We start from the raw sequence: 55,915 nt of genomic DNA, 5'->3' as shown, positions 1-55,915 counted from the left end.
AGCGATGGCGGCGCGAGAACAGCACCTGCGGCAGGTCAGACAGCGCGTCGGCGAAGGCGCCATAGGTCTTCTGCGAGACCTTCGCGTCGACGTGGATCACCACCGGGCAACCCGCCTTCGCCCAGTGCCGCGCCACCTGTTCGGCGCGGTCGAAGGCGGTGTGCACCAGCATGATGATCCCGACCGTCATGCCCAGTTTCCCTTGGACATGAGGCCGAGGATCTCGAGCTGGCGCCAGTTTATGTATTGCTCGGACCACTTGCACCAGAGGTCCGGATTGTCGCGGATGCCGCTCGCATAGGCGATGTATTCGGTCGATCCGGCGTAGTGCTGCTTGCGCGTCAGCTCCTCCTCGGCCTTGGCGTTGAAGGTGTCGAGGAACTTGGTGTGCAGCAGCAGGCCCGAGGCCTTCTCGCCCCCCCATTCGTCGTAGACCAGGTTGAGCCCGCGCGGCAGCAGCATGTGGGTGGAGCTGACGTAGGTGTAGCGGCGGTCCCATTTCACCAGCGGTATCTTGTTCAGCGCCGGGGCGCGCTCGGGCTGGTCGGGAAAGAACATGCGCGCCCGCGGTCCGCCCTGGATCCAGAGGTTGCCGAAGCGCCGGTTGCGTTTCACCGAGTAGTTGCCGGCATCGAACCACGCGGCGACCTCCAGCGGATCCTGCCCGGCGGTATAGGGCTGCGCGTCGAGCCGGCCCTTGGGGTACATGTCGAGCAGCATGGCCGAGAAGCTCTTGATCGACGAGGCGTCGAGCCAGTCGGTCAGCGCGCGCAGCGGGCGGGTGTCGCAGAACGGGTAGAGGAACAGCTCGTCGGGATCGACCACCAGCACCCAGTGGCCGTGTCCGTACCTGCGCAGCAGGTGGTTGATCCAGTCCATGCCGAAGCGCGACCGCTTGTAGCTGCCCCGCGTGTGCCAGACCGAGACGTCATCCTGCCGGGCGAGATAGTCGAGCGAGCCGTCGGTGCTGTCGTTGTCGACCATGACGAAGTGGTTGACGCCCATGTCGCGGTAGTACTTGAGGAACCATGGCAGGCGCACACCCTCGTTCCGGGCGGTGCAGAAGACGATGAGATCGGAGGGGCGGATGCGGTCGGTGCGGTCGGCGACGCAGCGCAGCTCACGCCGTTTGCGCGATGCCCGGATCAGCCACCGCTTGCGCTGCAGCCGAAGCCTGTATGACTGCAATGCACCCACAACACTTCCCTCGTTCGGGGCAGGGCCCCGGAACCGGCCCGGAGGCCGGATATCAGATCAGGGTTAACACGGCTTTGAAATGGGCGTCCCACGTTGGCGGGAGATACCCTGCCTGCGTGGTTCGCGCCGCGTCCGGTTGTGCCCGATACCCCTTGGCCATTTGCCTTATTCTTGCGGCCCAAAGATATCGGTCCGATTCGTCTGCGTAAATGGGTATATCGCCGAGCACCTCGCGCAGCACCGGAAGTGGCGCGGCGAGCACGGGCACGCCGAGCGCGGCGGCTTCGACCGGCGGAAGCCCGTAGCCTTCCGCATGGCTGGGAAAGAGCAGCCCGGCGCTCTTCGCGAGCAGCGCGGCGATCTGCGCATCGTCGAGGCCGGGCAGCTCGTGCACGTTTGGAATGCTCGCGTCGAGCGCGGCGAAGACCTCGGCATTGTTCCAGCCACGTGCGCCGCAGATCAGCAGATGTGCGGGCGGGGTCAGCTCGCGCCAGATATCCAGCAGCAGCGCGTGGTTCTTGCGTGGCTCGATGGTGCCGAGGATGACGAAATAGGGGTCTTTGGTCCACTGGCCTTCGGGCGCCGTGCCCGGGGCAGGGGGCGTGACGCCAAGATGCGCGACGAGCGTCTCGGGCAGAGCGTCCGGGCCAAGGTGCCGGGCCATGTCTGCGCGGGTCGCTTCGGAATTGCAGATGACCAGGTCGGCGTGCCTGCCCACCCGTCTCAGGAAGCCAGCAAAGCGCTGGGCGCTGCCCGCGCGCTGGTACTGCGGCCAGTCAAGCGGGATGGTGTCGTGCAGAAGGACGGCGATGCGGCTGCCCTCCACCCGACGGAGCGCGGTGATGACCTGCTCCGAGAAGTTCGAGTGGCCGGTGTTGAGGTAGACCGTCCCGGCGGGCAGGTGGCGGCGCAGCAAGGGGCCGAGCAATGCCGGGATGGCGCGGGCAAGGGCATTGGCGCGAAGCGCGGTCTCTGTGCCGGCCCTGTGGGGATCGCCGCGGCGGGCGAGGCGGCCCAGCAGGTCTGCTTCCGGCCAATCCTGCGCATCCATCTGTGCCTTCAGCGCGGCGCAGCCGGCACCGTCAAGAAGGAGGTAGCCCAGCGAGGTTTTCACCAGTCCGAAAAGCGGAACCGGCTCCTGCAGGAGCCGGTCCAGATAGGCGTATTCGACGCGGTCCACCCCGGTCCTCACCCGGCCTGCGCGGCTGACCAGCCGGGTCAGGTCGAGCAGCCGGGCAGGGGGCGAAGACTCAGTGATCGTAATGCCCATTTAGATGCCAGTTCCAGGCATCGGCGATCATCTTCGGCATGGTCGAGCGCGACGGCTCCCAGCCCAGCTCGGCCAGCGCACGGGTCGAGCCCGAGACCAGCTTCGTCGCATCGCCCGCACGGCGCGGCCCCTCGGAGTGCGGCACCTCGCGGTTGGTCACCGCGCGCGACGCGTCGATCACCTCGCGGACCGAGAAGCCTTTGCCGGTGCCGAGGTTGAACACCGAGGACGGCTTGCCCGCTTCGAGCCACTTGAGGCCCAGAACGTGCGCGTCCACGAGGTCCATGACGTGCACGTAGTCGCGGATGCAGGTGCCATCGGGCGTGTCGTAATCGGTGCCGTGGATGGTGAGCGCCGGGCGCTTGCCGTCGATCGCCTCGAGCATCACCGGGATCAGGTGCGTCTCGGGGCGGTGATGCTCGCCGACCTCGCCCTCGGGATCGGCGCCCGCGACATTGAAGTAGCGGAAGATCACGTGGTTCAGCCCGTCCGAGGCGGCGAAGTCGCGCAGGATGTTTTCCACCGCACGTTTCGAGGCGCCATAGGCGTTGAGCGGGATCTGCGGCGTCTCCTCGTCGAGCACGACGTTGTCATGCTCGCCGTAGGTGGCGCAGGTCGAGGAGAAGACGAAGTTCTTGCAGCCCGCGGCGCAGGCGGCCTCGATCAGCGTCAGCGAACCCTCGACGTTGTTGCGCCAGTAGAGCCCGGGCTGGGACATGGCTTCGCCGACCTGGCTGAGCGCGGCGAAATGCATCACCGCGACCGGCTGGTACTTGGCGAAGACCTCGTCGAGCCGCGCGCGGTCCGAGATGCTGCCCTTTTCGAAGGGGCCGAATTTCACCGCCTGTTCCCAGCCGGTGACGAGATTGTCGTAGGTGACGGGCGTGTAGCCCGCCGCTTTCAGGGCCTTGCAGGCGTGCGAGCCGATGTAGCCCGCACCGCCGGTAACCAGTACGTTTGTCATGAAGGGATCTGACGTGCCTTATTGCGCGGCTTTGCGCGAGGACATGACCTCGTGCAGGTAGCCTTCGAGGTCGTGGCGCAGCTCGTCGCGGCTGAGGCCGAAGGACACCGTGGCCTGCAGGAAGCCGGCTTTGGAGCCGCAGTCGAAGCGCTGGCCGTTGAAGCGGAAGCCGTAGACGCCCTCTTCGGTGCCGATCTGCTTGGCGATGGCGTCGGTCAACTGGATCTCGCCGCCGGCGCCGACCTGCTTGTCCTCGAGGTTCTGCAGGATCTGCGGCGACAGGATGTAACGGCCGATCACCGCGAGGTTCGACGGTGCTTCGCCGGCGGCGGGTTTCTCGACCATGCCCTTGACTGACACGAGCGAGCCCATGTCTTCCTGCACGTCGAGGATGCCGTAGGCCGAGGCCTTGTCGGCGGGCACTTCCATCGCGGCGACCATGTTGCCGCCCACTTCCTCGTAGGCTTCGACCATCTGCTGCAGGCAGGGCTTGTCGGCGGCGATCACGTCGTCGGGCAGCATCACCGCGAAGGGCTCGTTGCCGATCAGGCGCCGCGCGCACCAGATCGCGTGGCCGAGGCCGAGCGCCTTGTGCTGGCGGATGTAGGCGATCTCGCCGGAGTCCATGTTGGTGTCCTGCAGGGTCTTCAGCAGCTTGTCCTTGCCCTTCGCCTCAAGCTCACGCTCCAGTTGCGGGGCGTGGTCGAAATAATCCTCGAGCGCGCCCTTGCCGCGCGAGGTGACGAAGATGAATTCCTTGATGCCGGCAGCGCGCGCCTCGTCGATGGCGTATTGCACCAGCGGGCGGTCAACCAGCGTCATGATTTCCTTGGGGACCGACTTGGTGGCGGGGAGAAATCGGGTGCCGAGGCCGGCGACAGGAAAAATCGCTTTGGTAACCTTGCGGGACATGGGAGGTGCTCCTGGAACTATTTTCTGGGCCTGACGCCACAGAGTGAATCAATTAATCAACAGCATATTGCCGCAACAGCGTAAAAGTAAATCTAGCGTCTATGGAAGTCCAAACCGGCGGATTTCCCCCGGACGTTTTCGGTGCGCGAGATTTCTTTGCCGACGCGGTCCCGAAAACGCCAGAAATTCAGCAATTTGCCTGTGCGTATGCTGCGCCCGTAAAGGCCGCCCGTCTGTTCCCAAAAGCCGTCCGGGTGGAAGCGCAGGCGGTGGAATATGGCCGTCCGCGAAAGCCGATAGATTGTGACGATTTTGCCACCTTCTGCGTGTTGTTTCGCCTTCTTCCGCAGGGCTTCGCGTTGCAGCGGTCTGCCTGACAGGGTGATGCGCGGCGCGGCGGGGCGACCCGGATGCGGAAGGTAAGGCGACACCGCGGCGCCGAGCGGTGTGAGGGGCGCGCGCGGGGCGCGCTCGGCGCCCTGTTGCCAGCCCCGGTCCAGCCCGCTTAGCAGCCGCACCACGTCGTCCGCGCCCAGGGGGCCGCGTTGCAGGTACCGCAGCAGGCGCGTGCGCTGCTCCGCGCGGAGCCTTGCCCATGCGCCGCCGCGATCCGCTTCCGGGCAATGCCGGTCGAGGAAGCCGCGGATCGAGGCGCCGATCTCGGTGAGGTCGCGCGGGCTCCGGTCAGCGCCACGGCGGTCGCTTTCGGCATAACCGTGGTGGACCTCGGCCAGCGGTGCGATGGCGACGCGGTGTCCTGCCGCGGCGTGGCGCAGGTCGAGATCGGTTTCGTCGAGGTAGAAGCGGAAGGCCGGATCGAAGCCGCCCATCTTTGCCAGCACCTCGCGCCTGTGCGCCATGTTGGTGCCCTGCAGCTTGGGCGCCTCGCCCGGCGGCAGCTCGGGCAGATGCGGGCCGGGCGCATGCAGATCGAGCGCGCGTTCTTGCAGGTGCGCTGTCACGGAACGGGCGCGCCATTGATACGAGATGCCATTGCGACCGCGCACGAAGCCGCCCGCCGCCGCGACCTGCGGATCGGCAAAGGGCGCGCAGAGGTGGTGCAGCCAGAGCGGCTCGGGCACCGCATCGTCGTCGATGAAGGCGACGATGTCCCCCGCCGCCTGCGCGATGCCGAGATTGCGGGCGGCGGAGATGTTCGGCTCGTCGAAACGGACAAGCTTGATGTGTTGCCGGTCGGGCCGCGCCGCGACGGCGGCGGCCCCGGCGGGGCAGGCGACCACCACCACCTCGAAGGCGGGGTGATCGAGCTGCGCCACGCCGGTCAGGCAGAGATCGAGCGCCGCGGGACGTCCGCGGCTGACGATGACCACGCTGACCGGCAGGGCGGTCATGCCGGTCTCAGGCCTCTTTCAGCGCGACGTCGGGCGAGTAGGCGATGAAGAAGGGGTTGGCGAAGCCGGGCTTGCCGTAGGCCAGCGGCGTGTGGTCGTCGAAGCGCACGACGCGGCCGCCCGCGCCCTGCAGCACGGCCTGGCCGGCGGCGGTGTCCCATTCCATGGTGCGGCCGAGGCGCGGATAGATGTCCGCCTCGCCGGTGGCCACCAGGCAGAACTTCAGCGAGGAGCCGGCGCTCTTCATGTCGGCAGTGCTGTACTTGTTGATGTAGTCGTCCGTGGCCTGGTCGCGGTGCGATTTCGAGGCCACCACCAGCAACGCGGAATTGTCGGGGGTGGAGACCTTGATCGGCTTGGTCTCGCCCGGGGTCTCCTTGTCGAAGGGCCCCATTTCCTCGACCGAGTTGCCGACGCTGTCGGTGTAGAACATGCGGTCCTTGGCCGGAGCGTAGACCACGCCGAAGGTCGGCACGCCGTCCTCGACCAGCGCGATGTTCACGGTGAAATCGCCGCGGCGGTTGACGAATTCCTTGGTGCCGTCGAGCGGGTCGACGATGAGGAAGGTCATCGCCTCGACGTCATGGCTGTCGGCCTGCTCCTCGGTGACCAGCGGCATCTCGGGGAAGGCTTCGCGCAGGCCGGCCGAGATCAGCGCATCGGCGGCTTCGTCGGCTTCGGTCACCGGGCTGGCGTCGGACTTGGACTTCACTTCAAAATCGTCGGAATTGTAAATTTCCATGATCTTGTCCCCCGCTTCGAGTGCGAGACGTCGGATCACGGCAACAAGGTTCTCATAATTCAATGCAGTACTCCCTTCCGCGGCGCGGATTTATTGCTTTGAAAGCCTGGGACTCTTATGCTGCGCTGCGTCAAGATGGGCAAGCAGACCCGTCTTTTTATGCGTGTACCGGAGCAGTGTTGCCATGTTTCAGACCTCGAAGCCGCGGTCCCGGCTGGGTTCGGCCCTCTACATTGGCGAACTGATCTACCACAATTCGGTGCGCGCGGTGCGCAAGAGCCATGGCAATGCCTTCATGGCGATCTTCATGAACATGCTGCAGACGATCATCTTCGTGCTCGCCTTCTACTTCATGTTCCAGATCCTCGGACTGCGCGGCACGGCGATCCGCGGCGACTTCATGATCTACATCATGACCGGCGTCTTTCTCTACATGACCCATTCCAAGACCCTGGGAGCGGTCGCGAGTTCCGAGGGGCCGGCGAGCCCGATGATGCAGCACGCGCCGATGAACACCGCCATCGCCATTGCCTCGGCCATGCTCTCGACGCTCTACATCCAGGTGCTGTCGCTCTTCGCGATCCTCTTCGTCTACGACGTGGCCTTCAATCCCTTCGTGATGAGCGAAATCCACGATCCCATCGGCGCGCTCGGCATGCTGTTGCTGTCGTGGTTCTCCGGCGCGGCGATCGGCATGGTCTTTCTTGCGGCGAAGCCGTGGTTCCCGACGCCGGTGTCGATCCTCACCACGGTCTACCAGCGCGCCAACATGATCGCCTCGGGCAAGATGTTCGTCGCGAACTCGCTGACGCCGGGGATGCTGGCGATCTTCGACTGGAACCCGCTGTTTCACACCATCGACCAGTCGCGCGGCTATGCTTTCGCCAACTACTTCCCGCGCAATTCCAGCTGGGAATACGCGCTGTGGGTGTCGATCGTGCTGCTGATGATCGGGCTGATGGGCGAATTCTACACCCGCAAGCACGCCTCGGCCTCCTGGTCGGCGCGCCGCTAGGCGCTTTCCCCCCGCGGCGCTGGACGCAGCATGCCGGTCTGCGCCATGATGGAGCGCGACCGACCCGGGGAGGTGCCTTGATGAGATACCTGGTTACGCTTGCCATTTTCGCGCTCGCGACACCCGTCGCGGCGCAGGACCTGCCTGCCTTCTATGCGGTGTCCGGTGTTGCGGCGGATGACGTGCTGAACATCCGCGCGGCCCCGGACCCCGAGGCAACGCGGCTCGGCTCGCTCACGCCCTCGGCGCGCGGCGTGGAGGTCAGCGCGCTGAACGACGACGGGACATGGGGGCGTATCCCAATGGGGGAGGGCGTCGGCTGGGTCTCGATGGCCTACCTCGCACCCGAAGACAACGGCGGCCTGCCGCAGGTCGAGGGGCTGCGCTGCTTCGGCACCGAGCCGTTCTGGAGCTATGAGGTCCGGCAGGGCGAGGCGGCCACCGTGACCACCCCCGACGATCCCGAGGAGGTCCTGCTCGCGGGGGGGTTCGAGACCGCCAGCGGCCAGCGCTGGCCGTTCAGTTCCGTCGCCGGGGCCGATCACCTGCAGGCGGTGCTGGTGGCCAGCCCGGAGGCGCAGTGCAGCGACGGCATGTCCGACCGGCTCTACGGGCTCTCGGCGACGCTTGTGCTGACGGGCCGCATCAGCCGCACGCTTTCGGGCTGCTGCGAGTTGACGCGCTGAGCTTCAGGTGACCACGCGCAGGGTGAGATTGATCCGCCCGCCCTGCGGCAGCAGCGTCGAGGAGCCGAAGCGGATGCGGTCGATGCCGTGGTGCTTTAACCGCGCGTCGCCGCCCATCACCACCACGTCGCCGGACTTCAGCCAGATCGACTCGGTCTTGCCGCCGCGCTCCGCGTTGCCCATGCGAAAGAGCCCCTCGTCGCCGAGCGAGACAGAGACCACGGGGCAGGAGAAATCCGCCTCGTCCTTGTCCTGGTGCAGACCCATGCGGGCGCCCTCGCCGTACCAGTTGATCAGGCAGCATTCGGGCTCGCGCGTCGCGCCGGAGACCGCGCGCCAGATCGCCAGCACCTCCTCGGGAATCGGTGGCCAGTCCATCCCGCCGGGATGGCGCGGCTCGTAGCGGTAGCCGCGGCGGTCGGTGACCCAGCCGAAGCGCCCCGCCGCGCTCATCCGCACCGACATCTTCTGTCCACGCGGCGTGACCGGCTGGTAGAGCGGCGCATTGCGCAGCAGATCGCGCAGCACGTTCACGAGCGCCTCCTGCGCGGGACGGTCGAGGAAACCCGGGAAGAACCGGAAGCCGCGAATGTCGAGAGGAGGGCTCATGGCCTTCTTCTGTGGCATTCCGTGGCGGCTTGCAAAGAAATTCCCCCCAAATGCAGGCAAAGCCCCGCCATGGCCGCTTGCAGGGCTCAAACCCCCTCCTTATATACCCTCCGAACGCCGCGAGGCCCCCGCCGGACGGCTTCTTTGAACAAGCGGGGCTGGATGCCGTAACGGGTCCGCATGCCTCGCGTCATCGCCTTGAATTGGAAAGGGATCGAATCATGGGCAAAGTGATCGGTATCGACCTCGGCACCACGAACTCCTGCGTCGCCATCATGGACGGCAGCCAGGCTCGCGTGATTGAAAACGCCGAAGGTGCACGCACCACCCCCTCGATCGTCGCATTCACCGACGACGAGCGTCTCGTCGGCCAGCCCGCCAAGCGGCAGGCCGTGACCAACCCCGAAGCCACCATCTTCGCCGTCAAGCGTCTGATCGGTCGCCGCACCACCGATGCGGAAGTGACCAAGGACCAGAAGATCGTCCCCTACAACATCGTGGACGGCGGCAATGGCGACGCCTGGGTTGAAGCCCGTGGCGAGAAATACTCGCCGTCGCAAATCTCTGCCTTCATCCTCGGCAAGATGAAGGAAACCGCCGAGAGCTACCTCGGCGAAGAAGTGACCCAGGCCGTCATCACGGTGCCTGCGTACTTCAACGACGCCCAGCGTCAGGCCACCAAGGACGCCGGCAAGATCGCCGGTCTCGAGGTGCTGCGCATCATCAACGAGCCGACCGCGGCTGCGCTGGCCTATGGCCTCGACAAGAAAGAATCCAAGACCATCGCGGTCTACGACCTCGGCGGCGGCACCTTCGACGTGACCATCCTCGAGATCGACGATGGCCTGTTCGAAGTGAAATCCACCAACGGCGACACGTTCCTCGGCGGTGAAGACTTCGACATGCGGATCGTCAACTACCTGGCGGACGAGTTCAAGAAAGAGCACCAGGTCGACCTGACCAAGGACAAGATGGCCCTGCAGCGTCTCAAGGAAGCTGCCGAGAAGGCCAAGATCGAGTTGTCGAGCTCGAGCCAGACCGAGATCAACCAGCCGTTCATCTCGATGGGCTCGAACGGTCAGCCGCTGCACATGGTGATGAAGCTGACCCGCGCCAAGCTGGAAAGCCTCGTTGGCGACCTGATTAAGAACTCGATCAAGCCCTGCCAGGCCGCCCTGAAGGACGCCGGCATCTCCAAGGACGAGATCGACGAGGTGGTCCTGGTCGGCGGTCAGACCCGCATGCCGAAGGTCATCGAAGAGGTGACCAAGTTCTTCGGCAAGGAGCCGCACAAGGGTGTGAACCCGGACGAAGTGGTCGCCATGGGCGCCGCGATCCAGGCCGGCGTTCTGCAGGGTGACGTGAAGGACGTGGTCCTGCTCGACGTGACCCCGCTGTCGCTGGGCATCGAGACGCTGGGTGGCGTGTTCACCCGCCTGATCGACCGCAACACCACGATCCCGACCAAGAAGTCGCAGATCTTCTCCACCGCCGAGGACAACCAGGGCGCCGTGACGATCCGTGTCTTCCAGGGTGAGCGCGAGATGGCGGCCGACAACAAGCTGCTCGGCCAGTTCAACCTCGAGAACATCCCGCCGGCACCGCGCGGCATGCCGCAGATCGAGGTGACCTTCGACATCGACGCCAACGGCATCGTCTCCGTGTCGGCCAAGGACAAGGGCACCGGCAAGGAACAGAAGATCACCATCCAGGCATCGGGTGGCCTCACCGACGAGGACATCGAGCGCATGGTCAAGGACGCCGAGGAGAACGCCGAGGCGGACGGCAAGCGCAAGGAGCTGGTCGAGGCCCGCAACCAGGCGGAAAGCCTCATCCACTCGACCGAGAAGTCGATCGAGGATCATGGCGACAAGGTCGACCCGTCGACCATCGAAGCCATCGAGCTGGCCGTGGCCGCGCTCAAGGATGACCTCGAGAAGGATGACGTCACCGGCGAGAAGCTGAAGGCCGGCATCCAGAACGTCACCGAAGTGGCGATGCGTCTCGGCGAGGCGATCTACAAGGCGCAGGCCGAAGCGGGCGATTCCGCTCCCGAGGCCGATGCCGACGACGCCGGCGACAAGTCGGGCCCGTCGGATGACGACAACATCGTGGATGCGGACTTCGAGGACCTCGACGACCGCAAGCGCAGCTAAGCCATAGCGGAACCAGACGGGGGCCGGTCCGGATGCCGGACCGGCCCTTTTCTGTTCCGGGCCAAGGAGGGCATGTATGTCCAAGCGTGACTATTACGAGCTGCTCGGCGTCGCCAAAGGGGCCTCCGCGGACGAGATCAAGAAGGGCTATCGCAAGAAGGCGAAGGAACTTCACCCCGACCGGAACGCGGACAACCCTGACGCGGAAGCTCAGTTCAAGGAAGTGAACGAGGCCTACGAGGTTCTCAAGGACGCCGAGAAGAAGGCCGCCTACGACCGCTTCGGCCACGCCGCCTTCGAGGGCGGCGTGGGCGGCGGCGGCGGACGTCCCGGCGGCGGTTTCGGCCAGCAGGGCGATTTCGCCTCGGCCTTCTCCGACGTGTTCGACGATCTCTTCGGCGACTTCATGGGCGGGGGCCGCGGTGGCGGCGGACGCCAGCGTGCGGCGCGCGGCGCCGACCTGCGCTACAACCTGCGCGTGACGCTGGAGGACGCCTACGGCGGCCTGCAGAAGACCATCAACGTGCCGACTTCGGTGCAATGCGGCGAGTGCAACGGCTCGGGCGCGGAGGGCGGCGCGGAGCCGGTCACCTGCCCGACCTGCTCGGGCATGGGCAAGGTCCGCGCAACGCAGGGCTTCTTCACTGTCGAGCGCACCTGTCCGACCTGCTCGGGTCTCGGCCAGATCATCAAGAACCCCTGTTCCTCCTGTGGCGGCCAGGGCCGCGTGCAGAAGGAGCGCTCGCTGTCGGTGAACATCCCGGCGGGCGTCGAGACCGGCACCCGCATCCGTCTGGCCGGTGAAGGCGAGGCGGGGATGCGCGGCGGGCCTCCGGGCGATCTCTACATCTTCATCGAGGTGAAGAAGCACGGGATCTTCGAGCGCGAGGGCACCGAGTTGCATTGCCGCGTGCCGGTGTCGATGACCACCGCTGCGCTTGGCGGCGACATCGAAGTGCCGACGATCGACGGCGGCCGCAGCCGGGTGAAGATTCCCGCGGGCAGCCAGTCGGGCCGGCAGATGCGCCTGCGCGGCAAGGGCATGCCCGCGCTGCGCGGCGGCCCGGCCGGTGACATGTTCATCGAGCTGGCGGTCGAAACCCCGGTGAACCTCACCTCGCGCCAGAAGGAGCTTCTGCGTGAGTTCGAGGACCAGTCCGAGGACAACAATCCCGAGTCGAAGAGCTTCTTCTCTTCGGTGAAAGGGTTCTGGGACTCGATGAAGGGCTGATCGGCCCCACCGTAGTAACCGGAGGCGGCGCGGGGTATCCCGCGCCGTTTTCTTTTGCGGCAGGGGCAAGCTTTCGGGGGCCATCGCGTGCGGCGTCCGAGGTGGCTTAACGCTTCTCTAACTGCACGTCCGCCACCCTGGGGCGATGAGCCCGCCCCGCCATTTCTCCGACACCCAGCCCTCGCTCTTCGCGGGGGAAGAGGCGTTGCCGCGCCCCGCACCGGTCGGCCGGACGCTGCCGTCCTACATCCGCGACCATCGTAAACGCCTCCGGGACCGGTTCCTCACCGGCGGCGCCGATGCGGTGCCCGACTACGAGCTACTCGAACTGCTGCTGTTCCGGGCGATCCCCCGGCAGGACATGAAGCCGCTCGCCCGCCGCCTTCTCGATCATTTCGGCGATTTCAACGCCGTGGTCTCGGCCTCGCCCGCCCGGCTGCGCGACGTGGACGGGGTCGGCGATGCGGTGGTGACCGAGCTGAAGATCGTCGAGGCCGCGGCGCACCGGCTGGCCCGCAGCCGGGTGCTGCAGCGGCAGGTGGTCAGCTCGTGGGAGGCGTTGCTGGACTATTGCCAGACCGCCATGGCGCACCGCGATACCGAACAGTTCCGCATCCTGTTCCTCGACCGCAAAAACGTGCTGATTGCCGACGAGCCGCAGGCGCGGGGCACGGTGGATCACGTGCCGGTCTACCCGCGCGAGGTGGTGAAACGGGCGCTGGAGCTGAACGCCAGCGCGCTCATCCTCGTGCACAACCACCCCTCGGGCGACCCCACCCCCAGCGGCGCCGACATCGAGATGACCGCGCAGGTCCAGGCCGCGGCGGAAGCCCTGGGCATCACCCTGCACGACCATCTGGTGATCGGCCGGTCGCGCGAGCTGAGCTTCCGGGCCGAGGGGCTGCTCTGAGCTCTAGCGCAGCCAGACCTCGACGCGGCGATTGACCTGCCGGCCCCAGACCGTGTCGTCGCAGGCCATGGGCATGGCCTCGCCGAATGCGTCGGTCTGCAGCGTGATGCCGGCAAGGTCGCTGGCCTCGGCGGCGGCGGTCACCGCATCGCGGACCGAGGCCGCGCGCTCGCGGGCGATCTGCAGGTTGCCCGCGCTCGGCCCCTGTCCATCGGAAAAGCCGACAAAGACCAGCGTGCGCCCGTCGTATTCGCCGAGCTCCAGCGCCCGGGCGAGCTGCTGCACGTTCGAGCGCGATTGCGCGTCGAGATCCGCCGAGCCTGCCTCGAAGCGGAAGGAGGTGGTCAGCCGCCGCATCGGCGCGAGCGTGCCGGTCAGCCGCTTCAGCTCGGCCAGCCCGTCTTCGCCCTCGGCAACGGCGACGGCATTGGCCAGCCGGTCGCCCTGCGCGTCCAGCGGCAGCTCTTCGGGGGTCTGGTCGACGAAACCCGCGCGGCGGATGACAATCTGTGCCGGGGCAGAGCGGGTGAACTCGAGGAACTCGCGCGCCAGCTTGGGAAGGCGGCGCGCGGGCATGTAGATGAAGACCGGCATGGTCAGCGGGTAGTCCTCGGTCTTGATCGCCTGCCGGGTGCCGCGCAGGTGGAAGCCGCAGCTTCCGGTCAGCGTGATGGGGCGGCTGTTGCCGACCTCTGCCGCGCTGACGAAGCCGAGGCCGAGCGCATCCTCGGCCACTGCCGCGGACAGCTCGGCGGCGCTCTGATGACGGATGGTCTCGGCGCTGCGCAGGGTCAGGGCAGGGGGTTGCAGCAGCTGGTCCTCCAGCGCCTGCACCAGCCCCGAGCCCTTGCGCGGGAGGTGCAGCACGATGGGCGCATCCGGCCCGCCGAGGTCCCGCCAGTTGTCCAGCTCGCCCGACAGCACCCCCGCGAGGTTGGGCAGCGAGACGGCGGTGACCGGGTTGGCGGGGGCGACCACCGGCAACAGTGCGTCAAGCGCCAGCACGCGGCTGCGGTTGGGCTGCGTCAGATCGCCCAATCCCGCCTGCTGGGCGAGCTCCCGCTCGCCGTCGCGGATCTCGCGCAGGGCGACGACGATGTCGGCCTCGTCGGCCAGCAGGTCGGCGAAGCCCTCGTCGGTGCTGGAGGGGGCGATATCGAATTGGCCGATCTCGCGGTCGCCATCGGTCAGGGCATAGCGTGTCCCGCCCTCGGCCAGCGTGCCCGGTGTGGCGTCGTAGCCGTTGCGCTGCGCGAAGCTCTCGATCAGCGCGGGCACCAGCAGGGTGCCCATGGTGGCGGCGCCGGAGATGCGCAGCTCGGCAACGAAATCGGTCAGCGAGGGGCAGCCGACGCCCTCGCAGAGCACGCCCGAGCTGTCGACCGTCAGCTCGCCGTAGCGGCTGTCGATGCGGTAGAATTCGCCGTCGAAGCCGAGCATGGTGCCGCTCAGCTCGATGCCGCCGTCGCGCGAGCGCAGGGTGACGTCCTGGGCTTCGGCGGGTGTGGGAAAAAGGAAGCCTGAAAGGGCGCCCGGAATGAAAAGTGCGGCGATGATCGCCGCACGGACCTGTCGCATCGGGGCCTCTTGACCGCTCGTTCTAGTTGGCGGCGATCTTCAGGTCTTCGAGCAGGTTTTTCAACACCAGAAAGTCACCGGCGGCGCTGCAATCGGGCATTGCGAGCGTCAGGTCGCTGGCCCGCAGGCTGCGGCCCAGACGGCGTTGCAGCGTCTGCGCCTCGAGCCCCCGGCCGCAGTTGGCCTCGGTGATCTTGGCCTCGATGGTGAGCGTGACCGCGCCGGCTTTCTTCGCGGCGGCGGCGGGGAAGGTGTAGACCTCGGCCATGCGCGCCTCGGGGCTCGCCGCATCGCCGAGCCGGGTCAGGAAGCCGCCCTCGCCGCGTGCTGTGCGGGTCAGGTCACCGGCGGCGGCGGCCCAGACGTGGCCGGCCTCATCGCCCGCCGCGCCGAACTCGTTGGCGTGCAGGGCCAGCCCGCTCTCGCCGCGCCATTGCAGGGCGATGCGGTCGTAGAACGGCAGGGCGGGCACGTCGGTTGTCGCGGTGGCGCCTGCGCCGCTGGCGAAGGAGGCGATGAAGAGCGCGTGTTCGGCCAGCGCAGGCACCTCGACGCGGAGCGTGCCGTCGGGCTGGGTCACCTCGGTGAACATCAGCCCGCTGTGGTGGATGGTTACCCGCTCGGAGGCAAAGCAGGGCGCCTCGAGGTCGAGCGCGACCATGGCCCCGGCGCCGGTGCGCGCAGACAGGGTGACGGCGCAATCGGCGGGGCGGGCCTCGGTTTCCTGAGGCAGGATCGCGGGGGGAGAGCTGGGCTCGGCCACGGCGGCGGCAAGCCGCACCTGCGGCGCGGGCAGGCTGGCCTCGGCGGCGCGGTCAGAGGGCAGGGCAGGCAGGCGGGGCGAGGAGGTGTCCTCGATCTGCGAGATCTGCATGGCCCCGGCGCGCTTGCTGCGGGAGTCGTGCTGCTGCATCGCAAAGCCGATGCTCACGGCGGCGCAGAGCGTCACAACTGCAAGTCTGTAGGTCTTGATCCGTCCCATGATCGTCCCCGGCACTGAACTCGTACAGGAAACAATCTGCCCCGAAAAAGAGGCATGGTTGCGGCGGCGGGGTGGAGTCATCGGGGCGGACGCGGGGCATTTTCGCCCCGGGCCCGCCCCGGACAGTCGGTCGTCGGTGTCAGTGCCGGGTCAGGCGAGGCTGCCGTGGCAATGCTTGAACTTCTTGCCCGAGCCGCAGGGGCAGGGGTCGTTGCGGCTGGGGTTGCCCCAGGTCGCCGGGTCGGTCTCGTCGAAGCCCGCCACCAGCGGCTCGTGGGCTTCCGGGATGCCCGCGGTTTCGCTCGGTCCGACCGCATGGGCCTGAGCGGCGGCGCGCTGCTGCTGCGCCTGCTGCTCGGCCATCTGCTGCAGCATCTGTTTCTGCTCTTCCTCGCTCATCGGCCGGACGCGGCCGAGCTGCTCGGTGACGCGCTCGCGCAGCGACTCGAGCATCGTCTCGAAGAGCTGGAAGGCCTCGGTCTTGTACTCGTTCAGCGGGTCTCGCTGCGCGTAGCCGCGGAAGCCCACCACCGAGCGCAGGTGCTCGAGCGTCAGAAGGTGCTCGCGCCACTTGGTGTCGATGGTCTGCAGCAGAACCTGCTTCTCGATCTGGCGCATGGTCTCGGGGCCGAAGGCTTCGGCCTTGTCGGCCATCTGCTTGTCGGTGGCCTCCTCGATGCGCTCGCGGATGGTCTCGGCGTCGACGCCCTCTTCGTCGCCCCAGGCGATGACCGGCAGGTCGATGCCCAGCTTCTCGATGCAGGCGGCGTAGAGCCCCTGCATGTCCCACTGGTCGGCATAGGCCTTGGCGGGCGCATAGGTCTCGACCAGCTCGTCGATGACCTCGTGGCGCATGTCCTCGGCGATCTCCGACAGGTCCTTGGCTTCCATGATCTCCAGACGCTGCGCGAAGATCACCTTGCGCTGGTCGTTCATCACGTCGTCGAACTTCAGGAGCTGCTTGCGGATGTCGAAGTTGCGGCCCTCGACCTTCGCCTGCGCGCGCTCCAGCGACTTGTTCACCCAGGGGTGGATGATCGCCTCGCCTTCCTTCATGCCGAGCTTGGTCAGCACCTTGTCGAGCCGCTCCGAGCCGAAGATGCGCATCAGGTCATCTTCGAGCGACAGGTAGAAGGAGCTGCGGCCCGGGTCGCCCTGGCGGCCCGAACGGCCGCGCAGCTGGTTGTCGATGCGGCGGCTCTCGTGGCGCTCGGTGGCCAGCACGAAGAGACCGCCGGCCTCTTTCACCTTGGCCTCGGCCTGGGCATGTTCGGTCTCGATGCGGGCGCGGATCTCTTCGGGGTCGGCCTCGGGGTCGGCGGCGATGGCCTCCATCACCAGGAACTCGAAGTTGCCGCCCAGTTTGATGTCGGTGCCGCGCCCAGCCATGTTGGTCGCGATGGTGATCGCGCCCAGCTTGCCGGCGTCGGCGACGATCTGCGCTTCCTGCTCGTGCTGGCGGGCGTTGAGAACGTTGTGCGTCAGCCCGGCCTTGGTGAGGAGCTGCGACAGCAGCTCGGACTTTTCGATCGAGGTGGTGCCGACGAGAACCGGCTGGCCCTTCTCGTGCGCCTTCTTGATCTCTTCGGTGATCGCCGCGTACTTCTCGCCCGTCGTGCGGTAGACCTTGTCGTCGTCGTCGATCCGGGCGATCGGCCGGTTGGTCGGAACCTCGACCACGCCCAGCTTGTAGATTTCGGCAAATTCCTCGGCCTCGGTCAGCGCCGTGCCGGTCATGCCGCCCAGCTTGTCGTAGAGGCGGAAGTAGTTCTGGAAGGTCACGCTGGCGAGGGTGACGTTCTCGGGCTGGATCTGGCAGCCTTCCTTCGCCTCGATCGCCTGGTGCAGGCCATCCGAGAGGCGGCGGCCGGCCATCATCCGGCCGGTGAATTCGTCGATCAGCACCACCTGCCCGTCGCGGACGATGTAGTCCTTGTCGCGGGTGTAGAGCTTGTGCGCGCGCAGGCCCTGGTTCACGTGGTGCACCACGGTGGTGCTTTCCGGATCGTAGAGCGTCTGGCCCTCGGGAAGGATGCCACGGCGGTGCAGCATCTCTTCGAGTGCCTCGTTGCCCTCGTCGGTGAAGGTGACGTTGCGGCTCTTCTCGTCGAGCGTGTATCCGTCCTCGGGTAGCTCGGGGATCAGCCGGTCGATGGCGACATAGAGGTCCGAGCGGTCCTGGCTGGGGCCGGAGATGATCAGCGGGGTCCGGGCCTCGTCGATGAGGATCGAGTCCACCTCGTCGACCACGGCGAAGCCATGGCCGCGCTGCATCATCTGGTCCAGCTCGGACTTCATGTTGTCGCGCAGGTAGTCGAAGCCCAGCTCGTTGTTGGTGGCGTAGGTGATGTCGCAGGCATAGGCCTGCTTCTTCTCGGCCTCGGGCTGCTGCGGGTAGACCACGCCCGTGGTCATGCCGAGGGCGGCAAACACCTTGGACATCCATTCGGCGTCACGGCGGGCGAGGTAGTCGTTCACCGTAACCACGTGCACGCTCTTGCCCGAGAGGGCGTTGAGGTACGATGGGAAGGTGGCGACCAGCGTCTTGCCTTCACCGGTCTTCATCTCGGAGATGTTACCCTGGTGCAGGAAGACGCCGCCCATGAGCTGCACGTCGAAGGCCCTCAGGCCGAGCGCGCGCTTGGCCGCCTCGCGGCAGTTGGCAAAGGCTTCCGGCAGCAGGGCATCGAGGCTTTCGCCATCGGCAAAGCGCTTGCGGAACTCCTCGGTCTTGGCGATCAGCCCGGCGTCGTCGAGCGCCTCGTATTCGGGCTCAAGCGCGTTGATCTTGGCGATCAGAGGTCGGGTGGCCTTGATCTTGCGGTCGTTCGGGGTGCCGAACACCGTCCGCGCGAGTTTTCCCATTCCGAGCATGTGGCCTGCCTGTCCTGTCTGACAAAGTCGTGTTCCGCGTGAGGCATCCGCTTGCCCGCCTCGCACTCAACCCATATGACACAGGGGAACGACCGGCCTTGCAGAGCCTTCAGGCGATGTAAGCGGCGGGTTGGTAAGTGTCAACGCCGCCCGGTGGCGGGCGGCCAACTGGAAGGACGCCTAGATGCCCAAAACCCTCACCACATTGGGGGCGGCTGCGCTCGCCCTGACCCTCGCGCTGCCGCTTCACGCCCAGGATCAGGCTGGGGCGCAGACCGAGGAGCTGAGCGCCGACACCGTCGTGGCCACGGTGAATGGCACGGACATCACTCTCGGCGAGATGCTTGTCGTGCGCGCGACGCTGCCCGAGCAGTACCAGCAGCTTCGCGATGACGTTCTCTGGGACGGCATCCTCGACCAGCTCGTGCAGCAGGAAGTGCTGGCACAGGACGAGAAAGCTGTCGAAACCAAGCGCGTCGATCTCTCGCTGAAAACCGAGCGCCGCACGCTGATGGCCTCCGAGACCGTGTCCGCCGTGGCCGAAGCCGCGGTGACCGACGAGGCGCTGAAGGCGGCCTATGAGGCGCAGTACTCCGGGGATCAGGGCCAGGAATTCAACGCCTCGCACATCCTCGTGGAGTCCGAGGACGAGGCCAAGGCCATCATCGAGGAGCTGAACGGCGGCGCTGACTTCGCGGAAGTTGCGAAGGAAAAGTCGACCGGCCCCTCGGGCCCCAACGGCGGCGAGCTCGGCTGGTTCAGCAAGGGCATGATGGTCGAGCCCTTCGAGGCGGCGGTTGCGACCATGGAACCGGGCGCGATCTCGGATGCGCCGGTGCAGACCCAGTTCGGCTGGCACGTGATCAAGCTTAACGAGACCCGCGCCAAGGCAGCGCCGGAACTCGATGAGGTGCGCGACCAGCTCTCCCAGCAGGTGCAGCAGGACGCCGTGGCGGCCTATGTGGAAGAGGCCCAGGCCGGCGCCGAGATCACCCGCACCGCAGCGGGCGACGTCGATCCTTCGGTTCTGTCGAACCTCGAGCTGCTGGAGGACTGAGTGGCCAAGACCCTCGCCGTTTCCCCGTTGGCCCCTGCGGCCTTTCCCGACCTGCCGGTGATCGACGGGGTGCGTTTCGCCTCCGTCGCGGCGGGGGTGCGCTACGCGGGGCGCACCGACGTCATGCTGGCCCTGCTCGACGCAGGCAGCACCATGGCGGGGGTCTTCACCCGCTCTGCCACGCGGTCGGCCCCCGTGCTCGACTGCCAGGCCAAGATCGGCGGCGCCTCGGACCAGGGCGCCGCGATTATCGTGAACTCGGGCAACTCCAACGCCTTCACCGGCAAGAACGGCATCGAGTCCACCCGCGCGGTGACCTCGGCCGTGGCCGCGGCGACGGGACTGCCCGAGGCGCGGGTCTTCTCCTCCTCGACCGGGGTGATCGGCGAGCCGCTGCCGCACGAGCGCATCACCGCCAAGGTGGATGAGCTGGTGTCCTCGCTCGACGCGGATGGCATCGCCGGCGCGGCCAAGGCGATCATGACCACCGACACCTTTCCCAAGGGCTCGACCGTCACGGTCGACCTGCCCGGCGGGCCGGTGAAGATCGCCGGTATCGCCAAGGGCTCGGGCATGATCGCGCCCGACATGGCGACCATGCTGGTCTATGTCTTCACCGACGCCAAGGTGCCGCAGCCGCTGCTGCAGAAGCTGGTCAGCCAGATCAACGACCGCAGCTTCAACTGCATCACGGTCGACAGCGACACCTCCACCTCCGACACGCTGCTCATGGGCGCCACCGGCGCCTCGGGCGTCGAGGTGACCGAGGCTGACACCGCCTTTGCCGAGGCGCTCGAGGCGGTCTTCCTCGATCTCGCGCACCAGGTGGTGAAGGACGGCGAGGGGGCGACCAAGTTCGTCACCGTCGAGGTGACCGGCGCCGCCAGCGATGCCGATGCGCGCACCCATGCCATGGCCATCGCCAACTCGCCGCTGGTCAAGACCGCCATCGCCGGCGAGGATCCGAACTGGGGCCGCATCGTCATGGCAATCGGCAAGTCCGGCGCGGCGGCGGATCGTGATCTGCTGACCATCCGCTTCGGCGATGTCCTCGTCGCCGAGAAGGGCTGGGTTTCGCCGGACTACCGCGAGGAAGACGGCGCCGGGCTGATGAAGGAGCCGGAGATCACCATCTCGGTCGATCTCGGGCTTGGGCAGGGCACGTCCACCGTCTGGACCTGTGACCTGACCCACGGCTACATCTCGATCAACGCCGACTACCGCTCCTGAGCGGTTGCCTCTCGTGCGAGAGGCACATATCCCAAGGAACGCGAGGGGCAGCGCCCCTCGCGTTTTCACATCTGACGGAAGCGCCCCATGAAGAAAATCGTTCTTGTCTCCGCCGTTGCCCTCATCGACGTCGAGGGGCGCGTGCTGCTGGCGCAGCGGCCCGAGGGCAAGTCCATGGCGGGGCTCTGGGAGTTTCCGGGCGGCAAGGTCGAGCCGGGCGAGACCCCCGAGGCCGCGCTGATCCGCGAATTGCACGAAGAGCTCGGCATCGAGACCTGGGACAGCTGCCTTGCGCCGCTGACATTTGCCTCTCACGCTTATGATGATTTCCACCTGCTGATGCCGCTTTTTGCCTGCCGCAAATGGCAGGGCGTGCCGCAGGCCCGAGAAGGGCAGGTGCTGAAATGGGCACGGGCACGGGAGCTGACCGACTATCCGATGCCGCCCGCGGATGTTCCGCTGATCCCGATTCTCAGAGATTTGCTCTGATCAAGGATTTTCTGACGTCTCTGGGTAGATGATTAGAAATTCAGCGAAAAAATATGCGGCTTTGCCTATCTATGAAACAGTTTTGTGCAACTTTTATGTAGTTTTGACCTACGCCCTAAGGTAAAACTGCTCTACCAAGTTTCTTAGTTGAGGACACAACATGCTGCGCACCATCATCATGGGTAGCTGCATTTCGGTCCAGGGCTTTCTTGAGAAGACCCTTCCCGATGGACGTCTCGTCGTCCGCGTCGGGCAGCAGGTCTTCACCGGGCGCCCGGTCTGATTGCACGCCCCCTAGAAGTCAACGACATGCGAGTCGCCTGAAAGGGCGGCTCGTTTTTTTTTGTGCCGGGCTTTTCGCCCGGCTTTCGCATTTGCCCCGCCCCGCCGACACGATTGCGCTACGGTGCCCGCGAGATTTCCGATTTCGGCAAAAGAGAAGGGCCGGCGATTTTGATCGCCGGCCCTTTCTGAATTCATCCGCCCCAATGGGGCAGGGGAGATCAGAGCGAACGCTCGACTTCCTCGCGCTCGAAGATCTCGATGACATCGTTGGGGCGGATGTCGTCGTAGTTCTCGAAGGCCATGCCGCATTCCTGGCCGGACTGCACTTCGGCAACCTCGTCCTTGAAGCGCTTGAGGGTCTTCAGCGTGCCTTCGTGGATCACCACGTTGTCGCGCAGCAGGCGGACGCCTGCGGAGCGGCGGGCGACGCCCTCGGTGACCAGGCAGCCGGCGACCTTGCCGACGTTGGACACCTTGAAGACTTCCTTGATGTTCGCGTAGCCGATGAAGTTCTCGCGGATTTCGTTCGACAGCAGGCCGGAGGCCGCCGCTTTCACATCGTCCACGAGGTCGTAGATCACCGAGTAGTAGCGGATCTCCACGCCCTTCTGGTTGGCGCCGTTACGGGCCGGAGCGTTGGCACGGACGTTGAAGCCGATGACCGGGCAGCCCGACGCTTCGGCGAGGCCGATGTCGGTCTCGGTGATCGCGCCCACACCGGAGTGGATGACGCGCACGCGCACCTCGTCGTTGCCGACCTTCTCGAGCGCCTGGACGATCGCTTCGGTCGAGCCCTGCACGTCCGCTTTCACGATAACGGGCAGTTCCGAGACGCTTTCGTCGTCCTTGGCCTTCTGCATCAGCTGTTCCAGGGTCGTCGCGGCACCGGCTGCGGCACGCTTCTCTTTCGAGACGTGTGCACGGTACTCGGCGATTTCGCGGGCCTGCGCCTCGGTCTCGGTGACGTTGAGAACGTCGCCGGCCTCGGGCGTGCCGTTGAGACCCAGCACCTCGACGGGCACCGACGGGCCGGCTTCCTGAACGCGCTCACCCTTGTCGTTGATCAGCGCACGGACCTTGCCGTACTGCTCACCGACGACGAAGATGTCGCCCTGACGGAGCGTGCCGTTCTGCACCAGAACGGTGGCAACCGGACCGCGGCCCACGTCGAGCTGCGCTTCGATGACGGCACCCTGTGCGGCGCGGTCGGGGTTGGCCTTGAGCTCGAGGATCTCGGCCTGCAGCGCGATGGCTTCGAGCAGCGCGTCGAGGCCCTTGCCGGTCTTGGCCGACACCTCCACGTCCTGCACGTCGCCCGACATCTCTTCGACGACAACCTCGTGCTGGAGAAGGTCGGTGCGCACCTTGGTCGGGTTCGCATCGGGCTTGTCGCACTTGTTGATCGCCACGATCATCGGGACGCCGGCCGCTTTCGCGTGGCTGATTGCCTCGACGGTCTGCGGCATCACCGCGTCGTCCGCCGCAACCACCAGCACCACGATGTCCGTCACCTGTGCACCACGCGAGCGCATCGAGGTGAAGGCCGCGTGGCCCGGCGTGTCGAGGAACGACAGGACCGCACCGCTGTCGGTGGTCACCTGGTAGGCACCGATGTGCTGCGTGATGCCGCCGGCTTCGCCGGAGGTCACGTTGGCGTTGCGGATGGCGTCGAGCAGCGAGGTCTTGCCGTGGTCGACGTGGCCCATGATGGTGATGACCGGCGGGCGTGCCTGCAGGTCCTCGGGCTTGTCTTCCTCGATCTTGATCACGTCTTCGACGTCGGCGTCGGACACGCGGGTCACGCGGTGGCCGAACTCTTCGATGATCAGTTCCGCGGTGTCGGCGTCGATCGACTGGTTCTGAGTCGCCATGATGCCGCTCTGCATCAGCGATTTCACCACGTCCGCGACGCGTTCCGCCATGCGGTTCGCCAGCTCGGCGACGGTGATCGCCTCGGGGAGCTGAACGTCACGCACGACCTTCTCGCGCTGCTGGCTGCCGCCCATCGCCTTCTGACGCGCACGCTCCTGCTTGCGCTTCATCGCGGCCATGGACTTCTGCCGGCCACCTTCGCCGCCCAGAGCCTGGTTCAGCGTCAGCTTGCCGGAACGGCGCGCGCCGTCATCGCGGCCACGAGCCGACCGGCCACGCTCTTCGCGCTCGCGTTCGGCCTTGCGCTGCGGCTGTGCCGCCGGCTTGGCCGAGGCGGGCGCGCCGCCGGCGCGTGCCGGACCTGCTGCCGCATCGTTGCCGGCCGCTCCCGCGGCCTTCTTGGGCGCGGCGTCTGCCTTCTTGGCAGCTTCCGCCGCCTCGGCAGCTTCGCGGGCCTTGCGCGCTTCTTCCTCGGCTTTCGCCTTGGCACGCTCTTCGGCCTCGCGCTGCTCGCGCTCCTTCTGTTCCTTTTCGGCGCGCAGGCGCTCACGCTCTTCGGCGCGGGCCTTTTCCTCGGCCTCGCGCTGAGCAGCCTCTTCGGCTTCGCGCGCCTTGGCGGCCTGCAGCGCGCGCAGACGGCGTTCCATCTCCGAGTCGGAAATGCCCGCCGGGCGCTTGCCCGAACCACCATGCGATCCGCCGCCCGAACCCTTTGCACCGCCAGCGGCGCCCGTTTTCGGGACCACGACGCGTTTGCGCTTGGTTTCCACCACGACGTTCTTTGTGCGGCCGTGGCTGAAGCTCTGCTTCACGTTCCCCGAGTGGGACCCGCCGCGCAAACCCAAAGTCTTCTTGCCGTCGTTATCGCTCATTAAGATTCTCTTATCCTTTCCGGCGGCCCTTGCCGCCCGCGGCAGCCCCTGCTGCCGTTTTCGCGTCTGCCGATGCGACGCGCAGGCCCTTCAAACGTTGGGCCTCCTCTACAACACGTTTGGTGAGTCCACCAGCGCCAAGCGCGGCATGTATCACCTTTTCACGTCCAAAGGCCAGCCCCAGCTCGTCTGCGGTGAGCCAGCCGATGTAGTTCCCCCCGTAGGGAGTACTCAATTTCGTCTTCCCGCGGGCCGATCCGTCTTCGGCCTGGATCAGGACACGGGCTTCCTCTTTCATCAGCCAGTCCTTCACCTTCTCGTAGCCGGAGACGGCACCGCCGCCCTTGCGGGCGAGGCTGATCAGCTCGACCACCCGGCGGGCCAGCATGCCCTCCACGAGGTCGGGCAGCCCGTCCGGGACGGTGACCGGGGCCTTGGCCGCGCGGGCAAAGAGACCCTTGCCCGCAGCCTTTTCCAGGGCCTTTCGATCGGCCGAGACCCAGATGCCCCGGCCGGGCAGCTTGCCCGCGAGGTCTGGGACGACCTGACCCTCGGGCCCGACCACGAACCGGATCAGGCCGCCCTTGGGATCCACATCGCCGGTGGCGATGCAGCGCCGTTCGGGCCCGTCTGCTCTGTCCTTATCCTGACCTCCGCGACTCATCTGGGGTTCAGGCCTCCGCCTCGTCGGACTCGTCATGCTCGGCGTCGAGCTCATCGCCCTCTGCCGCGCTGGCAACCAGTTCTTCGGGGTCGACCCAGCCCAGCATCACGCGGGCGGTCATGATCAGATTCTGCGCTTCGTCGAGGTCCACGCCGAATTTCTCGAGCAGGCCGTCGTCTTTCTGGCGCTGGCCGTCGACCGTGGTCCAGCCACCGGCCAGTTCCCAGTCGGCGCAGGTGGCGAAATCTTCGAGCGACTTGATGTCGTCTTCCGCCAGTGCCTCTACCATCTGGGGAGTGAGGCCCTCGAATTCAATAAGGCTCTCTTCAACTCCCAGCTCGCGCGCCTTCTCGAGCGCCTTGCGGGCCTGCTCCTCGAGGAATTCGCGGGCGCGGGTCTGCAGCTCTTCGGCGGTGCCTTCGTCGACGCCGTCGATGACCAGCAGCTCGTCGAGCTCGACGTAGGCCACCTCCTCGAGGTTGGTGAAGCCTTCGGCCACCAGCAGTTGGGCAAAGAACTCGTCGACGTCCAGCGTGTCCATGAACAGCTTGGTGCGCTCTTCGAATTCTTTCTGGCGGCGGGAGGACTCTTCTTCCTCGGTCATGATGTCGATGTCGAGGCCGGTCAGCTGCGACGCGAGGCGCACGTTCTGGCCGCGGCGACCGATGGCCAGCGACAGCTGCTCGTCGGGCACGACGACCTCGATGCGCTCGGCATCCTCGTCCAGAACCACTTTCGACACTTCGGCCGGCTGCAGCGCGTTGACGAGGAAGGTCGGCATGTCCTCGTTCCACGGGATGATGTCGATCTTTTCACCCTGGAGTTCGTTCACAACGGCCTGCACGCGGCTGCCGCGCATACCGACGCAGGCCCCGACCGGGTCGATCGAGCCGTCGTAGGAGATCACGCCGATCTTCGCGCGCGAGCCGGGGTCACGAGCCACGGCCTTGATCTCGATGATGCCGTCGTAGATTTCCGGCACTTCCATCTTGAACAGCTCGGCCATGAACTCTGGCGCGGTGCGCGACAGGAAAATCTGCGGGCCGCGGGCCTCGCGGCGCACGTCCTTGACGTAGCAGCGGATGCGGTCGCCGGGGCGGTAGCTCTCGCGGCCGATCTTCTCGTTGCGGCGCAGGATGGCTTCGCCACGGCCCACGTCGACGATGACGTTGCCGTATTCCTCGCGCTTGACCTGACCGTTGATGATCGTGCCCTGGCGGTCCTTGAATTCCTCGTACTGGCGATCACGCTCGGCTTCGCGCACCTTCTGCAGGATCACCTGCTTGGCGCTCTGCGCGGCGATGCGGCCGAGGTCCACCGGCGGGACTTCCTCGACATAGGTGTCACCGACCTGCGGATCGGCCATGTATTGCTTGGCCTGCTGGACGGTCATCTCGGCCTGGTAGTTCTCGAGGAGCTCGTCCTCGACCACCGTGCGCACGCGGGTGAAGGTGGCGCGACCGGTCTTGCGGTCGATCTTCACGCGGATGTCCATCTCCGAGCCATAGCGGCTCTTGGCGGCGCGGGCGAGGCTCTCCTCCATCGCTTCAATCACCAGCGAGGGGTCGATCATTTTCTCGCGAGCGACGGCTTCGGCGGTCTGCAGAAGCTCGAGCTGGTTGGCAGAGGTGATTGCCATGGTCTTAGTCCTCCTGAGCGGCCGCGTCGTCGGCCTCGATGTCGTCGAATTTGGTTTCGTCCACTTCCTGCGCCTTGCGGGCACGGAGCATGTCTCGGATCAGGTCGTCGGTGAGCACCAGCTTGGCGTCCGACAGCCAGTCGAATTGCAGGCCGATGGTCTGCTCTTCGTCGCCGTTCTCGATGTTGAGCAGCACTTCGTCGCCCTCGACTCCGGCGATCACGCCGCGCCAGCGCTTGCGGCCGTCGATCATCTCGGCGGTTTCGATCTTCACCTCGTAGCCCTCGAAGGTCTCGAAGTCCTTCAGGCGGGTCAGCGGGCGGTCGATGCCGGGCGAGGAGACCTCGAGCGTGTAGGCGTCGATGATCGGATCCTCGACGTCGAGCACGGCAGAGACCGCGGTGGAGATGTCGGCGCATTCATCGACTTCGATGCCGCCCTCGGGGCGTTCGGCCATGATCTGCAGGGTGGCGGTCTTGCCCCCCATGAGACGGAGCCGCACGAGTTCGAACCCCATGTCCTCGATGACGGGGCCGACGATCTCGGCGAGGCGCTTGTCGAGCGATGATTTGGCGATGAGGTCGGTCATTTTCTCCGACTCCTTCGGAAACAAAAATACGGGCGCGCGGCCCGTCGGTGTTTCCCGGTGGAGCTTCGGTGCAGGACCGACGCGCCGCTGTTGAAGGGGCATATACGTGTCTGCAGCGGATTTCGCAAGGGTGATTCACCCAAGGGGCGGGAGGTAGGTTCCCCCGGCGCGGGCCGCGTCCTTCGGCATGGGGCAGCGCGTCATGAGCCCGTCACGCAATCCTCTTCCCATGCGGTCTTCAATGACGCTTCATGGGCTCGCGGGAACGCAGGACCGCCCCGCGAAGTTACGACCCGTGTACCCGCACATGAGGATGCTTCATGCAAATCTTCCGTTGTCCCGCCTGTTCCAGCCCGGTCTACTTCCACAATCTGGCCTGCGGATGCGGGCAGGAGGTCAGTTTCGATCCCGACACGCAGTCCATGATCGCGGGCGCCGCGCATTGCGCCAACCGCGACGATATCGCCTGCAACTGGGTGGCCGAACAGGGCGGGCTCTGCCGTTCCTGCGCAATGACCGAGACGGTGCCCGACCTGCGCGCCGAGCAGAACCTGCCGCTCTGGGAAGAAAGCGAGTCGGCCAAGCGGCGGATGCTCGCCGAGCTGTCGCGCTGGGGCTGGTTCACCCCCGTCGATTCCGGCGCGCGCCCGGTGTTCCGCATGCTTTCGGAGGAGACGCTTCACGGCGGGGCCGATGTGATCATGGGCCATGCCGACGGGATCATCACGATCAATGTCACCGAGGCGAGCGACGCGGTCCTGGCGCACCGGCAGGCGCAGTTCGGCGAGCTCTACCGCACCATGCTGGGCCACATGCGGCACGAGATGGCGCATTTCCTGTTCCTGCGGCTGGCCGAGGATCCGGCCTTCCTCGACGATTTCCGGGCGCTGTTCGGCGACGAGCGGGCGGACTACGGCGCGGCGCTGCAGCGGCACTACGACGCGCCGATGGAGCCGGGCGCGCAGTACATCACCACCTATGCCACCGCGCATCCGCACGAGGATTGGGCCGAGACCCTCGCGCATCTGCAGCACCTCGTGTCGATGCTCGACAGCGGCGTGGCCAGCGGGCTGCGTCTGCCCGAGAGCCCGGCGGACGGGTATGATCCCTACCTCGAGGCGGACACCGAGGTGCTGATCACCCGCGCCGTGCACCTGTCGATCGCGGTGAACCACGTGAACCGGGCGCTGGACCTGCCCGATCTCTACCCCTTCGTGCTGACCCAGCCGGTGCGCGAGAAGATGGCGCTCGCGCACCGGTGGCTGCGGCGCCTCTGAGGCGCGGGGTCAGCCCGGAAGCGAGGCGGCGCTGCGTGCGGCGTGGCGGAAGATCTCCGCATCCGCGCCGGTGGCGCGCCGCGCGAGACGGCTGAGCGCGCCCTCGGCGCGGGCGGGGGTCTCGCTCAGCCGCTCGAGCCGCGCCAGGGCGGCTTTCAGAGCCCGGCGTTCTGCGGCGGGCGTTTCGGGATGTGCGAGGATCTCATGTGCGCGCATGGTCGCATGGCCGAGGTCGAGCAGCGCCAGCCCGCTGTCCAGCGCATCGCGCTGCGCCCGGGCCGAACGTTCGGTCAGGCGGAAGAGCCTCAGCATCCGATGATAGAGCCGGGCCCGCCAGACCGCGCGGTGCCGCAGCGCGTCCGCGTCACCGGCGAGCGCCGCCACGTCGTGCAGCATCATCTTTGCAAGCGTCACCTGCTTGCGGCGCAGGGTCGGCGGGTAGATCGTCCGGTAGGCCACCAGCGCGGCCAGCGGCGCGGCGACCACGGCGAGAGCCATCATCACCGAGGTGCCGAAATCGCCGGTAAGCGGCAGCGTCGGGTGCAGCAGGAGCAGCATCACCATGTTGTAGTCGAAGCTGACCTTCATGCCCCGGTCGTGCGTGCCGAGCAGACCGCCCAGCAAGATGAAGGGCAGGATCATTGCCACCAGCTGCCAGTCGGCACTGGCGTGGGGCCAGATCAGCCAGCGGATCGCCAGCGCCATGCTCGCGCCCATGAGCTGTCCGAGGAACACGAAGGGCAGCATGGCGATCGGGTTCTCGAAGGTGGTGAAGATCGAGATCATGATCGACATGCCGAGCAGCAGGAAGGCGCCGGCGGCGAAGCCGGTGACCTGCCAGAGCGCGCCGAACAGCAGCAGGGCGCCGGTGGCGCGGATTGCCGCCTCGCGCGCGCCAATCCAGTCGCGGTGCAGCACCACCGGCAGCGCGTCCTCTGCGGCGGGACGTGCGCGGTTCTCGGGCGCGCGCCAGTCGGCGAGCGCGCGGACCAGAGGCCGCAGCGTGTCGGAGATGTCGGGCAGGGCGGCGGCGCGCTCGAGCGCGGCCTGCGCTGCGGCGCTGTCATCCGCCCGCAGGGCGGCTGCGGCCTCGCTCAGCGCAAGGCGGGCAGACTCGGGAAGTTCGGGGCGATCCTGCCCGCGGCGCCAGAGCAGCACCGATAGCGCGGTCGACAGCAGGGCGCGGCTGGCCCGGGTCTCGCGGTGCGAGCGCAGCGAGCCGGCGGCATGGGGGTCGAGCGCCTCTTCCGCCGCCGCCATGGCGGAGATCAGCTGCCGCGCGGCCTCGGGGTCGGACGCAGGGGCGGCGAGCTGGTCGCATAGATCGGCGAGCAGCCCGCGGATGCGCCGGCGCAGGGCGCTGCCGTCGGCCGCCGGGGCAAACAGCCAGCCGACCACCAGTGCCGAAAGCACGCCCACCAGCACCGTCGCCATCCGGTCGGCGCCGAGCGTCCAGACGTTCTCGGGGTGGCCGACATCGAGCAGGGCGACCATCGCGGCGGTATAGCCGGCCAGCACCGTGCCATAGGCGATGAAACCGCGTGCGAGGTTGGCCAGCCCGGTGCAGAGCCCGACCCAGAGCGCCAACCCGATGACCAGCAGGGCCGGATGAACCTGCATGGCAAGGATCAGGCCGATCCCCGCGAGCGTGCCGATCACCGTCCCGGCAAAACGGAACAGCCCCTTTTCCAGCAACTGCCCGCGCATCGGCTGGGACGCCGCCCAGACGGTCATCCCGGCCCATTGCGGGTGCTCCAGCCCCAGCAGCCAGGCGATGACCAGCGCCAGGCAGGCTGCGAGGGCGGTGCGCAGGGAAAAGACGAAGCGGGCGCGGTCGAATCCGAGCCGGCGGAATGAATCGGTCATGCGGTCACCTCTTCGGTCAATATCGCCTCGGCGCGGGCGGCGATGCGCGCGAATCCGTCGAGCATGGCCAGGGTTTCCTTGTCGTCCAGGTCGCCGAGCAGCTCGTTTTCGGCCTGTAGCAGCATGGCGCGGATGCGGGCCAGCTCGTCGCGGCCTTCGGCGGTCAGGTGGATGCGGCGGGCGCGGCGGTCCGCCGGGTCGACCCGGCGCTCGACGAGGCCGCGCGCTTCGAGCAGGTCGAGCAGCCGCACCAGTGTCGAGGTGTCGAGCCCGATCCGCGCAGCGAGGTCGCGCTGGCTGATGCCGTCCCCACCTTCGGCAAGATGCACGAGCGGGCGCCAGGTGGCATCGGTCAGCCCGGCTTCGGCCAGGTGCTTGTCGACCACCCTGTGCCACTGCCGGGCAAGGGTCACGAAGGCAAAGCCGAAACGATCGCGGGGGGAGGATGTCTGGGTCATGATATGCATGTACTCAGCAATGATTGGTAATGCAAACTAAATGATGCCGCAGCGGCAGCGGACAAATGTCGCAGCCTCGGGGCGACAGGCAGGCAAGGGCACGCGCTCGCCGCCCCGTGAACGGGGCGCGGATTGCGCCGGGGGGCGGCGCGGTCTACTCTCCACGCCAAGCAAACAACTGGAGGCGGCATGGCGGGCAAGGCAATCGGGACACTTCGCGGCACGGTTCTCGCGCTTGCGCTTATGGCGGCAGGAGCGGCTTCGGCCGAGAGCCTTTCGGGCGACTATCTCGCGGCGCGGCAGGCCAGCTTCGCCGGCGACTTCAAGGCCGCGGCCCGCTACTACGGCGAGGCGGTCAAGCATGACCCCGAAAACGCCGACCTGCTGGAGCGCGCCTCGCTCGCGAACATCGGGCTCGGCGATTTCGTCCGGGCCGAGGCTCTGGCCGAGCGGCTCACCGCGCTGGGGCACAACAGCCAGATCGGACAGCTGGCCGAGATCGCCGTCCTCGCCCACGAAGAGGATTACGCCGAGCTGCTGACCCGGGTCGAAGAAGACCGCTCTGCCGGACCGCTGATCGACGGGTTGCTGAAAGCCTGGGCCGAGCTTGGCCGCGGCGATGTGAGCGCGGCGCTGGCCTCCTTCGATGCGGTGGCCGAAGAGCGCGGCCTCGCCGGTTTCGCCTCTTATCACAAGGCGATGGCGCTGGCTTCGGTCGGCGACTTCGAGGGTGCCGAGGCGATTTTTGCCGATCCCGCGGGGGGCGGCATGCAGATGACCCGCCGCGCGGTGCTGGCGCAGATCCAGATCCTGACGCAGATCGACCGCCAGGCCGATGCCGTGGCGCTGATCGACGAGGCTTTCGGCCCGCAGCTCGATCCGGGCATGGAAGAGCTGCGCGCCAAGATCGACGCGGGCGAGACGCTGCCCTTCGACATCGTCACCTCGGCCCGAGACGGCATTGCCGAGGTGTTCTTCACCATCGCCGGCGCGCTGGCGAATGAATCCGCCGAGGATTACACGCTGCTGCACGTGCGCGTGGCGGAATACCTGCGCCCCGATCACGTCGGCGCGCTGCTGATGGCGGGCGAGCTGCTGGAGAAGATGGGCCAGTACGAGCTTGCCGCCGCCACCTACCGCCGCGTCCCGCGTGACGATGCCGCCTACCACGTGGCCGAGCTGGGACGGTCCGACGCGCTGCGCGCCGAGGGCAAGCTCGATGCCGCGGTCGAGGTGCTGGAGCAGCTCGCCGACACCCATGGCAGCCTGCCCGCGGTGCAATCGGCGCTGGGCGACCTGATGCGCCAGCTCGAACGCTACGGCGAGGCGATCACCGCCTACGACCGGGCGCTCGCCACCTTCGACGCGCCCGACCCGACGCAGTGGTTCCTCTATTATGCCCGCGGCATCTGCAAGGAGCGGGACGGCAACTGGGAGGCCGCCGAGGCGGACTTCCGCGCCGCGCTTGAGTTCGTGCCGAACCAGCCGCAGGTGCTGAACTACCTTGGCTATTCGATGGTCGAGCATCACGTGAACCTCGACGAGGCGCTGGAGATGATCGAGCGCGCGGTCGAGGCGGAGCCGCAGAGCGGCTACATCGTCGACAGCCTCGGCTGGGCGCTCTACCGGCTGGGTCGCTACGAGGAAGCTGTCGGCCACATGGAGCGCGCCGCCGAGCTGATGGCGGTGGATCCGGTGGTCAACGACCACCTCGGCGATGTCTACTGGGCGGTCGGTCGCAAGACCGAGGCGCGCTTCCAGTGGCAGCGCGCGCTCTCCTTCGTCGGTCACGAGGATGCCTCGGACGATGTCGAGCCCGAGCGCATTCGCCGCAAGCTGGCGGTGGGGCTCGACGCCGTGCTCGCCGAGGAAGGCCGGCCGCCCCTGAAGGTGGCGCATGACCTGGACTGACGTCTTTGCCCCGGCGAAGATCAATCTGACCCTGCACATCACCGGCCAGCGCGACGACGGGTATCACCTGCTCGACTCGCTGGTCGTCTTCGCGCCGGTGGGCGATGCGCTGCGCGTCGCGCCGGCCGCCGATCTGACCCTGCGCCTCGAAGGCCCCGAGGCCGAGGGGCTGCCGGCAAATGGCGACAACCTGGCGCTGCGCGCCGCCGCCATGGTGGGCGAAGGGCAGGGGGCCGAGATCGTGTTGGAGAAGGTGCTGCCGGTGGCCTCGGGCATCGGCGGTGGCTCGGCGGATGCCGCCGCTGCCGCCCGCGCGGTGCTGGCCGGGGCGGGGGCCCTGGACGCTGACGGCCTGACGCGGGCGGAAGCCGCTTTGCTTGTCCTGGGGGCGGACGTGCCGATGTGCATCGCCTCCCGCCCGGTGCGCGTGCGCGGCATCGGCGAGGGGCTTGAACCGGTCGCACTGCCGCCGTTGCCTGCCGTGCTGGTCAACCCGCGGGTGCCGGTCTCGACGCCGCAGATTTTCCGTAGCCTCACCTCGCGCGACAATCCCCCGATGCCCGAGGTGCTGCCCGATTTCCCGGGTGCCGCGGCGTTGATCGACTGGCTGGCGGAGATGCGCAATGACATCGAGCCCGCGGCACGGGCGTTGGAGCCGGTGATCGGCACGGTGCTGTCGGAGCTGCAGGCGCTGCCGGGGTGCCGGCTGGCGCGCATGTCGGGATCGGGGGCAACCTGTTTCGGCCTCTTCACCACGATGGCAGAGGCGGGTGCGGCGGCAGAGGCGCTGCGCGCTGCGCGCCCGGGCTGGTGGGTCGCCGAAGGTCTTCTGGGAGATCAGCAGGCGCGGGCGATGCCGCGCCAAGGCTGAGGCCAAGCCGTGGGGCGCGGGCTCAATAGAGCCGCGCCACCACGAAATCCGCCAGCTCGATCATCACGTCGCGCAGCTCGGATTGCGGCAGCTGCGCCATCGCGGCCTTGGCCTTTTCCGACCAGCCGAGCGCGTCCTCGCGGGTGGCCTCCAGCGCGCCGTGCTTGTTCAGCAGTTCCAGCGCGTGTTCGAGGTCGCCCTCTTCCTGCTTGCCCTTCTCGATGGTGCGCTGCCAGAAGGCGCGCTCCTCGGCGTCTGCGGCGGCCACGGCCTTGATCACCGGCAGGGTCAGCTTGCGCTCGCGGAAGTCGTCACCGACGTTCTTGCCGGTGGCCGAGGTGTCGCCCATGTAATCGAGCAGGTCGTCGGCGATCTGGAAGGCGATGCCGAGCGCATCGCCGTAATCGAAGAGCGCCTGAACCTGTGCCGGATCGGAGCCCGCGATGACCCCACCCACTTCGGTTGCGGCGGAGAAGAGCGCGGCGGTCTTGCCGCGCACCACCTGCAGGTAGATGTCCTCGGTGGTGCCCAGATCCTGCGCCGCGGTGAGCTGCAGCACCTCGCCCTCGGCGATGGTGGCCGCGGCGTTCGACAGGATTTCCAGCACCCGCATGTTGCCGGGCTCGGTCATCAGCTGGAAGCTGCGGGCGAAGAGGTAGTCGCCGACCAGCACCGAGGACTTGTTGTCCCACAGCAGGTTGGCGGTGGGGCGGCCGCGCCGCTGCGCGCTTTCGTCCACCACGTCGTCATGCAGCAAGGTCGCGGTGTGGATGAACTCCACCGTGGCCGCGAGGTGCACGTGGTAGGGGCCGTCGTATTTGCAGATATTCGCCGCGGCGAGCGTCAGCATCGGGCGCAGGCGCTTGCCGCCCGCCTCGACCAGATGCGCGGTCACCTCCGGGATGCGCGGCGCGTGTTTCGAGGCCATCCGCTCGCGGATCAGCGCGTTCACGGCGCCCATCTCATCCGCCAGCATCGTTGCCAGCCGATCATGCGGTTTCGTTTTTGCCGTATCCAAGCCCATCAGACCCCCGTCACAGGCTCGACAAGGCCGGGGCCCTGTCCTTACATCCCCAGTATGGAAGAACTTCTGCGCACCACCGACATCACGCTGATCCCGCTGGCGAAGACCCTCCTAGATGGGCAGGGTATAGACAGCTTTGAGTTGGACGTAAATATGAGCGTCCTCGAGGGGTCTCTCGGCATACTTCCGCGCAGATTGATGGTGCGCAGCGGCGATCTGGAGGCGGCGCAGCGGGTGCTGCGCGACTTCGGAATCTCTTTCGAGGCCGGCGCGTGAGGCGCGACGCCTTCGCCGAGGAGGCGCTAGGATGCGACGATTTCCTCGGCGGTCTGGCGAAGATATGGCAGCCGAAACATGGGTTTGGCTATCGCGCCGGTGTGGATCCCGTGCTGCTGGCCGCGAGCGTCGAGGCGCGACCGGGCGAGGAGGTGCTCGAACTGGGCTGCGGCGCGGCGCCGGCGCTGATCTGCCTTGGTGTGCGGGTGGGCGGGCTGCGCCTGACAGGGGTCGAGCTTCAGCCCGGCTACGCCGCCCTCGCGCGCCGTAACATTGCCGAGAACGGGCTGCAGGGGGACATCCTTGAGGCCGACCTTGCGCATCCGCCCGCGGAGCTGAAGGCGCGGTGCTTCGATCACGTTTTCGCCAATCCTCCCTATTTCGAGCCGGGCAAGCGCAGCGTGTCGCCGGACGCCGGGGTCGAGCTGGCGCAGGCCGGGGCGTTGCCGCTGTCCGACTGGGTCACGCTGGCGGCGCGGCGGCTGAAACCGCGGGGCACGGCGACCTTCGTGCAGCGGGTCGAGCGGCTGCCGGAGCTGGTCTCCGCCCTCAGTGCCAATCTGGGCTCCGTCGAGGTGCTGCCGCTGGCCCCGAGAGAGGGTCGCGCGCCCCGGCTGATTCTCGCGCGGGGACGCAAGGGCGGGCGCGCGGCTTTCCGCCTTTGCCCGCCGCTCGTGCTGCACGCCGGGGCGCGCCACCTTGAAGACGGCGAAGATTATACAAATGTCGTCAAAGCAGCCTTGCGTGACGGAAAACCGATCAGCTTCGACGCCTGAGCGGAGTTCCGAGCATCGGCTTGAGCCTGCGGAAAGCAATGCTGCGGGTGCGGCGTGACAGAATGTAAAAGTTATGCTGCACTGTGTGTGCCCAAAGCAAAAAGGAGGACATAATGAGCTTAACTTCTCACCTGCAGGAACTGAAGAAGAAGCACCAAAACCTCGCCACCACCGTGGAAGAAATGCAGCGCAGTCCTGGGACGGACGACCTGCATGTCGCAGCCCTGAAGAAGCAGAAACTCCGTATCAAGGAAGAGATTAGCCGGCTCTCGGCAGAGGCCACCTGACGCGGCCCGGGCAGGCAGCACCCTCAGGGGCAGCCACCTACCCGCCTGGAGAGCAAACGTGAGAAACCGATCCAAGTGGCCGCCGCGCCCGAGGATCGCAGAGGTTCCGGGCCCGAATCTCCGGGCCCGGGCGGCAGGGCAAGGCGCCGGACGGCGCAGGAACAGCGGCATTTCACAGCACGTCTTTCGACACGCATCCCTTTTCACCCTTGCCAGGATGGTCGCGGCCCCATCGGTCCGCGCAGTCTGGAGGACGTGCGTGCCGTGCCCTGATCAGGACACGCCCTGACAAAGAAAGCGCCCCCGGAGAGCCAAGCTCCGGGGGCGCTGCCCTGAGAGGGGAGGGGGTTCGAGCCGGGTCAATCGATCGGCTCGAGCGTCTTTTCGAGTTGCGCCCTCAGGTGGGCGTGCTGCGTCGGCAACTTCAGCCCTTCGCCGAGATGCGCGCGGTCCTCGTCGCGGTCGAAGCCGGGCTCGTTGGTCGCCACCTCGAAGAGCACGCCGCCGGGGCTGCGGAAATAGATCGCGTAGAAATAGTCCCGGTCGATCTGCGGCGTGATCTGGAAGCCCTGCTCGGTCAAGGCTTTGCGCACTTCGAGCTGGGCCGCCCGGTCTTCCACCGCGAAGGCGATGTGGTGCACGCTGCCGGCGCCCTGGGTGCCTTGGGAGGCATCCACCGTCTCGATGTCGATGGTGCCCGCGCCGTTGTGCTCGGGCAGCACCAGCCGCATCACGTTGGCCTGGCGGCATTCTTCCTTGTAGCCCATGGCGCCGAGCAGTTCGGCGGTGGGACCGGCATCGCGCAGGCGCATCTGCACCGAGTGGAAGCCGCGGATCGCCATGTCATCGCCGACGCCGCTGCCGGTCCAGGGCGTGCGGCCATCCTCTGCCTCGACCAGGGCCAGCCCTTCGCCGTCCGGCCCCTCGAACGCGATGCGCTGCTCGCCGTAGCGGTTCAGCCGATCGATCCCGGTGACGCCCGCCTCGGTCAGCCGCGCCTCCCAGGCATCGAGCGAGCCCTCGGGGACGGTGAAGGCGGTGGTGCCGACCTCGCCGGTGCCGCGGCGGCCGCGGGCGGCCTGCGGGAAGGGGAAGTAGGTCATGACGCTGCCGGGGGTGCCGATCTCGTCACCATAATAGAGGTGATAGACGTCTGGCGCGTCGAAGTTGACGGTCTTCTTGACCCGGCGCAGGCCGAGCGTGTCGGTGAAGAAGGCATTGTTGCGAGACGCGCTGCTGGCCAGCGCAGTCACGTGATGCAGGCCTTTGATCTGGGTAAGCATGGTCTCTCTCCTGGCTAGGATTTGATCCCGATATAAACCCGTGCCGGCTTTCAGAAAACGGCCACTGCCGCGCGGAGGGGCTGCACCAGTGCACACTCCGCGGTGGGCGTGAGGGCAGGGCAGGCGGCAAAAGGCCCCGGCGCTTGCGCGACCGGGGCCCTCAGGAGTGCCTGTCTCTGGACGCCGGCGCGTCAGACGAAGAATTGCCCGCCGTTGGCCGAGATCGTCGAGCCGTTCACGAAGCCGGCCTTCTCGTCTGCAAGGAAGACCACGCAACGGGCAATCTCCTCGGGCTCGCCGAGGCGCCCCGCGGGGATCTGTGCGATGATCGACTCGCGCACCTTCTCGGGCACCGCCATGACCATCTCGGTGGCGATGTAGCCGGGGCAGATGGCATTGGCGGTGATGCCGTAGCGCGCGCCTTCCTGTGCCAGCGACTTGATGATGCCGAGATCGCCCGCCTTGGTCGCCGCGTAGTTCACCTGCGCGAACTGGCCCTTCTGGCCGTTGATCGACGAGATCACGATGACCCGCCCGAACTTGCGCTCGCGCATGCCCGGCCAGAGCGGGTGCACGGTGTTGAACACGCCGGTGAGGTTGGTGTCGATGACCTCTTTCCACTGGTCCGGGGTCATCTTGTGGAAGGGCGCGTCGCGGGTGATGCCGGCATTGGCCACCACCACGTCGATCGGGCCGAGGTCCGCCTCGACCTGCGCAATGCCGGCCTTGGACGCCTCGTAGTCCGCCACGTTCCACTTGTAGGTCTTGATACCGGTCTCCGCGGTGAAGGCCTGGGCCTTCTCGTCGTTGCCGGCATAAGTCGCTGCTACTTCGTAACCTTCGGCCTTGAGTGCCTTCGAGATCGCCTCCCCGATCCCGCGGCTGCCGCCGGTGACCAATGCAACTTTCGCCATTCTATCCTCCAATTCGGAACCTTCACATCCCAGTAATCTTGTTACTGAAGTTAAATCAATCTAGCAACAATATTGCGCCACTATTTTGCACTTGCAGCATGACGCACAAAGAAAAAGGGGCGCCGTGGCGCCCCTCTTCAATTCGTCAGTCGCGCTCCACGCAGAGTGCGACGCCCATGCCGCCCCCGATGCAGAGCGTCGCGAGGCCCTTCTTGGCGTCGCGGCGCTGCATCTCGAAGAGCAGCGTGTTCAGGATGCGGGCGCCCGAGGCGCCGATCGGGTGGCCGATGGCGATGGCGCCGCCGTTCACGTTCACGATCGACGGATCCCACCCCATGTCCTTGTTCACCGCGCAGGCCTGCGCGGCGAAGGCCTCGTTGGCTTCGACCAGGTCGAGATCCTCGGGCTTCCAGCCGGCTTTCTCCAGCGCCTTGCGCGAGGCGTGGATCGGGCCGACGCCCATGATCGACGGATCGAGGCCGGCGGTTGCGTAAGAAACGATGCGGGCGAGCGGCTCGATGCCGCGCCTCTCGGCGTTCTCGGCGCTCATCAGCAGCACGCCGGCGGCGCCGTCGTTGATCCCCGAGGCGTTGGCCGCGGTGACCGAGCCGTCCTTGGTGAAGGCCGGGCGCAGTTTCTGCATGCCCTCGATGGTGGCGCCATGGCGGATGTATTCGTCCTTGTCGACGATGATTTCGCCCTTGCGGGTCTTCACGGTGAAGGGGATCACCTCGTCATCGAACTTGCCCGCCTTCTGCGCCGCCTCGGCCTTGTTCTGCGAGGCGAGGGCGAATTCGTCCTGCTGCTCGCGGCTGATCTGCCACTGCTGCGCGACGTTCTCGGCGGTCTGACCCATGTGGTAGCCGTTGAAGGCATCCCACAGGCCGTCGCGGATCATTGTGTCGATGTACTTCATGTCGCCCATCTTGTGGCCGGCACGCAAGTGCGCGGCGTGGGGCGACAGGGTCATGTTCTCCTGCCCGCCGGCGCAGACGATGTCGGCATCGCCCAGCAAGATGTGCTGCGCGCCCAGCATCACGGTGCGCAGGCCCGAGCCGCAGACCTGGTTGATCGACCAGGCGGAGCTTTCCTTGGGCAGGCCGGCATTGATATGCGCCTGGCGCGCGGGGTTCTGACCCTGGGCGGCGGTCAGGACCTGGCCGAGGATGGTCTCGGACACCTCGCCCTTGTCGACGCCTGCACGCGCAACCAGCGCTTCGAGCATGGCGGCGCCGAGATCATGGGCGGGGGTATTGGCAAAGGCACCGCTGAAGCTGCCCACGGCGGTCCGTGCCGCGGATGCGATTACGACGTTGGTCATGAAATTCTCCCTCCAAACAAAGCGTGCGACCGGACTGCAGCCCTCGCCCTCGTGGCGGGAGGCGGCGGTTCCGCATCTGGCCTTGGTACATTTGATAACGCGGGGACAGGCGGCTGCACAGAGGTGGAAGTGCGGATTCGCGCATGTTTGCGCAATTCGTCGCAGGCGCCGGTTGGCAGGTGAAAAGTCGCGAGGAACAGCAGAGTTGCGGGGATCTTGCTTAAAACTAGACGCCTGACGCGCCCGTCGCCTGCCTGCGCCACGTCGGCTGGGCCACGGGCGCACCATGGTAGTAGCCTTGCAGGCAGCTCACCCCGGCGGCGGTGGCGAGCTCCGCCTCGGCGCGGGTCTCGACCGATTCGGCAACGGTGAACATGTCGAATTGCTCGGCGAGGGCGACGATGGCGCGGAGCAGCACCTGGTTGTCCGGGTCGCGATCTATGCCGCGGATCACCTGACCGTCGATCTTGAGGATGTCGAAGCTGAAGCGCTTGAAGTGCCGCAGGACGGTCTGCCCCGCGCCGAAATCATCCATGGCAAAGGTGATACCGCGGCGGTGCAGGTCGGACATGAAACCGATCACCAGCTCCGGCAGCAGCATGGCCGAGCCCTCGGTGATTTCGAGGATCAGCCGCTCGGCGGCGGTGGGGTCGGCGGCAAGCCCTTTGTCCAGAACGCGCATCCAGCGGCGGTAGCCGATCGACCGCGCCGACATGTTGATCGAGAGCCGCAGTTCCGGCGTGCGGAGCAGTTCGGCCAGTCCCTGCTCGAGCGCGAGGCAGTCGAGGATGCGCCCCTCTTCGAGTTCCTCGACCTCGAAGATGAACTCGCGCGCGGGCACGATGCGCCCGGTGTCATCCATCACCCGCAGCATGGCCTCGTGAAAGGCGATGGCGTTGTGGCCCCGGGCCTGAACCACGGGCTGGAAGACGAGCATCACCTGCCGGTGGCGGATCGCGGCGCGGACGCGCTGCAGGATGTCCCGGTCGCGCAGAGCAAGCGCGCTGTCGAGAACGGCCCCGGTGCCGCCCCCGGTTCCACGCCCGGGGCGGGGCTGGCGGGCCCGGCGTTCCGCGCGGGAGGTCTGCATGTCAAAGCTTTGCACCCCTGTATCCTCTCAGCTCGTCTCCCGTAGGGCTCTTCGTCTCCCGTAGGGCTCTGTCTGGCAGGCCCGTCAGCCGTATGCCGCGCCGTGCGTATTCCGCCCCGGCGGCCCGGTCCCGGCCGGGCGCTCTGTCATTTTGGCCCCGGGTGGATTAAGCGGTGATTAAGCGGCGCGGGGCAGCGAAGGCGGTGCGATGTTGCAGACAGCAGTTGACTCCCCCCGGAATCCCCATATAAGCGCGCGCTCATTGGTGTTGGTGGCCCCCGCAAGGGGATGCCTGTCGGCCTTCGGGCAGGAGGACAACGCCCTTCACAACTCATGAAGGAGATCAGCCGTGACCAAACGCACGTCTGCCAAGTACAAAATCGACCGCCGCATGGGCGAAAACATCTGGGGCCGTCCGAAGTCCCCGGTGAACAAGCGCGAATACGGCCCGGGCCAGCACGGCCAGCGCCGCAAGGGCAAGATGTCGGACTTCGGTCTGCAGCTGCGCGCCAAGCAGAAGCTCAAGGGCTACTACGGTGACCTGACCGAGAAGCAGTTCCGCCGCATCTTCGGCGAAGCTGAGCGGATCAAGGGCGACACCGGCGAGCTGCTGATCGGCCTGCTCGAGCGCCGCCTCGACGCCGTCGTCTACCGCGCCAAGTTCGTGCCGACCGTCTTCGCCGCCCGTCAGTTCGTGAACCACGGCCACGTGCTGGTGAACGGCAAGCGCGTGAACATCCCCTCCTACCGCGTGAAAGAGGGTGACGTGATCGAGGTTCGCGAGAAGTCGAAGCAGATGGTTGTTCTGCTCGAGTCCGTGCAGCTCGCAGAGCGTGACGTTCCCGACTACATCGAGGCCGACCACTCCAAGATGACCGCGACCTTCGTGCGCACCCCCGGCCTCGCCGACGTGCCCTACGCGGTTCAGATGGAACCGAACCTCGTCATCGAATACTACGCACAGAACTAATTCTTCTGTCCGTACGATGTTGGAAAGGCCGCGCCGCGATGCGCGGCCTTTCTGCGTTTCTGCCCGGGTTTTGTGCGTGCGGCGGGGCGTGACCGGGTTTCAATATTTTACCGATTGATAAAAAAATCGACCTGTGAGAGCGTTTCTCCATTGCGCAAAGGCAGCGGGGAGGCGACCGATGGACGCAAGACAACTGGCAGGAGGGATCCGCGCAGGACGGCTGGAGCCGCAGGCGCTGGAGGAGGGCTTTTCCGACCTGCACCCTCCATACGACGATCACGAGGCGCTGGTGGCGGCGGACCGCTGCTACTTCTGCCATGACGCGCCCTGCGCGACGGCGTGCCCGACGACGATCGACATTCCACTCTTCATCCGGCAGATCGCCACCGGCACGCCCGAGGCGGCGGCAAAGACGATCCTGTCGCAGAACATCCTCGGCGGCATGTGCGCGAGGGTCTGCCCGACCGAGACGCTCTGCGAGGAGGTCTGCGTGCGCGAGGTGGCCGAGGGCAAGCCGGTGGAGATCGGCCGGCTGCAGCGCTACGCCACGGATCGCATCATGGCGCGCAACATCCACCCCTTCGAGCGCGCCGCGCCCACGGGCAAGCGCGTGGCGGTGGTAGGCGCGGGGCCTGCGGGCCTCGCCTGCGCGCATCGGCTGGCGATGAAGGGCCATGACGTGGTGATCCTCGACGCGCGGCCCAAGCCGGGCGGACTCAATGAGTTCGGCATCGCCGCCTACAAGAGCACAGAGGATTTCGCCGCGCGCGAGGTGGACTGGCTGCTCGGCATCGGCGGCATCATCCTCGAGACCGGCAAGGCGCTGGGGCGCGAGGTGACCCTCGAGGGGCTGAAGGCCGAGTATGATGCGGTCTTCCTCGGGCTGGGGCTCGGCGGGGTCAACGCGCTGGGAATCGACGGCGGCGACCGCGACGGCGTGTCCAACGCGGTGGATTTCATTTCCGAGCTGCGCCAGGCTGAGGATCTTGCCGCGCTGCCGGTGGGCCGCGACGTGGTGGTGATCGGGGGCGGCATGACCGCCGTCGATGCCGCCGTGCAGGCCAAGCTGCTGGGCGCGCTCAATGTCACCATCGTCTACCGCCGCTCGCAGGAACGCATGGCGGCGAGTGTCTTCGAGCAGGAGCTGGCGCAGGCCAAGGGTGTGCGAATCATCTGCAACGCCACGCCCAAGGCGGTGCATGGCAATGGCGCCGTGCGCGAGATCGAGTTCGAGTTTACGGACGACGATCTCACCCCCACCGGCGAGCGCTTCCGACTGCCCGCCGACCAGGTGTTCCGGGCCATCGGCCAGAGCCTCGTCACAGAGGGCCTGCCGACGCTCGACGGCCGCAAGATCGCGGTCGAGGGGCCGGGGCGCACCTCGCTGCCCGGCGTCTGGGCCGGGGGCGACTGCGCCGCCGGGGGCGATGACCTGACCGTCACCGCCGTCGCCGAGGGCCGCGACGCGGCCGAAGACATCCACGCCACGTTGACGCGCTGAGGAGGGACCGACATGGCTGATCTGACGAGTGACTTCGTGGGCATCAAGTCGCCCAACCCGTTCTGGCTGGCTTCGGCGCCGCCGACAGACAAGGAATACAACGTCCGCCGCGCCTACGAGGCGGGCTGGGGCGGCGTGGTCTGGAAGACCCTCGGCGAGGATGGTCCGCCGGTGGTCAACGTCAACGGCCCGCGCTACGGCGCGATCTGGGGCGCGGACCGGCGGCTGCTCGGCCTCAACAACATCGAGCTGATCACCGACCGTCCGCTCGAGGTGAACCTGCGCGAGATCAAGGCGGTGAAGCGCGACTACCCCGACCGGGCGCTGGTGGTCTCGCTGATGGTGCCCTGCGAGGAGGCGGCCTGGAAGGCGATCCTGCCGCTGGTCGAGGAAACCGGCGCCGACGGGGTCGAGCTGAACTTCGGCTGCCCGCATGGCATGAGCGAGCGCGGCATGGGCTCGGCGGTGGGGCAGGTGCCCGAGTACATCGAGATGGTGACGCGCTGGGTGAAGCAGAACAGCCGCATGCCCTGCATCGTGAAACTCACGCCCAATATCACCGATATCCGCAAGCCCGCCGAGGCCGCCAAGCGCGGCGGCGCGGATGCGGTCTCGCTGATCAACACCGTCAATTCGATCACCTCGGTCGACCTCGATCTCTTCGCCCCCGAGCCGACCATCGACGGCAAGGGCGCGCATGGCGGCCTCTGCGGCCCGGCGGTGAAGCCCATCGCGCTCAACATGGTGGCCGAGATCGCCCGCTCGCCGGAAACGCGCGGCCTGCCGATCTCGGGCATCGGCGGGGTGACCACCTGGCGCGACGCCGCCGAGTTCATCGCGCTGGGGGCGGGCAACGTGCAGGTCTGCACCGCGGCGATGACCTACGGCTTCAAGGTTGTGCAGGAGATGATCTCGGGGCTGTCGCAGTACCTGGACGAGAAGGGCGTCGGGCTGTCCGATCTTGTGGGCCGGGCGGTGCCGAACGTGTCGGACTGGCAGAACCTCAACCTCAACGCCATCTCCAAGGCGAAGATCGACCAGGAGCTCTGCATCTCCTGCGGGCGCTGTTACGCGGCCTGCGAGGACACCTCGCACCAGGCGATCGCCATGTCCGACGGCCGGGTGTTCACCGTCAAGGACGACGAATGCGTGGCCTGCAACCTCTGCGTCAATGTCTGCCCGGTCGAGGGCTGCATCAGCATGGAACGGATGGAGGTCGGGGCAACGGACCCGCGCACCGGCAAGGTCGTGCCGGCGGAGTTCGGTGACTGGACCACCCACCCCAACAACCCGATGGCCCGCGCGGCGGAGTGATTGGATAGGTCGGGGCCTTTTCTGGCCCCGTCCGGAATCAAGGCGAAGCCGCCGGGCGAGCGCCGGCCCGTCCTGGCGGGCTGGCGCTTTGCCATCGTCGCACAGCGTTCGGAACTCGTGCGGATTTGGTTGGGATAAAGCGCAGACCTCGGTTGTTGCAGCGCCACCCCACGGGCCGGCGCTCGCCCGGCGGCTTCGCGTCACCCCTGCGGCGTCAGGATCGCCTTGAAGGTCGTCTCGACATGGGCATTCGCCGCTTCCCAGCCCGCCGCCTCGTCGGGCACCAGCACCCGCACCTGCGTGTCGAAGTCGGCGAAGTGCTGGGTGAGCGCCCAGATCGACATGATGAGCTGCTGCGGGTCCTGCGACGCCAGCTTGCCCGCCTCCATCCAACCCGCGATCAGTGCGCATTTCTCGTCGAAGAGCGGTTTCAGGTCACTCTTCAGGTGCGGCAGCATCCGCGGCGCGCCCTGGATGATCTCGATGGCGAAGAGTCGGCTCTCGCGCGGGAACTGGCGGCTCATCTCCATCTTGCGGCGCACATAGCCGAGGATCTCCTCCAGCGGATCGCCCTCCGCATCCAACTCGCGCAGCGGGTCGAGCCATTCGGTCATCAGCGCGTTCAGCAGGGCGACGTGGATCGCCTCCTTGCCGTCGAAATAGTAGATGAGGTTGGGCTTGGACATGCCCGCGGCCTCGGCGATCTGGTCGAGTGTCGCGCCGCGGAAGCCGTGCTGCGAGAAGACGTCCAGCGCCGCATCCATGATCTTCTTGCGGTTGCGGATCTGGATTCGGCTGGGCTTTTTTTCGACGGGCGCGGGCATCGGTTTCCTTGGCTGCTGCTTTTCCGGGCGGCGCTGCCTGCTCTACGTGCATCCGCGCCGGGGGCCAAGGCAGGGATTTCTTGACAGGTTCGGGGCGCATTGCAATCGTGGCTTTACCAAATGGTAAAAAACACGCGCGGCCCGCGCAAGCGCGACCGCGCAATGCAAGAGCAATGCAAGGCAGCGAGGACAAAAAAATGGCGGCACCGGGCGAAAACCTCCGGATTGATGGCGACCGACTCTGGGACAGCCTGATGGAGATGGCCAAGATCGGGCCCGGCGTCGCCGGCGGCAACAACCGCCAGACGCTGACCGACGAGGACGCCGAGGGCCGGGCGCTGTTCCAGAGCTGGTGCGAGGCCGCGGGCATGACCATGGGCGTCGACGCGATGGGCACGATGTTCGCCACCCGCGCCGGTGAAGACCCCGACGCGCTGCCGGTCTACGTCGGCTCGCACCTCGACACCCAGCCCACGGGCGGCAAGTACGACGGCGTTCTGGGCGTTCTCGGCGCGCTGGAGGCGGTGCGGACGATGAACGATCTCGGCATCAAGACCAAGCATCCGATCGTCGTTACCAACTGGGCCAACGAGGAGGGCGGCCGCTTCGCCCCGGCCATGCTGGCCTCGGGCGTCTTCGCCGGGGTGCACGACATCGACTACGCCTACGGGCGCAAGGATCTCGAAGGCAAGACCTACGGCGACGAGCTGGTGCGCATCGGCTGGAAGGGCGAGGAAGAGGTCGGCGCGCGCAAGATGCACGCCTACTACGAACTGCATATCGAGCAGGGACCGATCCTCGAGGCAGAGGGCAAGGACATCGGCGTGGTCACCCATTGCCAGGGGCTGTGGTGGCTCGAGTTCACGCTGACCGGCAAGGCCGCGCACACCGGCTCCACGCCGATGAACATGCGGGTGAACGCCGGGCTCGCCATGGGCCGCATCCTCGAGATGGTGCAGGAGGTGGCCATGGCCGCCCAGCCCGGCGCCGTCGGCGGCGTGGGGCAGGTGACCTTCTCGCCCAACTCGCGCAACGTGCTGCCCGAAACCGTGGTCTTCACCGTCGACATCCGCTCGCCCGAACTGGACAAGCTGAACGCCATGCGGGCCGAGATCGAGCGCCGCGCGCCCGAGATCTGCGCCGAGCTGGAGGTCGGCTGCGCGGTCGAGCCGGTGGGCCATTTCGACCCGGTGACCTTTGCCCCCGAGCTGGTCGAGAACGTACGCAACGCTGCCGAGCGGCTGGGCTACTCGCACCTCGATATCATCTCCGGCGCCGGTCACGACGCCTGCTGGGCGGCCAAGGTGGCGCCTGCGACCATGGTCATGTGCCCCTGCGTCGACGGCATTTCGCACAACGAAGCCGAGGAGATCTCGAAGGACTGGGCCGCCGCCGGGACCGACGTGCTGTTCCACGCGGTGCTCGAGACCGCGGAGATCGTCGCCTGAGGCGGACGCCAGATAGGGGGCTCTGCCCCGCCCGCGGCCTTCGGGCCGCGGACTCCCCGGGATATTTTCGCCTAGAAGAAACCCCGGGTCCGGACTTCCAAGGGAGGGAATGATGTCCACAGTGATCAAGGGCGGCACCATCGTCACCGCCGACCTGAGCTACGAGGCCGACGTGCAAATCGAGGGTGGCCGCATCACCCAGATCGGCCAGAACCTGACCGGCGACGAGGTGCTGGATGCCTCGGGCTGCTACGTGATGCCCGGCGGGATCGACCCGCACACCCACCTCGAGATGCCCTTCATGGGCACTTACTCGGCCGACGATTTCGACAGCGGCACCCGCGCGGCGCTGGCGGGGGGAACGACCATGGTGGTCGACTTCGCACTGCCCGCGCCGGGGCAGGGGCTGCTCGACGCGCTGCAGATGTGGGACAACAAGTCGACCCGCGCGCATTGCGACTACTCCTTCCACATGGCGGTCACCTGGTGGAGCGAACAGGTGTTCAACGAGATGAAGGAAGTGGTCGATCGCGGCATCACCACCTTCAAGCACTTCATGGCCTACAAGGGCGCGCTGATGGTGAACGACGACGAGCTCTTCGCCTCGTTCCAGCGCTGCGCCGAGCTGGGGGCGATCCCGCTGGTGCATGCCGAGAACGGCGACGTGGTGGCCGAGCTTTCCGCCAAGCTGCTCGCCGCCGGCAACAACGGCCCCGAGGCGCATGCCTATTCGCGCCCGCCGCAGGTCGAGGGCGAGGCGACCAACCGCGCCATCATGATCGCCGACATGGCGGGGGTGCCGCTCTACGTGGTGCACGTGAGCTGCGAGGAGAGCCACGAGGCGATCCGCCGCGCCCGGCAGGCTGGAAAGCGGGTCTGGGGCGAGCCGCTGGTCCAGCACCTGACCTTGGACGACAGGGAGTACGCCAACCCCGACTGGGACCACGCCGCGCGCCGGGTGATGTCGCCGCCGTTCCGCAACAAGGCGCATCAGGACAGCCTCTGGGCCGGGCTGGCGGCGGGCTCGCTGTCCTGCGTGGCGACGGACCACTGCGCCTTCACCACCGATCAGAAACGCTATGGCGTCGGCGATTTCACCAAGATCCCCAATGGCACCGGCGGGCTCGAGGACCGGCTGCCGATGCTCTGGACGCAGGGCGTCGCCACCGGCCGGCTGACGCCGCAGGAGTTCGTCGCGGTCACCTCGACCAATATCGCCAAGATCCTCAACATCTACCCGCGCAAGGGGGCGATCCTCGTGGGGGCCGATGCCGACATCGTCGTGCTCGACCCGAACCGCGAGAAGGTGATCTCGGCCAAGACCCAGCAGTCGGCCATCGACTACAACGTCTTCGAGGGGATGACCGTGAAGGGGCTGCCGCGCTTCGTGCTGAGCCGCGGCAAGGTCTCGGTGACCGAGGGCGCGATGAGCTCGGAGGAGGGCCATGGCCAGTTCGTCGCCCGTCCGCCTGCCGGGCCGGTGAACACGGCGCTGAGCTCCTGGAAGGAGCTGACCGCGCCGCGCAAGGTGGAACGCACCGGCATCCCGGCCTCCGGGGTGTGACGCGGAACACGTAGACTGAAGACGACCGGGGCAGGGGGCCGGAAGACGCCCCCACCCCGCACAGGGAAAGAAGATGATGACAGAACAAGCGGCCGCGCCAGCGGCCAGCGCCATGCCGAGACCGACGGTGATCTCGGCGCAGGGGCTGAACCTCGTCTACGAGACGAACGACGGCCCGGTACAGGCGCTGAAGGATGTGGATCTGAAGATCGGCAAGGGCGACTTCGTCTCCTTCATCGGGCCCTCGGGCTGCGGCAAGACCACCTTCCTGCGGGTGATGGCGGATCTCGAGACGCCGACGTCGGGCACGGTGCTGGTCAACGGCGTGACCCCCGAGGCGGCGCGCAAGGCGCGGGCCTATGGCTACGTTTTCCAAGCGGCGGGGCTCTACCCGTGGCGCAGCATCGGCGGCAATATCCGCCTGCCGCTGGAGATCATGGGCTATTCGAAGTCCGAGCAGGCGGCGCGGGTGCAGCGGGTGCTGGAACTGGTGGAGCTTGCGGGCTTCGAGAAGAAGTACCCCTGGCAGCTCTCGGGCGGCATGCAGCAGCGCGCGTCGATTGCCCGCGCGCTGGCCTTCGATGCGGACATCCTGCTGATGGACGAACCCTTTGGCGCGCTCGACGAGATCGTGCGCGACCACCTCAACGAGCAGCTGCTGGCGCTCTGGGCGCGTACCGAGAAGACCATCTGCTTCGTCACCCACTCGATCCCGGAGGCGGTGTATCTCTCGACCAAGATCGTCGTCATGTCGCCGCGCCCGGGGCGGATCACCGACATCATCGAAAGCCCGCTGCCAAAGGAGCGCCCGCTCGAGATCCGCGACACGCCGGAGTTCCTCGAGATCGCGCACCGCGTGCGCGAGGGGCTGCGGGCGGGGCATGCCTATGACTGATCCGGCAGTCAGGCACGCGACCGAGGCCGATATTCCCGCCTGCGCCGCGGTGCTGAACGGCTGGATCGATGCCACCGAGTGGTTCCCGCGCGTGCATTCCCACGCAGAGATCGAGGGCTTCCTGCTCGAGGCGCTTCCGCTGCGCGAGATCTGGGTCATCGGCGATCCGGTCGAGGGCTACGTCTCGGTCGACCCCGAAATCGGCAAGGTCGGGGCGCTCTACTGCGCCCGCGGCGGCGCCGGGCTGGGCAAGGCGCTGATGGACCAAGCCAAGGAGGGGCGTGCCAGCCTCTTTCTGCACACGCATGTGGCCAACCTCGCGGCGCAGCGCTTCTACCGGCGCGAGGGGTTCCGGGACGCGGGCGAGGTCGATCCCGAGCCGCCCGAGACCCTGCGCGAGCTGCGGATGGAGTGGCTGCGATGAAAAACGTGATCCCCGTTCTGACCGTCGTGCTGGCCATCCTCGTGATCTGGTACGGCAGCGCCGTCATGCTCAACAAGCAATGGGTGCTCGACCAGGCTGCGCGGCAGGACCGCGTGCTGACCACGCCCGAGCTGATCGCTGAGACCTGGGCGCAGGACAAGCCCAAGCTGCCCGCGCCGCACCAGGTGGCCGTGGAGCTCTGGGACACGGTGGCGATGAAGAAGCCCACCTCGAAGCGCAGCCTCGTCTACCACGCCTGGGTAACCATGAGCGCCACGGTGCTCGGGTTCGGACTGGGCACGCTGCTCGGCTTCGCGCTGGCGGTGGGCATCGTCTACAACCGGGTTATGGACAAATCGGTGATGCCCTGGGTGATCGCCAGTCAGACCATCCCGATCCTTGCCATCGCGCCGATGATCATCGTGGTGCTGAACGCCATCGGCCTCTCGGGGCTGCTGCCCAAGGCGATGATCTCGATGTACCTGTCGTTCTTCCCGGTGGTCGTGGGCATGGTGAAGGGGCTGCGCAGCCCGGACGGCATGCAGCTCGACCAGATGCGCACCTGGAGCGCCACCCGGGCGCAGGAATTCTGGCGGCTGCGGCTGCCGGCCTCGATGCCCTATCTCTTCGCCTCGATGAAGATCGCCATGGCGGCGAGCCTCGTCGGCGCCATCGTCGGCGAGCTGCCGACCGGCGCGGTGGCTGGCCTCGGTGCGCGGCTGCTGGCGGGCAGCTACTACGGGCAGACCATCCAGATCTGGTCGGCGCTGCTGATGGCGGCGGCGCTGGCGGCGGCGCTGGTGGGGCTGATCGGCCTCATCCAGCGCATCACCCTCAAGCGGATGGGCATGGCATGATCTGGATTGTTGCAGGGCTGATCGTCTGGGCGCTGGGCCTTTGGGCCAACGTCCGGCTGTCGAAAAGCCGGAGCCGCGCGGCGGCGCTGGCGGTGCCGGTGATCTTCGGGCTGGTGCTGGTCTTCGTCTGGGAGGCGGTGGTGCGCGGCTTCGGCATCTCGCCGGTGCTGCTGCCCGCCCCTTCAGTGATCGCGGCGCGCTTTGGGCAGTCGTCGGGCGTGCTCTGGCAGGACTTCGTGCAGACCGTGCTCAAGGGCGCGCTCACCGGCTACGTGCTGGGCTGCGGCGCGGCGCTGCTGACGGCCATCGTGGTCGACCGCTTCGACTTCCTGCGGCGCGGCCTCCTGCCGGTGGGCAACTTCGTCGCGGCGCTGCCGATCATCGGCATCGCGCCGATCCTGGTGATGTGGTTCGGCTTTGACTGGCAGTCGAAGGCGGCGGTGGTCGTGGTCATGGTGTTCTTCCCGGTGCTGGTCAACGCGGTGCAGGGGCTGTCGGACACCAGCGCCATGCAGCGCGACCTGATGCGCACCTACGCCGCCAGCTACTGGACCAGCCTGTGGAAGCTGCGCCTGCCGGCGGCGCTGCCCTTCATCTTCAACGGGCTGAAGATCGCCTCCACCCTCGCGCTGATCGGCGCCATCGTGGCCGAGTTCTTCGGCTCGCCGATCACCGGCATGGGCTTTCGCATCTCCACCAGCGTCGGGCTCTTGCAGCTCGACCTCGTGTGGGCAGAGATCGTGGTGGCCGCGCTTGCGGGCTCGGCCTTCTACGGCGGCGTGGCGCTGATCGAACGCGCCGCGACCTTCTGGCACCCGTCGCAGCGGGGCCGGTGAAACAGGAAACTGCGAAGAAAAGACCAAGAAACGCGCAATGCAACAGGAGAGTATGATGACCAAGTTTACCGGATGGGGCATCGCCTCGGCGATGCTGCTCGCGGCGGGCGGCGCACAGGCCGCGGACGAGCTGACACTGCAGCTCAAGTGGGTGACGCAGGCGCAGTTCGCCGGCTACTACGTGGCCGCCGACAAGGGCTTCTACGACGAAGAAGATCTCGACGTGACGATCAAGCCGGGCGGACCGGATATCGCGCCGGTGCAGGTGCTGCTCGGCGGCGGTGCCGACGTGATGGTCGACTGGCTGCCCTCGGCGCTGGCCGCGCGCGAGAACGGTGCGCCGATCGTCAACATCGCCCAGCCCTTCAAGTCCTCGGGGCTGATGCTGACCTGCCTCAAGGAGCACGGCATCGAGAGCCCCGCCGACTTCCCCGGCCACACGCTCGGCACCTGGTTCTTCGGCAACGAGCTGCCGCTTTATTCGTGGATGTCCAAGCTCGGCTATGCGACCGACGGCTCCGAGGGCGGGGTGACCATCCAGAAGATCAACTTCAACGTCGATCCGCTGCTGCAGAAGCAGGTCGAATGCGCCACCACCATGACCTACAACGAATATTGGCAGGTCATCGACGCCGGGCTGACGCCCGAGGAGCTGGTGGTCTTCAAGTACCAGGACGAGGGCATCGCGACGCTTGAGGACGGGCTCTACACCACCGAGGAGAACCTCGCCGATCCCGAGATGACCGACAAGCTGGTGCGCTTCGTGCGGGCCTCGATGAAGGGCTGGAAATACGCCGAGGAAAACCCGGACGAGGCCGCCGATATCGTGCTCGAGAACGACGAGACCGGCGCCCAGACCGAGGAGCACCAGAAGCGCATGATGGGCGAGATCGCCAAGCTGACCGCCGGCTCGAACGGCGCACTGGATCCGGCCGATTTCACCCGCACCGTCGAGGTTCTGCTGAGCGCCGGTGCCGATCCGGTGATCACCAAGGACCCGGGCGAGGCCGCCTGGACCCATGCGATCACCGACGAGGCGCTGCAATAAGCGCGGCGCAGGGCGCAAACGAAAACGGGGGTGGCGCAAGCGCCGCCCCCTTCTTCATTAAATCACTGGTATTCCTGACCGGGGAACGGGCAAATCCGCTAGGTGACCACGGCACTCACAAAGAACGCCCCCACTCGTAGTCAGCTCAGGTAACACCGCGATGACAGGGGCATGACGCGGGGGTGACCCGCCGCACCCGGCCGGTCAGCTCGAGCGCGCCCGGTTCAGGGTGAGCAACAGCTCGGCGCTGTTGAATGGGCGCTGCAGCACCTCGTAGGCACAGGCCGTGCCCAGCTCCTCTGCGGCGTCTCCGGCCAGCGCGATGCGCGTGCCCGCCGCGCTCAGCACCTGGCCGAGCGCGCTCTTCGGTACGTCTTCGGGGGCCATCTGCAGCAAGGCCACACCCACATGCCCGGCGGCCTGCACCAGCAGCAGCGCCGCCTCGGGTGTATGCGCGCAGATCACGCGCGTTTTGGGGTCATGCTCGGAAATGCTCCGTGCGACGTCCTCGGCCACGAAGGGATCATTCAGCAGCACCAGCACCCCCGGCCCGGGACCGGGCGAGTCTTCGGGAATCATGTGCGGTCTCCTCTTGTTGCGCACAAACTGGAACCAAAGCCGCAGGGACGCATTAATCTGTGACATAGGAGGCCGTCATGAGTCAGATTTCCTGCACAAGCTGCCCGCTGCGCCGCAAGGCGCTGTTCCGCCCCTTCGAGGAGGAAGAGCTGGCCTTTATGGGCAGGTTCAAGGCGGGGGAACTGAGCGTCGATCCGGGCACTCACCTGCTGATCGAGGGCGCGAATTCACCGCAGATTTTCACCGTCCTCGAGGGCATGGGTCTGCGTTACAAGACGCTCGAGAACGGCCGGCGGCAGGTGATCAACTTCCTGCTGCCGGGCGATCTGACGGGCCTGCAGGCGGGGCTTCTGGGCGAGATGAAGCATTCGGTGCAGGCGACCAGCGCGATGCGTCTGTGTGTCTTCAATCGCGCCGATCTCTGGACGCTGTTCCGGCGGCAGCCGTCACTGGCCTATGACGTCACCTGGCTCGCGGCCTCCGAGGAGCATTTCCTAGGCGAGACCCTGGCCACCGTCGGTCAGCGCGATGCGGCGCAGAGTGTGGCCTGGGCGCTGCTGAAGATCTACCGGCGGCTCAGCGAGCTGGGGATCGGGCAGGGCGCGCGGGTGCCACTGCCCTACCGCCAGCAGGATCTCGCGGATGCGCTCGGCCTTTCGCTCGTGCATACGAACAAGACCTTGGCACGGCTGCGGGAGCGCGGCTTGGCGGAGTGGTCGGATGGCGAACTGCACGTCAGCGACGTGGAGGGCATGGCCGAGCTGGCGATGGCCGACACCGAGGAGCCGACCACGCGCCCGCTGCTCTGAGGGCGCTCAGCGCCGCAGCGTGTCGCCGTAGGCGATCTTGGGGGTCAGTTCGACGATGCGCTCGTAGTCGGCCTCCGGGTTGTCGACCCGCGCGGCAATGATCTGCGCCGCCTTCCGGCCGATCTCCGCCCGGTGCGCGTCCATCGTCGCGAGCTGGCGGGGCAGCCCCTGCAGCAGCTCGACACCGTTGAAGCCCGCAAGCCCGATGTCACCGGGGATATTGCGGCCCTGTTCCATCAGGTAGAGCAGCCCGCCCGCGCCGATCATGTCATTGGAGTAATAGAGGAAGTCGATCTCCGGCTCGCGCTCGAGGATGTCATGCGTCATCTCGCGGCCCTTCTTCAGCGCCGAGCCGCCGGAGTAGAACTCCTGGTCCACCACCTCGACGCCGCTCTTTGCCAGCGCCTCGGTGAAACCCTCGAACCGTTTCCGCGCGCGGTGGTCCAGCGGCATCTTGGTGCCGAGGAAGCCGATCTTCTGGTAGCCGGCGCGCAGGATCGCCTTGGCCATCTCGCGCCCGGCACGGCGGTGCGAAATGCCGACGGCGCAATCGACGGGCGTGCCGTCGATGTCCATGATCTCGACCACCGGGATGCCGCTGGCCTTCATCATCGCCTTTGAGGCCTCGGTGTGCTCGAGCCCGGCGATGATCACCCCGGACGGACGCCAGGACAGCATCTCGTAGAGCACCCGCTCTTCCTTTTCGGGCATGTAGTCGGTGATCCCCACGACCGGCTGCAGCTCGGTGTCCTCGAGCACCGAGGCGATGCCTGCCATCACCTCGGGGAAGACCATGTTGCGCATCGAGGGGATGATCACCGCCACGAGGTTCACCCGCTGGCTCGCCAGCGCACCGGCGATCTTGTTAGGCACGTAGCCGAGCGTCTTGGCGGCCTCGAGCACCTTGGCCCGGGTCGCCTCGGACACGTCCCCGCGGTTGCGCAGCACCCGGCTCACGGTCATCTCGGACACACCGGAGGCTTCGGAGACGTCTCTGAGGGTGAGGGGGCGGGGATCGGTATCGGCCACGGGCGGCTCCTCCAAAGCACTAAATACCTGAATGTTAGCCTTTCTGCCGGGTCATACAAGCCAAAGCCGCAGCGCGGCGAATTTTCCGCTTGCAGGGTGACAATGGAGGATGCGCGCGCTAAGGGAAGGCCGTCGGTCCCGTGGCTCAACTGGATAGAGCAGCCCCCTCCTAAGGGGCAGGTTGCAGGTTCGAATCCTGCCGGGATCGCCATCTTCCTAGCGCCATTTTCCCATTCCAGCTCCGCGGTGCCTTTTGCGGGCGGCATTGCGCCAAGCGCAGGCAGCTAGGGGTAGGACGGCAAGGTGCCCGTGTGCAGACCGGCCTGAAGCTGGTCCATCAGGTAGGGGCGCAGCAGCGTGCCGAGGTAGCGGGCGCCTTCGGGGGTGAGGTGCGTGCCATCGAAGGTCAGCGGCGAGCCCTGCGAGTCCGCATTCGTACAACTGGAATAGTTGCCGCACAGCAGCCACTGCAGGTCTATGTAGGGCGCAACTGCGGGGATCGTCTTGCTCATCTCGAGGCTCACCGCGGCCAGGGTCTCGGGCAGCTCGCGCGGCCCGACAAGCGCATCGAGGCCCTCGGCGAAGAAGCGATGGGTCAGCCTGTCGCCGAAGTGCTTGCGGCCGAAAACGATGATCTCCGCATCGGTCACCGAGGACATGGCGTCCAGGGATTGCGGCAGCAGCGGCGCGGTCCAGGCATTCCACGAAGACACCAGCCAGACCTGATCCGCATGGCGGAGGTGGTCCAGGAGCGTCGGGTCCTTGTAGCCGGGAAGACCGGCGCAGCCCTCGCGGCTCTCGGGGGGCTGGTACCGGCCAAGATCCTCGAGCATGAGATTCCCGCAGTGCCCGGGGATATGGTAGGTCGACAGGTCGAATTTCTCCTGCATCCCGGTCTCGTAGAGCGCGTTCACCAGATCCTGCCCGTAGGAATCCCCGACAATCAGGACCTTCGGAATGCCGGCGTCCCCGCTGAAATCGCGGCCTTTCAGGCTGTCGAACCGCCCGGGCACGTAGTCATGGGCATCGACGAAGCTGCTGAGCACCCGGCGCTCCTCGGCGCTGTAGCGGCGGTCCCAGCCGTTGCCGGCCGTGAGCGCGAGCCCGGCGCAGAAGAAGGCGGTCAGCGCCACCGCCGAGGAGAGCAGCACAGGGCGGGGCGGGGTGGTGGCGGTCTTTCTTCTGCGGAAGGGCTGTTCGACGAACCTCCAGGTCAGCCACGCGATGGGGAAGGTCACGATGGCGGATACGACGACCCCGATCGCGTCATCCGGGAAGGCGTGCTTGT

At 66.9% G+C, this 55,915-nt stretch carries 52 protein-coding genes and 1 tRNA gene (2 of these 53 cut by a window edge); 27 read left to right on the top strand and 26 right to left on the bottom strand.

The genetic code is table 11. The annotated features are described in order from the left end of the window. The 7 genes from LC039_RS12985 to cysQ all read right to left on the bottom strand — a co-directional run. Nucleotides 1-190, bottom strand: partial view of a beta-1,6-N-acetylglucosaminyltransferase gene (locus LC039_RS12985; RefSeq protein ID WP_226624842.1) — the 5' end (the start) only. The gene continues 1,511 nt to the left of window position 1, outside the view; the window shows 190 of its 1,701 coding nt (coding positions 1-190); the start codon lies at nt 188-190; the stop codon falls past the left edge of the window. Then, entirely contained in the window at nt 187-1,197 is a 1,011-nt protein-coding gene (locus LC039_RS12980; protein ID WP_226624840.1) for a glycosyltransferase family 2 protein, read from the bottom strand. The genes LC039_RS12985 and LC039_RS12980 overlap by 4 nt, the downstream gene beginning before the upstream one ends. A gap of 52 nt (nt 1,198-1,249) precedes the next feature. Beyond that, nucleotides 1,250-2,467, bottom strand: a complete 1,218-nt coding sequence (locus LC039_RS12975) for a glycosyltransferase family 4 protein (protein ID WP_226624838.1) — start codon at nt 2,465-2,467, stop codon at nt 1,250-1,252. Beyond that, nucleotides 2,448-3,431: a UDP-glucose 4-epimerase GalE gene (gene galE / locus LC039_RS12970; RefSeq protein ID WP_226624836.1), complete on the bottom strand. Its 984-nt coding sequence runs from the start codon at nt 3,429-3,431 to the stop codon at nt 2,448-2,450. Before galE ends, LC039_RS12975 begins: the two co-directional genes overlap by 20 nt. Before the next feature lie 18 nt (nt 3,432-3,449). Beyond that, nucleotides 3,450-4,343: a UTP--glucose-1-phosphate uridylyltransferase GalU gene (gene galU, locus LC039_RS12965; protein ID WP_226624834.1), complete on the bottom strand. Its 894-nt coding sequence runs from the start codon at nt 4,341-4,343 to the stop codon at nt 3,450-3,452. 92 nt (nt 4,344-4,435) lie between these two features. Further along, entirely contained in the window at nt 4,436-5,695 is a 1,260-nt protein-coding gene (locus LC039_RS12960) for a glycosyltransferase family 2 protein (RefSeq protein WP_226624833.1), read from the bottom strand. Nucleotides 5,696-5,702: 7 nt separating this feature from the next. Further along, on the bottom strand, nt 5,703-6,500 hold the full coding sequence (gene cysQ, locus LC039_RS12955; RefSeq protein WP_226624832.1) for a 3'(2'),5'-bisphosphate nucleotidase CysQ: 798 nt from the start codon (nt 6,498-6,500) through the stop codon (nt 5,703-5,705). 121 nt (nt 6,501-6,621) lie between these two features. Between cysQ and LC039_RS12950 the strand changes: the two genes are divergently transcribed. After that, the gene (locus tag LC039_RS12950) at nt 6,622-7,452 is read left to right on the top strand and encodes an ABC transporter permease (protein WP_226624831.1); all 831 of its coding nucleotides are present in this window, start codon (nt 6,622-6,624) and stop codon (nt 7,450-7,452) included. Nucleotides 7,453-7,532: 80 nt separating this feature from the next. Further along, nucleotides 7,533-8,138: a COG3650 family protein gene (locus LC039_RS12945; protein WP_226624830.1), complete on the top strand. Its 606-nt coding sequence runs from the start codon at nt 7,533-7,535 to the stop codon at nt 8,136-8,138. Nucleotides 8,139-8,141: 3 nt separating this feature from the next. On the opposite strand, the gene LC039_RS12940 is transcribed toward LC039_RS12945, so the two are convergent. Continuing rightward, nucleotides 8,142-8,765, bottom strand: a complete 624-nt coding sequence (locus tag LC039_RS12940) for an alpha-ketoglutarate-dependent dioxygenase AlkB family protein (protein ID WP_413463838.1) — start codon at nt 8,763-8,765, stop codon at nt 8,142-8,144. A gap of 203 nt (nt 8,766-8,968) precedes the next feature. Here LC039_RS12940 and dnaK point away from each other — a divergent pair, with 203 nt between their 5' ends. The 3 genes from dnaK (at nt 8,969) to radC (ending at nt 13,044) form a co-directional block, all read left to right on the top strand. Further along, nucleotides 8,969-10,903, top strand: coding sequence for a molecular chaperone DnaK (dnaK, locus tag LC039_RS12935; RefSeq protein ID WP_226624828.1), 1,935 nt, complete (start codon nt 8,969-8,971; stop codon nt 10,901-10,903). Between the two features lie 76 nt (nt 10,904-10,979). Next, nucleotides 10,980-12,134, top strand: a complete 1,155-nt coding sequence (dnaJ, locus tag LC039_RS12930; protein ID WP_226624827.1) for a molecular chaperone DnaJ — start codon at nt 10,980-10,982, stop codon at nt 12,132-12,134. A gap of 145 nt (nt 12,135-12,279) precedes the next feature. Next, nucleotides 12,280-13,044, top strand: a complete 765-nt coding sequence (gene radC, locus LC039_RS12925; RefSeq protein ID WP_226624826.1) for a RadC family protein — start codon at nt 12,280-12,282, stop codon at nt 13,042-13,044. Nucleotides 13,045-13,047: 3 nt separating this feature from the next. Here radC and LC039_RS12920 read toward each other — a convergent pair whose 3' ends face one another. The 3 genes from LC039_RS12920 to secA all read right to left on the bottom strand — a co-directional run bounded on the left by LC039_RS12920 (nt 13,048) and on the right by secA (nt 18,478). After that, the gene (locus LC039_RS12920) at nt 13,048-14,622 is read right to left on the bottom strand and encodes a phosphate ABC transporter substrate-binding/OmpA family protein (protein WP_226624825.1); all 1,575 of its coding nucleotides are present in this window, start codon (nt 14,620-14,622) and stop codon (nt 13,048-13,050) included. A 22-nt stretch (nt 14,623-14,644) separates the two neighbouring features. Beyond that, on the bottom strand, nt 14,645-15,604 hold the full coding sequence (locus LC039_RS12915; RefSeq protein WP_226624823.1) for a translocase: 960 nt from the start codon (nt 15,602-15,604) through the stop codon (nt 14,645-14,647). A 150-nt stretch (nt 15,605-15,754) separates the two neighbouring features. Continuing rightward, nucleotides 15,755-18,478, bottom strand: a complete 2,724-nt coding sequence (secA, locus tag LC039_RS12910; RefSeq protein WP_226624821.1) for a preprotein translocase subunit SecA — start codon at nt 18,476-18,478, stop codon at nt 15,755-15,757. Between the two features lie 184 nt (nt 18,479-18,662). Here secA and LC039_RS12905 point away from each other — a divergent pair, with 184 nt between their 5' ends. From LC039_RS12905 to LC039_RS26845, 4 genes are all read left to right on the top strand, one after another. Beyond that, the gene (locus tag LC039_RS12905; protein WP_226624819.1) at nt 18,663-19,535 is read left to right on the top strand and encodes a peptidylprolyl isomerase; all 873 of its coding nucleotides are present in this window, start codon (nt 18,663-18,665) and stop codon (nt 19,533-19,535) included. Beyond that, nucleotides 19,536-20,765 carry a bifunctional glutamate N-acetyltransferase/amino-acid acetyltransferase ArgJ gene (gene argJ, locus LC039_RS12900; RefSeq protein WP_226624817.1) on the top strand — a complete coding sequence of 410 codons (1,230 nt, stop codon included), beginning with the start codon at nt 19,536-19,538 and terminating at the stop codon, nt 20,763-20,765. It begins immediately after the preceding gene. Between the two features lie 87 nt (nt 20,766-20,852). Next, complete coding sequence (gene mutT / locus LC039_RS12895; RefSeq protein ID WP_226624815.1) at nt 20,853-21,254, top strand: 8-oxo-dGTP diphosphatase MutT; 402 nt, start codon at nt 20,853-20,855, stop codon at nt 21,252-21,254. A 160-nt stretch (nt 21,255-21,414) separates the two neighbouring features. After that, a complete protein-coding gene (locus LC039_RS26845) occupies nt 21,415-21,537 on the top strand; it encodes a hypothetical protein (protein ID WP_095882083.1) in 123 nt (40 codons plus the stop codon). Between the two features lie 220 nt (nt 21,538-21,757). Here LC039_RS26845 and infB read toward each other — a convergent pair whose 3' ends face one another. The 4 genes from infB to rimP are packed head-to-tail and all read right to left on the bottom strand — an operon-like array spanning nt 21,758 to nt 27,175. After that, the gene (gene infB, locus LC039_RS12890; protein ID WP_226624814.1) at nt 21,758-24,283 is read right to left on the bottom strand and encodes a translation initiation factor IF-2; all 2,526 of its coding nucleotides are present in this window, start codon (nt 24,281-24,283) and stop codon (nt 21,758-21,760) included. 10 nt (nt 24,284-24,293) lie between these two features. Then, complete coding sequence (locus tag LC039_RS12885) at nt 24,294-24,947, bottom strand: RNA-binding protein (protein WP_226624813.1); 654 nt, start codon at nt 24,945-24,947, stop codon at nt 24,294-24,296. Nucleotides 24,948-24,954: 7 nt separating this feature from the next. Further along, entirely contained in the window at nt 24,955-26,586 is a 1,632-nt protein-coding gene (nusA, locus tag LC039_RS12880; RefSeq protein ID WP_226624812.1) for a transcription termination factor NusA, read from the bottom strand. Nucleotides 26,587-26,590: 4 nt separating this feature from the next. Continuing rightward, nucleotides 26,591-27,175: a ribosome maturation factor RimP gene (gene rimP / locus LC039_RS12875; protein WP_226624811.1), complete on the bottom strand. Its 585-nt coding sequence runs from the start codon at nt 27,173-27,175 to the stop codon at nt 26,591-26,593. A 320-nt stretch (nt 27,176-27,495) separates the two neighbouring features. Here rimP and LC039_RS12870 point away from each other — a divergent pair, with 320 nt between their 5' ends. After that, nucleotides 27,496-28,452 carry a putative zinc-binding metallopeptidase gene (locus LC039_RS12870; protein ID WP_226624810.1) on the top strand — a complete coding sequence of 319 codons (957 nt, stop codon included), beginning with the start codon at nt 27,496-27,498 and terminating at the stop codon, nt 28,450-28,452. Nucleotides 28,453-28,461: 9 nt separating this feature from the next. Here LC039_RS12870 and LC039_RS12865 read toward each other — a convergent pair whose 3' ends face one another. Together LC039_RS12865 and LC039_RS12860 are read right to left on the bottom strand one after the other, a co-directional pair. After that, a complete protein-coding gene (locus LC039_RS12865; RefSeq protein ID WP_226624809.1) occupies nt 28,462-30,318 on the bottom strand; it encodes an FUSC family protein in 1,857 nt (618 codons plus the stop codon). Further along, entirely contained in the window at nt 30,315-30,776 is a 462-nt protein-coding gene (locus LC039_RS12860) for a MarR family winged helix-turn-helix transcriptional regulator (protein ID WP_226624808.1), read from the bottom strand. Before LC039_RS12860 ends, LC039_RS12865 begins: the two co-directional genes overlap by 4 nt. Before the next feature lie 189 nt (nt 30,777-30,965). On the opposite strand from LC039_RS12860, the gene LC039_RS12855 reads away from it, so the two are divergent. Next, the gene (locus LC039_RS12855; protein WP_226624806.1) at nt 30,966-32,687 is read left to right on the top strand and encodes a tetratricopeptide repeat protein; all 1,722 of its coding nucleotides are present in this window, start codon (nt 30,966-30,968) and stop codon (nt 32,685-32,687) included. Next, the gene (locus LC039_RS12850) at nt 32,674-33,558 is read left to right on the top strand and encodes a 4-(cytidine 5'-diphospho)-2-C-methyl-D-erythritol kinase (protein ID WP_226624798.1); all 885 of its coding nucleotides are present in this window, start codon (nt 32,674-32,676) and stop codon (nt 33,556-33,558) included. Before LC039_RS12855 ends, LC039_RS12850 begins: the two co-directional genes overlap by 14 nt. Nucleotides 33,559-33,580: 22 nt before the next feature. Here the strand turns inward: LC039_RS12850 and LC039_RS12845 are convergent, their stop codons facing one another. Further along, complete coding sequence (locus LC039_RS12845) at nt 33,581-34,582, bottom strand: polyprenyl synthetase family protein (protein ID WP_226624796.1); 1,002 nt, start codon at nt 34,580-34,582, stop codon at nt 33,581-33,583. Nucleotides 34,583-34,636: 54 nt separating this feature from the next. Between LC039_RS12845 and LC039_RS12840 the strand changes: the two genes are divergently transcribed. From LC039_RS12840 to LC039_RS12830, 3 genes are all read left to right on the top strand, one after another. Beyond that, on the top strand, nt 34,637-34,858 hold the full coding sequence (locus LC039_RS12840; RefSeq protein ID WP_226624794.1) for a DUF2007 domain-containing protein: 222 nt from the start codon (nt 34,637-34,639) through the stop codon (nt 34,856-34,858). Continuing rightward, a complete protein-coding gene (locus tag LC039_RS12835; RefSeq protein WP_226624792.1) occupies nt 34,855-35,634 on the top strand; it encodes a tRNA1(Val) (adenine(37)-N6)-methyltransferase in 780 nt (259 codons plus the stop codon). Before LC039_RS12840 ends, LC039_RS12835 begins: the two co-directional genes overlap by 4 nt. Nucleotides 35,635-35,747: 113 nt before the next feature. Beyond that, entirely contained in the window at nt 35,748-35,921 is a 174-nt protein-coding gene (locus LC039_RS12830; protein WP_092423606.1) for a YdcH family protein, read from the top strand. A gap of 359 nt (nt 35,922-36,280) precedes the next feature. Here LC039_RS12830 and LC039_RS12825 read toward each other — a convergent pair whose 3' ends face one another. The 4 genes from LC039_RS12825 to LC039_RS12810 all read right to left on the bottom strand — a co-directional run bounded on the left by LC039_RS12825 (nt 36,281) and on the right by LC039_RS12810 (nt 40,529). Continuing rightward, complete coding sequence (locus LC039_RS12825; RefSeq protein ID WP_226624790.1) at nt 36,281-37,204, bottom strand: VOC family protein; 924 nt, start codon at nt 37,202-37,204, stop codon at nt 36,281-36,283. Nucleotides 37,205-37,395: 191 nt separating this feature from the next. After that, on the bottom strand, nt 37,396-38,118 hold the full coding sequence (gene phbB, locus LC039_RS12820) for an acetoacetyl-CoA reductase (protein ID WP_226624786.1): 723 nt from the start codon (nt 38,116-38,118) through the stop codon (nt 37,396-37,398). Between the two features lie 145 nt (nt 38,119-38,263). Then, nucleotides 38,264-39,439, bottom strand: coding sequence for an acetyl-CoA C-acetyltransferase (locus LC039_RS12815; RefSeq protein ID WP_226624784.1), 1,176 nt, complete (start codon nt 39,437-39,439; stop codon nt 38,264-38,266). Between the two features lie 226 nt (nt 39,440-39,665). Beyond that, complete coding sequence (locus LC039_RS12810) at nt 39,666-40,529, bottom strand: EAL domain-containing protein (protein WP_226624782.1); 864 nt, start codon at nt 40,527-40,529, stop codon at nt 39,666-39,668. Between the two features lie 349 nt (nt 40,530-40,878). On the opposite strand from LC039_RS12810, the gene rpsD reads away from it, so the two are divergent. The 3 genes from rpsD to preA all read left to right on the top strand — a co-directional run bounded on the left by rpsD (nt 40,879) and on the right by preA (nt 44,314). Beyond that, nucleotides 40,879-41,499 (top strand): 30S ribosomal protein S4, encoded by a 621-nt coding sequence (gene rpsD / locus LC039_RS12805; RefSeq protein ID WP_226624780.1) that lies wholly within the window; start codon nt 40,879-40,881, stop codon nt 41,497-41,499. 178 nt (nt 41,500-41,677) lie between these two features. After that, nucleotides 41,678-43,000 (top strand): NAD(P)-dependent oxidoreductase, encoded by a 1,323-nt coding sequence (locus tag LC039_RS12800; RefSeq protein ID WP_226624764.1) that lies wholly within the window; start codon nt 41,678-41,680, stop codon nt 42,998-43,000. A 12-nt stretch (nt 43,001-43,012) separates the two neighbouring features. After that, a complete protein-coding gene (preA, locus tag LC039_RS12795; protein WP_226624762.1) occupies nt 43,013-44,314 on the top strand; it encodes an NAD-dependent dihydropyrimidine dehydrogenase subunit PreA in 1,302 nt (433 codons plus the stop codon). Nucleotides 44,315-44,514: 200 nt separating this feature from the next. Here preA and LC039_RS12790 read toward each other — a convergent pair whose 3' ends face one another. Next, nucleotides 44,515-45,138, bottom strand: a complete 624-nt coding sequence (locus LC039_RS12790) for a TetR family transcriptional regulator C-terminal domain-containing protein (protein WP_226624760.1) — start codon at nt 45,136-45,138, stop codon at nt 44,515-44,517. Nucleotides 45,139-45,335: 197 nt separating this feature from the next. On the opposite strand from LC039_RS12790, the gene LC039_RS12785 reads away from it, so the two are divergent. The 7 genes from LC039_RS12785 to LC039_RS12755 all read left to right on the top strand — a co-directional run bounded on the left by LC039_RS12785 (nt 45,336) and on the right by LC039_RS12755 (nt 52,210). Next, complete coding sequence (locus LC039_RS12785; protein ID WP_226624758.1) at nt 45,336-46,586, top strand: Zn-dependent hydrolase; 1,251 nt, start codon at nt 45,336-45,338, stop codon at nt 46,584-46,586. A 112-nt stretch (nt 46,587-46,698) separates the two neighbouring features. Beyond that, nucleotides 46,699-48,150 carry a dihydropyrimidinase gene (gene hydA / locus LC039_RS12780; RefSeq protein WP_226624756.1) on the top strand — a complete coding sequence of 484 codons (1,452 nt, stop codon included), beginning with the start codon at nt 46,699-46,701 and terminating at the stop codon, nt 48,148-48,150. A 112-nt stretch (nt 48,151-48,262) separates the two neighbouring features. Next, nucleotides 48,263-49,045: an ABC transporter ATP-binding protein gene (locus tag LC039_RS12775; protein ID WP_226624754.1), complete on the top strand. Its 783-nt coding sequence runs from the start codon at nt 48,263-48,265 to the stop codon at nt 49,043-49,045. Continuing rightward, entirely contained in the window at nt 49,038-49,469 is a 432-nt protein-coding gene (locus LC039_RS12770; RefSeq protein ID WP_226624751.1) for a GNAT family N-acetyltransferase, read from the top strand. The genes LC039_RS12775 and LC039_RS12770 overlap by 8 nt, the downstream gene beginning before the upstream one ends. Continuing rightward, nucleotides 49,466-50,326, top strand: coding sequence for an ABC transporter permease (locus tag LC039_RS12765; RefSeq protein ID WP_226624748.1), 861 nt, complete (start codon nt 49,466-49,468; stop codon nt 50,324-50,326). Before LC039_RS12770 ends, LC039_RS12765 begins: the two co-directional genes overlap by 4 nt. Then, entirely contained in the window at nt 50,323-51,162 is an 840-nt protein-coding gene (locus LC039_RS12760) for an ABC transporter permease (protein ID WP_226624746.1), read from the top strand. Before LC039_RS12765 ends, LC039_RS12760 begins: the two co-directional genes overlap by 4 nt. A 55-nt stretch (nt 51,163-51,217) precedes the next feature. Beyond that, a complete protein-coding gene (locus LC039_RS12755) occupies nt 51,218-52,210 on the top strand; it encodes an ABC transporter substrate-binding protein (protein WP_226624745.1) in 993 nt (330 codons plus the stop codon). A 204-nt stretch (nt 52,211-52,414) separates the two neighbouring features. On the opposite strand, the gene LC039_RS12750 is transcribed toward LC039_RS12755, so the two are convergent. Then, the gene (locus LC039_RS12750; protein ID WP_226624744.1) at nt 52,415-52,789 is read right to left on the bottom strand and encodes a hypothetical protein; all 375 of its coding nucleotides are present in this window, start codon (nt 52,787-52,789) and stop codon (nt 52,415-52,417) included. Nucleotides 52,790-52,866: 77 nt separating this feature from the next. Here LC039_RS12750 and LC039_RS12745 point away from each other — a divergent pair, with 77 nt between their 5' ends. After that, the gene (locus tag LC039_RS12745) at nt 52,867-53,598 is read left to right on the top strand and encodes a Crp/Fnr family transcriptional regulator (protein WP_226624743.1); all 732 of its coding nucleotides are present in this window, start codon (nt 52,867-52,869) and stop codon (nt 53,596-53,598) included. 6 nt (nt 53,599-53,604) lie between these two features. Here the strand turns inward: LC039_RS12745 and LC039_RS12740 are convergent, their stop codons facing one another. Then, nucleotides 53,605-54,627: a LacI family DNA-binding transcriptional regulator gene (locus LC039_RS12740; RefSeq protein ID WP_226624742.1), complete on the bottom strand. Its 1,023-nt coding sequence runs from the start codon at nt 54,625-54,627 to the stop codon at nt 53,605-53,607. A gap of 134 nt (nt 54,628-54,761) precedes the next feature. Here LC039_RS12740 and LC039_RS12735 point away from each other — a divergent pair. Then, nucleotides 54,762-54,838, top strand: a tRNA-Arg gene (locus LC039_RS12735). A gap of 73 nt (nt 54,839-54,911) precedes the next feature. Here LC039_RS12735 and LC039_RS26975 read toward each other — a convergent pair. Then, nucleotides 54,912-55,915: the 3' portion of an acyltransferase family protein gene (locus tag LC039_RS26975; protein WP_226624741.1), read on the bottom strand. 898 nt of this gene lie beyond the right edge of the window; 1,004 of the gene's 1,902 nt are visible here — the last part of the coding sequence; its start codon lies off the right edge, out of view — the gene reads right to left on this strand; the stop codon is at nt 54,912-54,914.

The sequence above is a fragment of the Alloyangia pacifica genome (assembly GCF_020524285.1).
Taxonomy (GTDB): Bacteria; Pseudomonadota; Alphaproteobacteria; order Rhodobacterales; family Rhodobacteraceae; genus Salipiger; species Salipiger pacificus_B.
The sequence above is the reverse complement of the archived record's forward strand: the minus strand, read 5'-3'. Positions and strand labels throughout refer to the sequence as shown.

Excerpts from the sequence above, each read along its gene's own strand:
- LC039_RS12785 (WP_226624758.1), top strand. The coding sequence starts at position 45,336 with ATGGCGGCACCGGGCGAAAACCTCCGGATTGATGGCGACCGACTCTGG.
- LC039_RS12765 (WP_226624748.1), top strand. The coding sequence starts at position 49,466 with ATGAAAAACGTGATCCCCGTTCTGACCGTCGTGCTGGCCATCCTCGTG.
- LC039_RS12855 (WP_226624806.1), top strand. The coding sequence starts at position 30,966 with ATGGCGGGCAAGGCAATCGGGACACTTCGCGGCACGGTTCTCGCGCTT.
- LC039_RS12870 (WP_226624810.1), top strand. The coding sequence starts at position 27,496 with ATGCAAATCTTCCGTTGTCCCGCCTGTTCCAGCCCGGTCTACTTCCAC.
- LC039_RS12905 (WP_226624819.1), top strand. The coding sequence starts at position 18,663 with ATGCCCAAAACCCTCACCACATTGGGGGCGGCTGCGCTCGCCCTGACC.
- LC039_RS12830 (WP_092423606.1), top strand. The coding sequence starts at position 35,748 with ATGAGCTTAACTTCTCACCTGCAGGAACTGAAGAAGAAGCACCAAAAC.
- LC039_RS12825 (WP_226624790.1), bottom strand. The coding sequence starts at position 37,204 with ATGCTTACCCAGATCAAAGGCCTGCATCACGTGACTGCGCTGGCCAGC.
- rimP (WP_226624811.1), bottom strand. The coding sequence starts at position 27,175 with ATGACCGACCTCATCGCCAAATCATCGCTCGACAAGCGCCTCGCCGAG.
- LC039_RS12950 (WP_226624831.1), top strand. The coding sequence starts at position 6,622 with ATGTTTCAGACCTCGAAGCCGCGGTCCCGGCTGGGTTCGGCCCTCTAC.
- LC039_RS12840 (WP_226624794.1), top strand. The coding sequence starts at position 34,637 with ATGGAAGAACTTCTGCGCACCACCGACATCACGCTGATCCCGCTGGCG.
- LC039_RS12745 (WP_226624743.1), top strand. The coding sequence starts at position 52,867 with ATGAGTCAGATTTCCTGCACAAGCTGCCCGCTGCGCCGCAAGGCGCTG.
- mutT (WP_226624815.1), top strand. The coding sequence starts at position 20,853 with ATGAAGAAAATCGTTCTTGTCTCCGCCGTTGCCCTCATCGACGTCGAG.
- LC039_RS12885 (WP_226624813.1), bottom strand. The coding sequence starts at position 24,947 with ATGAGTCGCGGAGGTCAGGATAAGGACAGAGCAGACGGGCCCGAACGG.
- galU (WP_226624834.1), bottom strand. The coding sequence starts at position 4,343 with ATGTCCCGCAAGGTTACCAAAGCGATTTTTCCTGTCGCCGGCCTCGGC.
- galE (WP_226624836.1), bottom strand. The coding sequence starts at position 3,431 with ATGACAAACGTACTGGTTACCGGCGGTGCGGGCTACATCGGCTCGCAC.
- LC039_RS12860 (WP_226624808.1), bottom strand. The coding sequence starts at position 30,776 with ATGACCCAGACATCCTCCCCCCGCGATCGTTTCGGCTTTGCCTTCGTG.
- radC (WP_226624826.1), top strand. The coding sequence starts at position 12,280 with ATGAGCCCGCCCCGCCATTTCTCCGACACCCAGCCCTCGCTCTTCGCG.
- LC039_RS12845 (WP_226624796.1), bottom strand. The coding sequence starts at position 34,582 with ATGGGCTTGGATACGGCAAAAACGAAACCGCATGATCGGCTGGCAACG.
- LC039_RS12810 (WP_226624782.1), bottom strand. The coding sequence starts at position 40,529 with ATGCAGACCTCCCGCGCGGAACGCCGGGCCCGCCAGCCCCGCCCCGGG.
- LC039_RS12865 (WP_226624809.1), bottom strand. The coding sequence starts at position 30,318 with ATGACCGATTCATTCCGCCGGCTCGGATTCGACCGCGCCCGCTTCGTC.
- dnaK (WP_226624828.1), top strand. The coding sequence starts at position 8,969 with ATGGGCAAAGTGATCGGTATCGACCTCGGCACCACGAACTCCTGCGTC.
- LC039_RS26845 (WP_095882083.1), top strand. The coding sequence starts at position 21,415 with ATGCTGCGCACCATCATCATGGGTAGCTGCATTTCGGTCCAGGGCTTT.
- LC039_RS12755 (WP_226624745.1), top strand. The coding sequence starts at position 51,218 with ATGACCAAGTTTACCGGATGGGGCATCGCCTCGGCGATGCTGCTCGCG.
- dnaJ (WP_226624827.1), top strand. The coding sequence starts at position 10,980 with ATGTCCAAGCGTGACTATTACGAGCTGCTCGGCGTCGCCAAAGGGGCC.
- hydA (WP_226624756.1), top strand. The coding sequence starts at position 46,699 with ATGTCCACAGTGATCAAGGGCGGCACCATCGTCACCGCCGACCTGAGC.
- LC039_RS12945 (WP_226624830.1), top strand. The coding sequence starts at position 7,533 with ATGAGATACCTGGTTACGCTTGCCATTTTCGCGCTCGCGACACCCGTC.
- LC039_RS12775 (WP_226624754.1), top strand. The coding sequence starts at position 48,263 with ATGCCGAGACCGACGGTGATCTCGGCGCAGGGGCTGAACCTCGTCTAC.
- phbB (WP_226624786.1), bottom strand. The coding sequence starts at position 38,118 with ATGGCGAAAGTTGCATTGGTCACCGGCGGCAGCCGCGGGATCGGGGAG.
- LC039_RS12760 (WP_226624746.1), top strand. The coding sequence starts at position 50,323 with ATGATCTGGATTGTTGCAGGGCTGATCGTCTGGGCGCTGGGCCTTTGG.
- nusA (WP_226624812.1), bottom strand. The coding sequence starts at position 26,586 with ATGGCAATCACCTCTGCCAACCAGCTCGAGCTTCTGCAGACCGCCGAA.
- LC039_RS12750 (WP_226624744.1), bottom strand. The coding sequence starts at position 52,789 with ATGATTCCCGAAGACTCGCCCGGTCCCGGGCCGGGGGTGCTGGTGCTG.
- LC039_RS12770 (WP_226624751.1), top strand. The coding sequence starts at position 49,038 with ATGACTGATCCGGCAGTCAGGCACGCGACCGAGGCCGATATTCCCGCC.
- LC039_RS12920 (WP_226624825.1), bottom strand. The coding sequence starts at position 14,622 with ATGCGACAGGTCCGTGCGGCGATCATCGCCGCACTTTTCATTCCGGGC.
- LC039_RS12790 (WP_226624760.1), bottom strand. The coding sequence starts at position 45,138 with ATGCCCGCGCCCGTCGAAAAAAAGCCCAGCCGAATCCAGATCCGCAAC.
- LC039_RS12915 (WP_226624823.1), bottom strand. The coding sequence starts at position 15,604 with ATGGGACGGATCAAGACCTACAGACTTGCAGTTGTGACGCTCTGCGCC.
- infB (WP_226624814.1), bottom strand. The coding sequence starts at position 24,283 with ATGAGCGATAACGACGGCAAGAAGACTTTGGGTTTGCGCGGCGGGTCC.
- secA (WP_226624821.1), bottom strand. The coding sequence starts at position 18,478 with ATGCTCGGAATGGGAAAACTCGCGCGGACGGTGTTCGGCACCCCGAAC.
- LC039_RS12940 (WP_413463838.1), bottom strand. The coding sequence starts at position 8,765 with ATGCCACAGAAGAAGGCCATGAGCCCTCCTCTCGACATTCGCGGCTTC.
- preA (WP_226624762.1), top strand. The coding sequence starts at position 43,013 with ATGGCTGATCTGACGAGTGACTTCGTGGGCATCAAGTCGCCCAACCCG.
- LC039_RS12975 (WP_226624838.1), bottom strand. The coding sequence starts at position 2,467 with ATGGGCATTACGATCACTGAGTCTTCGCCCCCTGCCCGGCTGCTCGAC.
- LC039_RS12815 (WP_226624784.1), bottom strand. The coding sequence starts at position 39,439 with ATGACCAACGTCGTAATCGCATCCGCGGCACGGACCGCCGTGGGCAGC.
- LC039_RS12800 (WP_226624764.1), top strand. The coding sequence starts at position 41,678 with ATGGACGCAAGACAACTGGCAGGAGGGATCCGCGCAGGACGGCTGGAG.
- LC039_RS12960 (WP_226624833.1), bottom strand. The coding sequence starts at position 5,695 with ATGACCGCCCTGCCGGTCAGCGTGGTCATCGTCAGCCGCGGACGTCCC.
- LC039_RS12850 (WP_226624798.1), top strand. The coding sequence starts at position 32,674 with ATGACCTGGACTGACGTCTTTGCCCCGGCGAAGATCAATCTGACCCTG.